The following is a 57671-nucleotide window of genomic DNA, read 5'->3' on the forward strand; positions in this document are numbered from 1 at the left end:
CCGCGCCGGCCGCCCCCGCGCCGGCCGCCGGCCGGGTCTCGACGTGCTCCACTGGAGGTGTGCCGACCGCAGACGTGCCGAGTGACCGGGTGACCGACGTCCTGGTGGTGGACGGGGCGAACGTGGTCGGGTCCCGGCCCGACGGCTGGTGGCGCGACCGGCCCGGTGCGGCGGCGCGGTTGCACCGCCGGCTCGGCGCGACCGTGGGCCTGGCGGACCGCATCGTCCTGGTCCTCGAGGGTCGGGCTCGGCCCGGTGTGCCGGCGGGCCGGGGAGGGCCGGAGGACCCGAGGACCGTCGTCGAGGTCGTGCACGCCACCGGTGCGGGCGACGACCGGATCGTGGTCGAGGCGACCGCTGCGGTGGCCGACGGGGCGGCGGTGACCGTGGTGACCGCGGACCGCGACCTGGCTCGACGCGTGGTGGAGGTGGGTGCCGCGGTGCTCGGTCCGGGTCGGCTCCTGGACCGTCTCGTGAGCGACCGGGACGCAGCGCGCGATCGGCTAGACTAGGCCGGCAGCCCTGCCACAGGGCTGACTTCGCATGTCCACAGCCCGATCCCCGGATCGGGACCTCGCCGCACGGTCTCGCTCCGTCGAGTCGCGACGAGGTGTGGTCATCAGGCGGTCCCGAACCGTTCGGGACCGACGAACCGTCACGCCGGCACCAACGCCGGTAAGGAAAGGAATGCGGCCATGGCCGTCGTCACCACCCGCCAGCTGCTCGAGAGCGGCGTCCACTTCGGGCACCAGACCCGTCGCTGGAACCCGAAGATGAAGAGATTCATCTTCACCGAGCGCAACGGCATCTACATCATCGACCTGCAGCAGTCGTTGACGTACATCGACCGCGCTTACGCGTTCGTCAAGGAGACCGTCTCCCGTGGCGGCCAGGTGCTGTTCATCGGCACCAAGAAGCAGGCCCAGGAGACCATCGCCGAGCAGGCCACCCGCGTCGGCATGCCCTTCGTGAACCAGCGCTGGCTGGGCGGCATGCTGACCAACTTCGGCACCATCTCCAAGCGGATCCAGCGGCTCAAGGAGCTGGAGGGCATGGACTTCGACGACGTCGCGGCTTCCGGCCTGACCAAGAAGGAGCTCCTCGGTCTCCGCCGCGAGAAGGAGAAGCTGGAGAAGACCCTCGGCGGCATCCGGGACATGCCCCGCACCCCGCAGGCCGTGTGGATCGTGGACACCAAGAAGGAGCACCTGGCCGTCGACGAGGCCCGCAAGCTGCGGATCCCCGTGATCGGCATCCTGGACACCAACTGCGATCCTGACGAGGTCGACTTCGCGGTGCCGGGCAACGACGACGCGATCCGGTCGGTCTCCCTGCTGACCCGCGTGATCGCCGACGCCGTCGCCGATGGTCTGGTCTCCCGCTCCGGCGGCCAGAGCAGCGCCGAGGCCGGCACCGGCGCCGAGCCGATGCCCGACTGGGAGCGCGAGCTCCTGGGCGCCCAGGACGAGGCGGCGGCTCCGGCCGACGCCGCTCCGGCCGCTGCCGACGAGGCCCCGGCCGAGTCGACCGAGGACGAGACCCCCGCCGTGCAGACGCTCGACGAGGAGGCTGAAGCCGTGGCCGCGGCCCCCGACGCCGCTCCGGTGCCCGCCGACGAGATCCCGGCCGTGGTCGCGGCCGAGGCCGACGCCGACGCGCAGCCGACCGAGCAGGGCGAGCACCGCACCGAGGCCTGAGCCTCGCCGGAGCACCAGCCGACCGGTGCGCGCCGCGAGGCGGCGCGCACCGGTCACCACCCACCCACTCACCGGGCGCGAACCCCGCGCCCGGGTGAGAGCACCGACAAGCTGATGAGGAACGAACTGATGGCGGGATTCTCCGCGCAGGATGTCAAGAAGCTCCGGGACGCCACCGGCGCCGGGATGATGGACGCCAAGAAGGCCCTGACCGAGGCCGACGGCGACTTCGAGAAGGCCACCGAGCTGCTCCGGATCTCCGGGCAGGCCAAGGCCGCCAAGCGGGGCGCCGAGCGCTCCGCCAGCAACGGCCTGGTCGTGTTCGCCGAGGGTGCGCTGGTCCAACTGGGCGCCGAGACCGACTTCGTGGCCAAGAACGCCGAGTTCCAGGCCCTCGCCGACGACGTGGTCAAGGCCGTCGCCGCCGCCAAGGCCGACTCGGTCGAGGCGGCCAACGCGGCCACCCTGGCCTCCGGCAAGACCGTGGCCGAGGCCGTCAGCGAGCTGTCCGCCACCATCGGCGAGAAGCTCGAGATCGCCAACGCCGCCTACTTCGACGGGCAGACCGCGGTCTACCTGCACAAGCGCGCGTCCGACCTGCCGCCGCAGGTCGGCGTGGTGGTGCAGTACGAGGGTGACGACGCCTCCGCGGCCCGCACCGCCGCCATGCAGGTCGCGGCCATGAAGCCGCAGTACCTGACGCCGGACGAGGTCCCCGCCGACCTGCTCGAGAACGAGCGCCGGATCGCCGAGGCCACGGCCAAGGAGGAGGGCAAGCCCGAGCGGGCGGTCCCGATGATCGTCGAGGGTCGCGTGAACGCCTTCCTCAAGGACGTCTGCCTGCTGAAGCAGCCGTCGGTGACCGACAACAAGACGCCGGTCGCTACCCTCCTGGACAGCGCCGGTGTGAAGGTCACCCGGTTCGTCCGCTTCGAAGCCGCTGCCTGAGTGATCTCGAGGCCGGACCCCGCCACACGTCTCCAGGAGAGCTCATGACCAGTCCGTACAAGCGCGTCCTGCTCAAGCTCTCCGGAGAGGTGTTCGGCGGCGGCCGCGTCGGGGTCGACCCCGACGTGGTCGGTGGGCTGGCCCAGCAGATCGCCGCTGTGGTCGCGGGGGGCACCCAGGTCGCCATCGTCGTGGGTGGCGGCAACTTCTTCCGCGGCGCCGAGCTCCAGCAGCGCGGCATGGACCGTGACCGGGCCGACTACATGGGCATGCTGGGCACGGTGATGAACTGCCTGGCCCTCCAGGACTTCCTGGAGAAGACCGGGGTGCAGACCCGGGTCCAGACCGCCATCGCCATGGGTCAGGTCGCCGAGCCCTACATCCCGCGCCGCGCCGAGCGGCACCTGGAGAAGGGCCGCGTGGTCATCTTCGGCGCCGGTTCGGGGATGCCGTACTTCTCCACCGACACCGTGGCCGCCCAGCGGGCGCTGGAGATCAGCGCCGACGTGCTGCTGATGGGCAAGCAGGGGGTCGACGGGGTCTACGACGCCGACCCGAAGACCCATCCCGAAGCGATCAAGTTCGACCACCTGAGCTACGACGAGTACCTCGCGCGGGACCTCAAGGTCGCCGACGCCACCGCCATCAGCATGGCGCGCGACTACGCCCTGCCGATGATCTTCTTCAGCCTGGACGACGACGGCTCCATCGTGGCCGTCGTCGCGGGTGAGAGGATCGGGACGACCGTCCACGCCTGACCACCGGCCCCGGGGGTGACCCCACTCGGGTCGGCCGCACTACCCTGCTAGAACCGATCCCCGCCCCAATCCCGATCCCCGTGCTGAGGAGCCGATCCCGTGATCCCCGACATCCTGACCGAGGCCGAGCTCAAGATGGACTCCGCGGTCGAGCACGCCAAGGAGGACTTCGCGGCCATCCGCACAGGTCGGGCCCACCCGGCGATGTTCGCCAAGCTGACCGCGGACTACTACGGCGCCCAGACCCCGCTCCAGCAGCTGGCCAGCTTCCAGGTGCCGGACGCCCGGATGGTCCTCATCTCCCCGTACGACAAGTCGTCGATGACCGCTATCGAGAAGTCGATCCGTGACTCCGACCTGGGCGTGAACCCGTCCAACGACGGGAACGTCATCCGCGTCTCGCTGCCGCAGCTGACCGAGGAGCGGCGCAAGGAGTACATCAAGGTCGCCCGGACCAAGGCCGAGGACGCCCGGATCTCAGTGCGCAACCACCGCCGCTGGGCCAAGGACTCCCTGGACAAGATGGTCAAGGACAAGGAGGTCGGCGAGGACGAGGTGGCCCGCGCCGAGAAGCAGCTCGACCAGGTGACCAAGACCTACGTCGACCAGATCGACGACATCCTGAAGAACAAGGAAGCCGAGCTCCTCGAGGTCTAGACCGTCAGGTCACGACCCGACGAGGCCCGAGAGCTCAGCGAGGACCCATGGCGAGCAGCGAGACCCCTGGTCCGGCCACCGGCGACGCGTCGCCGGCGGCCCCGGCGGGGCGCGACCACGGCCGGGCCGGTCGCAACCTGCCCGCGGCCATCGGTCTCGGCGTCGTGCTGGGTGCCTACGTCGTGGTCAGTCTGATCTTCTTCAAGCCGGCCTTCGTGCTGCTGGTCGCGGTGGCTCTGTGCATGGGTTCGCTGGAGCTCTACCACGCCCTGCAGCGGCACGGCATGAAGGCGGCCATCCAGCCGATCATCATCGGCACCATGGCCATCTCGATCGGCTCCTACCTGGCCGGCATCCAGCGACCGGTCGTGTTCTCCACCACCAGCGTGCTGCTGGCGGCCCTGGCCCTGACCGTCCTGGCCGCGCTGATCTGGCGGGTCCCCGGGGGGGCCAACGGCTACGTCGGCGACACGGCGGCCAGTCTGATGATCATCGGCTACGTGCCGATGCTCGGCTCCTTCGCGGCCCTGATGCTGGCGGGGGAGAACGGCGTGTCTCGGCTGGTGACGTACATGCTCGTGGTGGTGATGAGCGACACCGGCGGCTACGTCGTCGGGGTGTTGCTCGGCAAGCACCCGATGGCCCCGAGGATCAGCCCCAAAAAGTCGTGGGAGGGCTTCGCCGGCTCGATGCTCTTCGGTCTGGTGTCGGCCGTCGCGATGACCGTGCTGGCGCTGAAGCAGCCGTTCTGGGTCGGCATCATCCTGGGCGTCTGCCTGGTCGGCATCGGCGTGATGGGCGATCTGATCGAGTCGCTGATCAAGCGCGACCTGGGCATCAAGGACATGAGCTCGGTGTTGCCCGGTCACGGCGGGGTGATGGACCGGCTCGACTCGCTGCTGGTCGCGGCACCGGTAGCCTGGCTCATCATGTACCTACTGGTTCCCGGCGGATGAACGAACCGCTGCCGCTGATCCTCGAGTCGCCGCGGCGAGGTCAGCCGCCGAAGCACTGGGCCGACCTGACTCCCACGCAGCGTCGTGAGCAGGTGGAGGCGGCCGGCCATCGCGCGTTCCGGGCCCGACAGCTGTCCAGTCACTACTTCGAGGGTCTGCGCACCGACCCGAGCGAGTGGACCGATCTGCCCGAGACGGTCCGCGCCTCGCTGGCGGCCGCCTTCATGCCCGAGCTGCTGCGCGAGGTCCGGACGCAGACCGCCGACGGCGGCGACACGGTCAAGACCTTGTGGCGGCTGTTCGACAACGCCCTGGTGGAGAGCGTCTTGATGCGCTACCCCGACCGGGTGACGATGTGCGTGTCCAGCCAGGCCGGCTGCGGGATGGCCTGCCCGTTCTGCGCCACCGGTCAGGGCGGCCTGCAGCGCAACCTGAGCCAGGGCGAGATCGTCGAGCAGGTCGTGGACGGGGCCCGCCGGCTCCGTCGCGGGGACGTCGACGGCGACCGGGTCAGCAACGTCGTGTTCATGGGCATGGGTGAGCCGATGGCCAACTACAAGGCCGTCATCGGAGCCGTCCGCCAGCTCGTGGCGCCCTCCCCGGACGGACTCGGCATGAGTGCGCGCGGTATCACCGTGTCCACCGTGGGTCTGGTGCCCCGGATGCAGCAGCTGGCCACCGAGGGCATCCCGGTGACCCTGGCGCTCTCGCTGCACGCCCCCGACGACGAGCTGCGCGACGAGCTGGTGCCGATCAACACGCGGTGGAACATCGACGAGGTGGTCAACGCCGCCTGGGAGTACGCCCGGCAGACCAAGCGCCGCGTCTCCATCGAGTACATCCTGATCCGCGACGTCAACGACCAGGCGTTCCGGGCCGACCTGCTGGCCAAGGTGCTCAAGCGGCGGGGCAACTGGGGCTGGGTGCACGTGAACCTGATCCCGCTCAACCCGACCCCGGGCTCGCGCTGGACGGCTTCGCGGCGTCGCGACGAGGACGAGTTCGTCCGCCGGCTGCGCGACAAGGGGGTGCCGGTCACGGTCCGCGACACCCGCGGTCGCGAGATCGACGGCGCCTGCGGTCAGCTGGCGGCGACGGACACGGACGCGTGAGCCCCCTCGTCCCGTGAGCGACGGTCAGGGGCACTTCGCGTCCGCCCGCGACGACCTGTACGAGGTCCGCTCGCAGGCGGACGGCCCGAGCGGCGCCCTGCCGCTGACCGACGAGCTGCTGCGCCACGCCCCCAGCGGCACCGTGTTCGGGATGACCCAGAACGTCGGGATGGGGGCGGACCCCGAGCGGTCCGGAGACCCCGGGGTGCTGCTCCTGTCCACCCAGGGCGGGTTGCGACGACCGGACGGCTCACCCGCTGCGCTGGGGTACCACACGGGCCACTACGAGCTGGGCACCATCGCGGCCACCGTGGCCGAGGAGCTGACCGGGCGGGGTTTCCTGCCCTTCGCCGGTTTCGTCTCGGACCCGTGCGACGGTCGGTCGCAGGGCACCACGGCGATGTTCGACTCGTTGCCCTACCGCAACGACGCCGCCATCGTGATGCGCCGGTTGATCCGGTCGCTGCCGCACCGGGTCGGGGTGGTCGGCATCGCCACCTGCGACAAGGGGCTGCCGGCGATGATGATGGCGCTGGCCGGGGCACCCGACATCCCGTCGGTGCTGGTGCCGGGTGGGGTGACCCTGCCCCCGGCCCACGGCGAGGACGCCGGCACGATCCAGACGCTGGGTGCCCGCTACGCGCACGGACTCATCTCGCTGGAGGACGCAGCGTCGCTCGGTTGCGCCGCCTGCGCCTCCTCGGGCGGCGGCTGCCAGTTCCTCGGCACCGCGGCCACCGCCCAGGTGGTGGGCGAGGCCCTCGGCCTGGCCGTCGGGCACACCGCCCTGGCCCCGTCCGGCGAGCCGGTCTGGCTGGAGGGCGGTCTGCGGTCTGTGCGGGCGCTGGCTGCGGCGATCGAGCGTGGTCAGACCACCGCCGACGTGCTCGACGACGACGCCGTCCACAACGCGATGGTGGTGCACGCCGCCTTCGGTGGCTCCACCAACCTGCTGCTGCACGTCCCGGCGATCGCGCACGCGGCCGGACTGCGCCGGCCCACCGCCGCCGACTGGCTGGAGGTGGCCAGGTCGACCCCCCGGATCGTCTCGGTGCTGCCCAACGGCCCGGTGATGCACCCGACCGTACGGGTCTACCTGGCCGGCGGGGTGCCGGAGGTGATGCTGCACCTCCGCGACCTGGGCCTGTTGCGTACCGACGCCCGGGTGGTGGAGGGGACGACACTGGGGGAGCGCCTGGACGCGTGGCGCGACAGCGGACGGCGGACGCGGTTCCGGCAGATCCTGGCCGACCGGGGCTTCGATCCCGACGAGGTGATCTTCCCGCCCGACCGGGCCCGTGAGGTCGGGATGGCCGGCACGGTCGCCTTCCCGGTCGGGAACCTGGCGCCGGAGGGATCGGTGGTCAAGGCGACCGCGATCGACCCCCGATCCCTGGACGACGACGGCGTCTACCGCTTCACCGGCCCGGCCCGGGTCTTCACCGACGAGCACACCGCGATCGAGGCGATCAAGACCGGCGTGGTCCGGGCGGGTGAGGTGATCGCCCTGATCGGCTGCGGGCCCGCCGGCACCGGCATGGAGGAGACCTACCAGCTGACCTCGGCGCTGAAGCACGTGCCGTTCGGACGTGAGGTCGCTCTGCTCACCGATGCGCGCTTCTCGGGGGTGTCGACCGGCGCCTGCCTCGGTCACGTCGGCCCGGAGGCGCTGGCCGGGGGACCGGTGGGGCGGCTGCGCACCGGCGACATGGTCCGGATCGAGATCGACACCCGCCGCCTGACGGGCACCCTGGACTTCGTCGGTCGACCCGGCGCGGAGCTGAGCCCGGCCGAGGGCGCCATCGAGCTGGCCGTTCGGCCCCGCGCCGAGGGCCTGGCACCGCACCCCGACCTGCCCGCGGACACCCGCCTGTGGGCCGCGTTGCAGCAGGTCAGCGGCGGCACCTGGGGCGGTTGCGTGTACGACGTGGACGCCATCACCGCGCGACTGGCCGACGGCGCCTGACCCGGCCGCAAACATCGAGTCCGCGGTCGAGCAGGAGGTCGGGGCACGGTCCTGCGCCGGTCCGCGTGCCCGAACCTCCTTCTCGGGGACCGGCAGGTGGGTGGCGGTGACCGGGGTGACGACGTCCTGGAGGGTGCTCACCGGCCCAGGCCAGGCGGCTCTGGGCTCCGCGAGAACGCGCTCAGACCTTGACAGCCGACCCCTCGGCCGTTGTGCTCAGGTGTCGTCACGCGCTCTCGAAGGGACTCTCATGGCACCCACGGTGCTCCGGTCAGCCGTCCTCGTCGGACTGCTGGGTCTGCTCGTCGCCCTGCTCCCGGCTGTCGTGGTGGCCCCCGCCGCATCGCCATCAGCTCCCTCGGCGGAGGCGGCCACACCGCGACCGCGCGGGGTGGGTGGGTCGTGGCGGATGGTCTTCTGGGACGGCTTCTCGGGCTCACGGCTCAAGACCGGCAACTGGCAGCCGAACTGGCTCGGGCCATCGGACACGACAGTGACGAAGCCGATCAACACCGAGGAGCGCTCCTGCTACGACCCGCGGAACGTGCGGGTCGCCGGGGGGACCCTGCGCCTCACGGCCGAGAAGCGGAGCTGTCGGGCCAGCAACGGACGCACCTACCCGTACGCCTCCGGTCTGGTGCAGTCCAGTGACGACTTCCGGTTCTCCTACGGCTACGCCGAGGCCCGGATCTACCTACCCCCGTCCAACGGGAAGGGCGCCCCGCGCGGGTCGTGCGGCCCGAACTGGCCGGCCTTCTGGCTCAACGGCGACGACTGGCGGACCGACGGTGAGTACGACGTGATGGAGTGCCTGTCGGGCAACGACGTGGCCTGGCACGTCCACTGGGGAACGGGCACGAAGCACTCGGTGGGGGCCTACCCGAAGTCCTGGCGCGACGACATGCCGGGCTCCGGCGGCTGGCATACGTTCGGGGTCGACTGGGCACCGGGCAAGGCCACGTTCTACTACGACGGCAAGAAGGTGGGCACCCAGAGGTCAGGCGTGACCCCGAAGCCGCACTACCTGATCCTGAACCTCGGTGTCTCGGGCTCCGCGGTCACGGTGCCGCAGACGATGCAGGTCGACTACGTGCGGGTCTGGAAGCGCCGCTGACCCCTCGTTGTTGTCGCGCGGCACCGCCCGACGGCTACGGCGTGCTGGGCAGACCCGGGGTGACCGAGGCGTAGTCCCTGGTCGGCACCAGCCGGACCCGGGACACCGACGCGGCCGCCAGCAGCTTGGCCGCGGCCGCCTCGTCGGGGTCGCCGTCGGCGTACAGCAGGCTGCGCAGGGCGAACAGCAGGTTCTCCGGCGGATCCAGGTGGGTCCGGGCCGGGTTGATGAGATCCGGCCGGACGTAGAGGGCGAGCAGCAGCAGCCCGTACACCGGTTGCTGACCGGCCGACAGCGCGGGCTGGTAGTAGGGCACGTCGAGGATGAGCGCGTCGAAGCGGTCGTAGAAGCGGAGCCGGGAGAGCGGGTCGCCGTGCCGCGGATGCGCCTCGTGGTGATCGGGGTGCTGGACCTCGGCCAGCACCAGACTCGGCTGCTCGGTCTCCTCGAGGGTGGCGATGAAGCCGTGGTAGAGCTCCGTCCCCAGACCGGTGCCGCGGAGATCCTCCCGGGTCGCCATCTGCCGGAGCACGACGGCGCTGGCGGCGCGGACGTTGACGAACACCGCGGCCGCGACCACCTCTCCGGAGGCGTCGTCGACCCCGACCAGCAACGTGGTGACGCCGTCCTCGAGCTTGGTCTCGAACTCCTCGTACGGCTCGAGCTCGTCGAGCACGAAGCTCGGCGCGAGCACGGTGTCGAAGGCGGCCCGCCGGTCCTCGGGCGTGGCCACCCGCACGGTCAGGCTCATCTCGATCTCCCTGCTGCAGCGTGGATTCTGAGCCGGAGGCTACGGGATCGGAGTCTCGTTCCGGTATCGGACCGGCGGCTGGACGTCCTCGCCCGGGGTTGGCCCGGTCGGGTACGGTCCCGGGTTCCCGACCGTGACCGCGTGTCGGCCCGGACCAAGGAGTGCACCGCATGCCCAGACTGACCACGATCACCGGCGCCCTGTTGGTGCTGACCGGTGTGGTGGCCTTCATCGTCACCTCGGCCAGCAGCGTCACCGCGCTGATCCCCGCGTTCGTCGGCGGGCTGCTGCTGATCTGCGCGGCCCTGGCCGGCCGGGAGGCGCTCCGCCGGCACGCGATCCACGCCGCGCTCGTGGTGGCCCTGCTCGGCGCCCTCGGCTCGCTGATGAACGTGGCCAAGATCGGCCAGCTGTTCGCCGGCACCGCCGAGCGGCCGGCCGCCATCATCGTCAGCGTGATCCTGTTCGTGGTGTGCGTCGTCTACGTCGCGATCGGGGTCCGGTCGTTCATCGCCGCTCGCAGGACTCGCGCCGCGGCCTGACCGTCTCCAGGCTCCGTCCGTGCGGGGTGCGGCAGGATGGCGCCCGTGAGTGCACTGGATGAGTCGCTGGTCGAGCTGGCGCAGGCGTACGGGATCGCCACGGAGTACTGGGACTGGCAGGGTCACCACGTCGCCGTGGCCGCCGAGACCGTGATCGCGGTGCTGGCCGGCCTGGACGTCGACGCCTCGACCACGGAACGGGCCTGGGCGGCGCTCGCGGCCCACCACCGCGAGCCGTGGACCCGGATGCTGCCGCGCTGCGTGGCGACCCGGGAGGGCCACCCGTACGTGATCGCCGTGCACGTCACCGACGGGGACCCGGTCGACATCTGGGTCGAGCTGGAGACCGGGGCGGGGCGGGGGCTGAGCCAGCTGGAGAACTGGACCCCGGCGCGCGAGATCGACGGCCGCTGGGTCGGCGAGGCCAGCTTCGAGATCCCCGGCGACCTGCCGCTCGGCTACCACACGGTCCGGGCCCGCAGCGGCGGCCAGGAGGCGGCGATGCCGCTGATCGTCACCCCGGCGTGGGTGGGTGTCCCGGCCCGGCAGGGGGACCGGCGGGCCTGGGGCCTGGCCACCCAGCTGTACAGCGTCCGCTCCCACGACTCCTGGGGCGTGGGCGACCTCGCCGATCTCGCCGATCTGGCCGTCTGGTCCGCCGGGCGGCACGGCGCCGACTACATCCTGATCAACCCGCTGCACGCCGCCGAGCCGGTGGCGCCGCTGGAGCCGTCGCCCTACCTGCCGAGCACCCGGCGCTTCTTCAACCCGCTCTACATCCGGCCGGAGCGGATCCCCGAGGCGCTCGGCCTGGACCAGGGTCAGCGCGCCGTCGTGGCCGGTCTCAAGGCCGGTCTGGACACCACCGAAGCCTGGCAGACCATCCAGCGTGATGCGGCCTGGACCGCCAAGCGGGAGGCGCTGCGGCTCATCTACGCGGTGCCGCGATCGCCCGGTCGCCAGCTCGCGTTCTCGACCTTCCGGCGGCGGGCCGGTGAGGGGCTGGAGCGGTTCGCGCAGTGGGCGGTGCTGAGCGAGCAGCACGGACCCCACTTCACCGACTGGCCCGCCGAGCTGCAGCACCCGACGTCGGCCCGGGTCGCCGAGTTCAGTGCCCTGCACGGCGACGAGATCGACTTCGTCTGCTGGCTGCAGTGGGTGATGGACGAGCAGCTGGCCGCCACCCAGGTGGCCGGCGAGCAGGCCGGCATGGGGCTGGGCATCATGCACGACCTCGCCGTCGGGGTGCACCCGTACGGCGCCGACGCCTGGGCGTTGAAGGACACGTACGCGCAGGGGATCTCGGTGGGGGCGCCGCCGGACCCGTACAACCAGAACGGGCAGAACTGGAGCCAGCCACCGTGGCGTCCGGACCGGCTCGCCGACCAGGCGTACGCGCCGTACCGGGAGATGGTGCGCACCATCCTGCGGCACGCGGGCGGCATCCGGGTCGACCACGTGATCGGTCTGTTTCGGTTGTGGTGGATCCCGGAGGGAGCGGGCCCGACGAAGGGGACCTACGTCCGCAACGACCACGAGGCGATGGTCGGCATCCTGGCGCTGGAGGCCCACCGGGCCGGTGCCGTGGTGGTGGGGGAGGACCTGGGCACGGTCGAGCCGTGGGTGCGGGACTACCTGCGGGAGCGGGGCATCCTCGGCACCTCGATCCTGTGGTTCGAGTTCGACTTCCACGGCGACCAGTCACCGCTGGCTCCGGACAAGTGGCGGGAGTACTGCCTGGCCTCGGTGACCACCCACGACCTGCCGCCCACGGCGGGCTACCTGGCCGGCGACCACGTACGGCTGCGGGACCGGCTGGGCGTGCTCACCCGCCCACTGGCCGAGGAGCTGGCGGTCGACGAGGCCGAGCGCACCGCCTGGCTGGACAACCTGCGCAGCCGCAACGGGCTGCCCGACGGGGCGGACGAGGAGGCGACCGTTGCCGCCCTGTACCGCTATCTCACCTGGACCGAGTCGCGGCTGCTGTGCGTGGCGCTGGGAGACGCGATCGGCGACCGGCGGGTGCAGAACCAGCCCGGCACCATCGACGAGTACCCGAACTGGCGGGTGCCGCTGAGCGGGCCGGACGGCCAGCCCGTCTGGTTGGAGGACGTGCTGACCGACCGCCGCGCCCGCGACCTGCTCCGCGTCGTCGGCGGTCACTGAACCCCCGAGGGCGTCGGGGTTCGGCCGGGTCAGCGGCCGCCGATCACGCCCTTCTCGACGGCCTTGGTGACGGCGTCGGCCTCGGCCTGGGTCAACGTGCCGGCCTTGACCGCGGCGTCGAGCCGGGTCTTCAACTCGGCAGCCCGGTCGGCCTGACGGGCGACCCGGATCTCGTCGAGGGCCTTGGTCACCAACGCCCTGTCGAGGCCGAGCTTCTCGGCCAGCGCCTTCGCCAGAGCCGCGTCACGGGCTGCGGGATCGGGGCGGGTGGGCTTGGCGCTCGGGTCGGCGCTCGGCGCGGTGGACGGCTTGGCCGGGCGGTTCGCCTCGCGGATCTCCTGCAGCGCCGTGGTGACCTTGGCCTCGGTGACGCCCAGCTTCTCGGCGAGCTGCTGGGCCAGGTCACCCTCGAAGGCACCGCGGCCGGGTCCGCCACGGTGCCCCCCGGGGCCGGGGCCGCCCCGACCGGGATCGGCGGGGGCGGACGCCGAGGGGTTCGGCGAGGGCGTGGTGGTCGGGTCGGCCGAGGCGAGACCGGCGACGCCGACGCCGATGCCGAGAGCCAGTGCGCCGGCGGCGGCCGAGGCGACGACGATCGTGGTGGAACGAGGCACGCGAGAGCTCCTGTCTTCGATGATGCAGTGCAGACGAGGATCCGCAGGCCGACTGGGCCCGCCCTGGGACGCACCTGTCAGGAGACTGTCACTGGCTGTGCGGCCCGTCGACGGCCGAGGGCGCCTGCGAGGATCAGACCACAGACAGCCTGCCCGGCTGTCGGCTTCCCGAGGCGGTGGCGATGGACGACACGGACCCGCGCGCGACGACCCCGACCAGCGGGGGCGGCGGTGGGGACAGCGTGATCACCGTCATCGTCGCCTTCGTCGCCAACCTGTTGATCGCGGTGGCCAAGACGGTGGCCGCCTCCCTCACCTCGTCGGCCTCGATGCTGGCCGAGGCCGCCCACTCCTGGGCGGACACCGGCAACGAGGTGTTCCTGCTCGTCGCGGAGCGCCGCTCCGGGCGGCAGCGCGATGTGCGCCACCCGATGGGCTACGGCAAGGAGGCGTACGTCTGGTCGATGTTCGCCGCCTTCGGGCTGTTCACCGCCGGCGCTGTGGTCTCCATCAGCCACGGGGTCAGCGAGCTGCGGAACCCCGAGCCGGCTAGCGACTACCTGATCGCGTACGTGGTGCTGGCGGTCGCCTTCGTGCTGGAGGGGATCTCCTTCACCCAGGCGTTCCGGCAGACCCGCCGGAACGCGGACCGGCTGAAGCGGCGGCACCTGGCGTACGTGCTGAACACCTCCAACCCGACGCTGCGGGCGGTGTTCTTCGAGGACGCGGCCGCTCTGGTGGGGCTGCTGATCGCCTTCGGGGGCATCGCGCTGCACCAGCTGACCGGGTCACCGGTGCCGGACGCGATCGGCTCGATCCTGGTCGGTGTGCTCCTGGGGGTGATCGCGGTGGTGCTGATCAACCGCAACCGGCGGTTCCTGATCGGCGAGGCGGTGCCCACCGACTACCGCAACCGGGTGCTGACCGACCTGCTCGCCTCCGCCGAGATCGACCGTGTCACCTACCTGCACCTGGAGTTCGTCGGTCCGGAGCGGGTCTTCCTGGTCGCGGCGGTCGATCTCGCGGGCGACGAGCTCGAGCACGACGTCGCGGTGCGGCTGCGCCGGGTCGAGCGGTCGATCGAGTCCCACGACGCCGTCGAGGAGGCCGTGCTCACGCTGTCCACCGCCGACGAGGCGTCCCTCGAACCCCGCTGAGCGGGGCGCGCCCGCCCGGGGCGGACCGGGCTCAGTCCGGCTTGCGCAGGTCCTGCAGGGTGCCGGCCCGCAGCGGGACGGTGCCCCAGGTCGCGGTGAAGGTCGCGTACTCGGAGTCGCAGCGGACCGTCAACCGGTGCGGGGTCTCGAGGAACAGCACCTCGACCGCGAGCCGGCCGCCGTCCCAGCCGCCGCTGACCGCGACCGGCACCCCGTCGCGACCCTCGGCGTCGGGCCCGTCGGCGACCTGCCAGCCGTCGCCCCCCAGCACGCCGGACAACCGCCGGTCGTCCTCGACCAGGGTGATCCGCCACCCGTCGCCAGCTCGGCTCGTCTCCACAGCGGTGAGGGTGGGCTGGTGCTCGCACCGTCCGCCCCGGGGGGTGAACACGGCGTCCTCCCACCGCTCGGGGGTCTCCTCGGGGTCCGGCTTGCCGGTGGCCGCGGGCAGGGCCAGAGCGGTCATCCTCCGGGCCAGCCGCACGTCGGCGGCCGTCCGGTCCGGGCTGGAGCGGTGGTCGTCGCCCAGGGCAGGTAGCACGTGGGTCCACAGCCCGTCGAGCACCGTCTGCATGTCCAGCGAGGCGCCGGTGATGGCCACCACGGTCTGCTGCTCGGGCAGCACGATGCAGTACTGCCCGTACGCCCCGTCACCGCGATACCCGTGGCGGGCCATCCAGAACTGGAAGCCGTAGCCCTGGCTCCAGTCCGGGTTCTCCTCGAGGGGGTTCTCGACCTGCACGCTGGTCGCCTCCTCGACCCACTCCTCGGGCAGCAGCCGGCGGTCCCCCCACCACCCGCGCTGCAGGTAGAGCTGACCCAGCTTGGCGATCGCGTCGGTGGTGGCGTGCAGACCCGTGAAGCCCAGGGCGCGGCCCGGCGGCTGCTGCTGCCAGCCGACCCGCCCGATGCCCAGGGGCTCGAACAGTCGCGGGGTCAGGTAGTCGACCAGACCCTGACCCGACTCCCGCTGCACGATGGCGGCCAGCGTGTAGGTGCACGGCTGGTTGTAGGCGAACCAGGTGCCCGGCTCGTGCTCCGGCGGGATCTGCAGGAAGCCGCGGACCGGCTCGGCCGGGTCGAGCGCGATCGCCTGCTCGATGGTCTCGGCGTGGTGCCCGCTGGCCATCGCCGCCACGTGCCGGACCAGCATCGACCGGCTGCGCTCGTCGGTGACGTCGGCGTCCAGCTCGGGGAAGTAGGAGAGCACGGTGCGGTCCAGGTCCAGCAGACCCTCGGCCACGGCCAGCCCGGCGGCGGTGGAGGCGAAGCTCTTGCTCAGCGAGTAGAGCAGGTGCACCCGGTCCGGGGCGTACGGCGCCCACCAGCCCTCGGTGACCACGTGCCCGTTGCGCAGCAGCATCAGGCTGTGCAGCTCCACGTCATCGGTGACGGCCATCTGGTCCAGGAACGCCTCGACGCCGGCGGCGTCGACGCCCTGGGCGCTGGGGGTGCTGCGGGGGAACGCGGTGAACGGCATGACCCGAGCCTAGGACGTGCCTCCGACGGTGCGACGTCACGCACTCAGCCCCCGGTGCCGGGATGCTGCCAGACTGACCCGGTGCGCGACGTGGTCATCCTGGGCAGCACCGGCTCCATCGGTACGCAGGCGCTGGAGGTGATCGCTGCGGCACCGGACCGCTTCCGGGTGGTCGGGCTGGGCGCCGGCGGCGGTCAGATCGAGCTGCTGGCGCGGCAGGCCCTGGAGGCCGGGGTCGCTGTCGTCGCGGTCACCCGGTCGACGATGGTGCAGGACCTCCAGCTCGCCTTCTACGCCGAGGCCTCGCGGCGCGGCTGGGCCACCGGCGAGGCGAGGCTGCCCCGCATCATCGCCGGACCCGACGCCGCCACCGAGCTCGCGAAGGTCCCCTGCGACGTGGTGCTGAACGGCATCACCGGCTCGGCCGGGCTGCGTCCCACGTTGGCCGCCCTGGAGGCCGGCCGGATCCTGGCCCTGGCCAACAAGGAGTCGCTGGTCGTCGGCGGCGCCCTGGTCACGGGCGCCGCGCAGCCGGGTCAGATCGTCGCCGTCGACTCCGAGCACTCCGCCCTGGCCCAGGCGCTGCGCGGCGGAACCGCCGCCGAGGTCGACCGTCTGGTCCTGACCGCCAGCGGGGGTCCGTTCCGCGGGCTCACCCGGGAGCAGATGCGCGACGTCACCCCCGAGCAGGCGCTGGCGCACCCGACCTGGGCGATGGGGCGGGTGATCACGACGAACAGCGCCACGCTGATCAACAAGGGGCTGGAGCTGCTGGAGGCGCACCTGCTCTACGGGGTCGACCTGGACCGGATCGACGTGGTCGTGCACCCGCAGTCGGTGGTGCACTCGATGGTGCAGTTCGTGGACGGCTCCACGCTGGCCCAGTGCTCCCCACCGGACATGAAGCTGCCGATCGCGCTGGGTCTGGGCTGGCCCGAGCGCATCCCCGGGGCGGCTCGGTCCTGCGACTGGTCGACCGCCGCGACCTGGACGTTCGAGCCGCTGGACGACGAGGCGTTCCCGGCGGTCGAGCTGGCGCGCCGGGCCGGGCGGCTTAGCGGCACCGCTCCGGCGGTCTACAACGCCGCCAACGAGGAGGCGGTCGAGGCCTTCCACGCCGGCGACCTCGGCTTCCTCGGCATCGTCGACGTGGTGGTCGCGGTCCTCGACGAGCACGTGACGCCGAGCTCCGGTGAGCAGGTGACGGCGACCCCCGACGACGTACGCTCGGTGTGGTCGCCGGACGACGAGCTCACCCTCGAGCGCGTGCTGGCGGCCGACACCTGGGCGCGCCAGCGGGCCCGTCAGGTGGTGTCCGCCATCGCGGAGAGGGAGCACGGACGCTAGATGGACTACCTGGTCTACGGTCTCGGCGCCGTGCTGTTCTTCGTCCTGGTGATGGCCTCGATCGCCCTGCACGAGATCGGCCACCTGGTGCCCGGCAAGATCTTCGACGTCCGCACGACGCAGTACTTCGTCGGCTTCGGCCGCACCGTGTGGTCCCGGTTCCGCGGCGAGACCGAGTACGGCTTCAAGGCCGTCCCGCTGGGGGGCTACGTCCGCTTCGTCGGCATGTACCCGCCGGCCAAGGACAACCCGGGGCAGGTCCGCTCGGCCCGCACCGGCATCTTCCAGTCGCTGGCCGACAATGCCCGGGAGGCCGAGTGGGAGACCATCCGGCCCGAGGACGACGGCCGGCTGTTCTACCAGAAGAAGGTCTGGCAGAAGCTCATCATCATGGCCGGCGGCCCGATGATGAACATCCTGCTGGCCTTCGTCATCATCCTGGGCGTCACGGCGACGTACGGGGTCAACCGGACCCAGCTCACCGTGAACCGGGTCCAGGAGTGCATCGTCGCCGTGGGCGAGCCGACGGACGACTGCGCGGGCAAGCCGAAGACGCCGGCGTACGCGTCCGGGATCCAGCCCGGTGACACCGTCGTCGCGTTCAACGGCCGGCCGGTGAGCGACTGGGACGAGATGTCGTTGCTGATCCGGGCCAACCTGGACCAGCCCGCGCAGATCACCGTGCGACGCGACGGCCGCGACGTGCAGCTCACGCCGGTGACCACGGTGATCACCGGCGTGCCGGACCGCTGGGACCCGGGCAAGCGGGTCGCGGCCGGGTTCTTCGGAGTCGAGCCGGTCGTGCAGCGCGAGCGGGGCGGGCCCGTCGTGGTCCTCGGCGACATGGTCACCATGGCCGAGCAGACGGGCCACGCCCTGCTGGCCTTTCCTGCGAAGGTCTACTTCACCGCCGCGAACCTGGTGACCGGCAAGCCGCGCGACATCTACGGGCCGATGAGCATCGTGGGGGCCAGTCGCGCCGCGGGCGAGGTGGCCTCGACCGACAAGATCGGCGCGGCCGACAAGGTCGCCACCATGTTCATGCTGCTCGGCTCGGTGAACCTGTTCGTCGCCCTGTTCAACTTCATCCCGCTGCTCCCGCTGGACGGTGGCCACATCCTGGGGGCCCTCTACGAGGGTCTGAAGAAGCTGCTGGCCCGGCTCCGCGGGCGACCGGATCCCGGCTACGTCGACACGGCGCGGATGCTGCCGGTCGCGTACGCGGTCGGCGGGATCATCCTGGTCTCCGGCATCGTGTTGATCCTGGCCGACCTGATCGACCCGATCCGCCTGTTCTGAGGGCCGGGCGGTCGACGGTCACCCGTCGTCCTCGGCGAGCAGCGGTGCGATCAGCTCCAGCAGCGCCGTCTCGATCTCGGCCGGCTCCAGACCGGCGTCCCGCCGCAGGATCCGCCAGGTCGTGGCGTCGCAGAGGGCCACCAGCTGGGCCCGCCGCCGGCGGAGCAGCGAGGCGTCCGTGAGGTGCTCGAGCGCAGGCGCGAACGCCTCCTCGCACCACTGCACGTGGTACGCGCGGCCGCTCCGGGCGATCTCGCCCAGCCCCTCGACCTGGGCCGCCTCGGCGTAGACCTTGAGGATGAGGTCGCCGTACCGCTCGTAGTGGGCGACCAGGTCGGCCACCACCCGGGTGGCGGGTTCGCCGCGGTGCTGCTCCCGGGTCCCGGCGATGCGGGTGAGCTCCCGTCCGGCCATCGCGGTGACCAGACCCGCCTTGCTCCCGAACCGTCGGATCACCGTCTGCAGGCTCACCCCGGCGTCGGCCGCGACGTCCTCCAGCCGGATCCGGTCGTAGGGCAGGGCGCCGAACCGGGCGAGCAGCGCGTCGACGATCCGATCCCCGGTGTCGGTGACGGAGTCGGCGCGCCTCGACATCTGGTACCTTCTCGTATTCACGTTAGTTAGGCTAACATCAAAGTCGAGGAGCGCCGATGTCCACACCACCCGCCCGCACCCAGGAGACCCACCGGGTGCCCACCCGACTGGGGCGCCTCCACGTCCGCGTGCTCGGCACGGGCCCGGCCACGGTGCTGTGGCCGTCGATGTTCGTCGACGGCCGCACCTTCGACCCGTTGCTGCCCTTGCTGCCCGGTCGCCGCCTCGTGGTCGTCGACGGTCCCGGTCTGGGGGCCAGCGAGCCACTCGGCCGCCGGAGCACGATCGCCGAGGCCGCCGACGCCGCCCAGGACCTGCTGACCGGAGCGCACGCGGCCGACCTGGGTCTGGACGGTCCGGTGGACTGGGTGGGCAACGCGTTCGGCGGTCACGTCGGGTACGAGCTCGCCCGGCGGCCCGGGCTGCTCCGCAGCCTGGCTGCCGTCAGCGCCCCGACCGAGCCGGTCCCGCCGGCCCTGCGGCGGCAGATCCGCCTCCTCGCACCGATGCTGCGGTGGCTCGGTCCGGTCGGGCCCGTCCGCGCCGCGATCCTGACGGCCCTGCTGACCGAGGCGTCGGCCGCCGACCCGGGGATCCGTACCGCGGTCCTCGGCAGCGTGGGCACCCCCACCCGGCGCAGCCTGGCGCTGGCCCTGCGGTCCTTCATCGTCGACCGTGCCGACGTCACGTCCGGGCTGGCCGACATCGCCGTTCCCTGCCTGTACGTCGCCGGCGACGACCGGGGCGACTGGACGCCCGGGGCCGCGGCCGCTGCCGCGGCCCTGACCCCGTCCGCGACCGCGGTGACGATCCCGGGGTCGCGCACCCTGGTGCCCCTGGAGCAGCCCGCTGCCCTGGCCCGGGAGCTGCGTGCGTTCTGGTCCCGGGGGTGAGTACGGGTCGGGGGTCAGGCGCCGGCCGAGGCGGCGATCTCCTCCAGACCCGAGCGGTAGGCGGCCCACTGCCCGGCGTCCCAGCCCGGCAGGTTCGGGTCCGCGTCCGGAGCCGTGCCGAGCAGCATCTCGCGGACGATGTCGGCGTGACCGGCGTGGTGAGCGGTCTCGGCGATCATGTGCACCAGGATCCGGCCGAGGGTCACGTCGCCGTGCTCGCCCCACCAGGGCACCCGCCCCGGTGAGTCCAGGTCCAGGGCCGCGATCGTCGCGTCCGCCTCGCGCGCGGAGGCCTCGTACAGGCTGACGATCTGCTCCCGGGTCTCCCCGGCGGTCGCCCACAGGTCGTCGTTCTCCCGGGCGTCGTCGTCGAACCACGGCAGCGCCTGACCGTGGTCGCGACCGAACGTCTCGCCGAAGTAGCCGAGGCTGACGCTGGCCGTGTGCTTGACGAGACCCAGCAGGTTGGTGCCGGTGGGCGTGAACGGCCAACGGATCTGCCGCTCCTCCAGGCCGTCGAGCGTGGCCAGCAGCGCGGACCGCTCCTTGCGCAGGTAGCGCTGCAGGGTGTCCTTGAGGGTGGGGGTGATGTCGGTCACCCGGTCGACGCTAGCCCCGGCCACCGACGGCGTTGTCCTCACTCGCTGTTCGCTGCGCGCTGAGGGATCTGTCGTCCTCCCTCGCTCGCGGACGAAAGGCGTGTCCGCTCCCTCAGTCGTGCTGACAGATCCGGCGCTCCGCTCGCGATCGCTCGCGAGGAGGACCCCGGGGCTACGCTGGAGCAGACATGAGTATCGATCTCGGGCTCCCGCCCATGCCTCCGCCCGTGCTGGCCCCGCGCCGCCCGACCCGCCAGATCAAGGTCGGCAAGGTCATGGTCGGCGGTGACGCCCCGGTCAGCGTGCAGTCCATGACCACGACGTTGACCTCCGACATCAACGCCACGTTGCAGCAGATCGCCGAGCTGACCGCCACCGGCTGCGACATCGTCCGGGTGGCCGTGCCCAGCCAGGACGACGCCGACGCGCTCCCGGCCATCGCGCACAAGTCGCAGATCCCCGTGATCGCCGACATCCACTTCCAACCCAAGTACGTCTTCGCCGCCATCGAGGCGGGCTGCGCCGCGGTGCGGGTCAACCCGGGCAACATCCGCGCCTTCGACGACCAGGTCAAGGAGATCGCCGCCGCGGCGCGGGATCACGGCACGTCGATCCGGATCGGTGTCAACGCCGGCTCGCTGGACAAGCGGCTGCTGGCCAAGCACGGCAAGGCGACGCCCGAGGCCCTGGTCGAGTCGGCGCTGTGGGAGGCGAGCCTGTTCGAGGAGCACGGGTTCCGGGACTTCAAGATCAGCGTCAAGCACAACGACCCGGTGATCATGGTGCGGGCGTACGAGATGCTGAGTGAGGCCTGCGACTACCCGCTGCACCTCGGCGTCACCGAGGCCGGTCCGGCGTTCCAGGGAACGATCAAGTCGTCGGTGGCCTTCGGCTCGCTGCTCAGCCGCGGGATCGGCGACACCATCCGCGTCTCGCTGTCGGCCCCGCCGGTCGAGGAGGTCAAGGTCGGTCTGCAGATCCTGCAGTCGCTCAACCTGCGGCCCCGCAAGCTGGAGATCGTCTCCTGCCCGTCCTGCGGCCGGGCCCAGGTCGACGTCTACAAGCTGGCCGACGCCGTCACCGCGGGTCTGGAGGGCCTCGAGGTGCCGCTGCGGGTCGCCGTCATGGGGTGTGTCGTGAACGGGCCGGGGGAGGCCCGCGAGGCCGACCTGGGGGTCGCCTCCGGCAACGGCAAGGGTCAGATCTTCGTCCGCGGTGAGGTGATCAAGACGGTCAAGGAGTCCGACATCGTCGAGACCCTGATCGAGGAGGCGCTGCGGCTGGCCGAGGAGATGCCGGCCGGTGAGGGATCTCCGTCGGTCAGCGTCGGCTGACCGGCGAGCCTCCGCTCGTGACCACCGTCGGCCGGCCAACCGGTAGCGTGCTCTGACGTGACCGCCCTGCGCCCCCCGTTGTCGACCACCGGCGGTGGTGTCGGGCGGGTGCGGGTCCTGGACCGTACGGATCTGCCCGAGGTCCTGCGGCTGCTCGCCCTGCGCCCCATCGAGAACGTGTTCGTGGGCTCCCGGATCCGGGCCGCCGGGGTGGAGGCGTCGAGCCTGGGCTGCCCCGTCTGGGGGTACGAACGGGACGGCGAGCTGAGGGCCCTCTGCCACGCGGGGGCCAACCTGGTGCCGGTGAACGCCGACACGGAGGCGGTCGCCGCCTGGGCCGAGTTCGCCGGGCCCGAACGCACCTGCTTCTCGATCATCGGGCCGTCCGGTGTGGCCCTCGACCTGTGGCGGCGGCTGGCGGAGCGCTGGGGCACCCCGTGGAGCAAGGTCCGGGACGTCCGGCCCAGCCAGCCGGTGATGTCGATCTCCGGCGCCCCGCAGATCGACCCCGACCCGGGTGTCCGGCGGATGAGCCTCGAGCACTGGGACAGCTACTACGAGGCCGCCGTGAAGATGTACACCGAGGAGGTCGGCGTCTCCCCGGTCCAGGGCAACCCGGCCGGCTACCGGTTCTACGTCCGGCAGCTGATCACCACCGGCCGCGCCTTCGGGCTGATCCAGGACGGCCGGGTGGTCTTCAAGGCCGACGTCGGCTCCGTCGCCGGCGCGGTCTGCCAGGTCCAGGGGGTCTGGTTGGACCCGGCGCTGCGCGGTCGGGGGCTGGCCGCCCCGGCGATGGCCGCGGTCGTGCGGCTCGCGCAGTCGATCGCCCCGACCGTGAGTCTCTACGTCAACGACTTCAACCGGCCCGCCCGCGCGACCTACCTGCGGGTGGGGTTCGCGGAGGTCGGCGAGTTCGCCACGATCCACTACTGAACGCCGGGGCCGGGTCACTCCCGAGCGCCGCACAAGCTGCTCAGGAGAGCCGACGGCGCCGGAGCCAGCCGTCGAGGAGCCCGAGCCCGGTCGCCAGCGAGGACCGCTGTCCGGTGGGTGCGGCCCGGGGCTGCCGCCGGCGCTGCTCCCGGACAGCCGCCAGCACGGCGGACCGTTCCGCCGCCTGTCGGCTGACGTCGAGGGAGTCGAGCGGCAGGTCGTGACGATCGGGCGGGAACACGGCGACGTCCTTTCTGGTGGTGAGGCAGGTGGTGGGCTGTCCGGTGGTCCGGTGGTCCGGTCGAGGGGTGTGGAGCGGGTGAGCCGGGTCCCCACCCACGGACGGGTCCGTGGGTGGGGGCGGCAGTCGTGACGGTGACGTCAGACCCGACGCGCGGTGACCAGGAGGTACTCCCAGTCCATGACCCCGTCCTGCAGGAACCGGTCCCCCAGGTCCGCCAGATCCGCGTCCAGCGCGGCCACCCGTGCCGGGTCGTCGGCGAGGAAGCGGTAGACGGCGAGGGTCGGGCCGTAGTTCGTCTTCATGAACTCGCGGAACTCGACGCCGTCGCTGAACCTGTCGACCCGGAGGGTCTGCTGGTGCGCGACCAGGTGCGTCACCCGGTCACCGAGCAGGCTGTGCACGTGGTCGGCCCGACCCCACAGCGGCGCGGGTGAGGCACCGGGCGGGGGCGGCGGGGCGTACGGCTTCATCACGGCGAACACCTGCCCGATGAACCCTTCCGGCGTCCAGCTCAGCACGCCGATCCGCCCGCCGGGTGCGCACACCCGGACCAGCTCGTCAGCGGCCTGCTGATGGTGCGGCGCGAACATCACCCCGATGGCCGACAGGACGACGTCGAACGTCCCGTCCGCGAACGGCAGCGCCTCCGCGTCAGCGGTCTGCCAGTGGAGTTCCAGCCCCTCCGCGGCGGCGGCAGCCCGTCCCACGTCGAGGAGCTCCGGGGTGAGGTCGGTGGCCGTGACGTCGGCTCCCCGCCGGGTGGCGGGCAGGGCGGACGACCCGGTCCCGGCGGCGACGTCGAGCACGCGCTCGCCCGGGTGGATGTCGAGGGCGTCGACGAGGAGCCCGCCGAGGCCGCCGACGACGTCGTCGACGACGGTGCGGTAGCTGCCGCTCGCCCACATCGCCGCGTGCTTGGCCTTGAGGGCCCGGTCCTCGTCGGAGTCGGTGATCGAGGTGGTGGTGGTCGTGGTGGTCACGATGTCCTCCATTCGGTTGGTTGGTGCGATAACCGTAGGAAGAAGCGGCGGGGGCGGGCATCGGCGCCGACGCGCAATCCCGCCCGCCGGGGCGGACCGGTCGGTGGCGGCCGACGCGTAGTCGGGCGGAGGGTCAGGCCCGCGACAGCAGCTTGCCGACCGCCGCGGCGCGGGCGGTGCGGCCCTGCAGTCCGAGCTTGGCGTAGCTGTTCTGCAGATGGCGCTCGACGGTCCGGACCGAGAGCACGAGCTCGGCGGCGATCGCGTCGTTGTCGAGACCGCGGGCGGCCAGGGTGAGGATGTCGAGCTCCCGCGGAGAGAGGCTCGACACCGTCGAGGTGTCGGCGCTGATCCGTGGCGCCGGTTCCGGGACCCGGTCCGGGGCGAGGAAGGCGGTGATCTCACGCAGGAACACCTGCCAGGCCGGTTCGTCGGCCAGGAGGATGTGGTTGTCGCTCTCCAGGGCCACCAGCCGGGCACCGCCGATGCCGGTGGCCAGCGCCCGGCCCTCCTCGAAGCGGATCATCTGGTCGCCCCGGCTGTGCAGCACCAGGGTCGGCAGGTCGAGGTCGGCCATCCGGTCGCTGACGTCGATGAGCTGGCGCTGCCGGCGAGCCAGGACGGCCGTCTCGGCGTCGACCGACATCTTCTGCAGGTCGTCCAGCCAGCGCATCTGCTCCTCGGTCCCGCCGGGGATCATCATGCTGCTGAAGACCCGACGGAACTCCGACGTCGGCCGCGCCCACCCGACCTTGATCATGGCCTCGAAGGCCGCGTAGAGCTCCACGGCCTCGGGAGTGGTGAGGTCCTCGGCGCCCGGATAGCTGCAGTAGAAGGCGAGTCGGGTCAACCGATCGGGGTGGCGGGCGGCGTACTCGATCGCCACCGGACCGCCCTGCGCCATGGCGAGCAGGGCGAAGCGCTCGAGGCCCATGTCGTCGACGACCGCCTCCAGATCGGCGAGCCGGGCGTCCAGGCTGTGATCGGTGACACCTCGGTCCGACAGCCCGTGCCCCCGCTCGTCGTAGCGGATCACGGTGGCGACCTCGCCCAGCTCGACCAGGAAGTGCCGCCACACCGGGCTCTGCCAGTCGAACTGGAGGTGGCTCAGCCAGCAGGCGTCGACGAGCAGCGGCGGCCCGGACCCGTGGACGGCGTACGCGATCCCCACCCCGTCGAGCGACCGCGCGAAGCGGATGTCCTGCATCGCCCCCCGCCCGCCGGTCGCCACGCGACCGATGGTAGACCGCCCGGCCGCCGGCGGAACAGGGTCTTTCCGGACGTCCGCCCTGGTCCGGCTGGGTGCCGACCGCCACCGCCAGCCGGGGCGTGGGCGACCGGTTGGGTGTCGGCGCCGATCCGCTCCGGCTCGTCCGGCGGTTCGATGGTCGAGGCCGCGCAGGGGGCGCGGCCGTCGATCAGAAGGGAGACACCCGTGCACCAGCTCGCGTTGCTCGCCGGATCCGTGGCCGCCGCGATCTTCGTGGTCAGCCAGCTGCCGATGGTGATCAAGGCCTACCGCACCCGGAACCTCTCCTCGTACAGCTTCGCCAACATCGGTCTGGCCAACCTGGGCAACGGCCTCTACACCGTCTACGTCGTCCACGTGCCGATCGGTCCGGCCTGGGCCGTGCACGGCTTCAACCTGACCACCGCCGGGGTGATGCTGGTGCTGTACCTGCGGCACGGGAGTCGCTCCGGCGCGTCACCGGGGCGGCCGGGCGTCGCCGCCGCTCGAGGAAGTCGTTCGGTGCCCGGGCCGGGCCTGGATAGGGTGGGACGGCTCGCCGGGCGGACCGGTGGGAGGAAGGCAGCACAGTGATCACCCGCTTGTCGGAGCTCTTCGTCCGGACCCTGCGCGACGACCCGGCCGACGCCGAGGTGCCCAGCCACCGGTGGCTGGTGCGGGCCGGTTACATCCGCCGGGCCGCTCCGGGGATCTACAGCTGGCTGCCGCTGGGCTACAAGGTGCTGCGCAACGTGGAGCGGATCGTCCGCGAGGAGATGGACGCCATCGGCGCGCAGGAGGTCCACCTGCCGGCGCTGCTGCCCCGGGAGCCGTACGACGCCACCGGCCGCTGGACCGACTACGGGCCGAACATCTTCCGGCTCAAGGACCGCAAGGGCGGCGACTACCTGCTCGGGCCGACGCACGAGGAGATGTTCACGCTGCTGGTCAAGGACCTGTACAGCTCCTACAAGGACCTGCCGCTGTCGCTCTACCAGATCCAGACCAAGTACCGCGACGAGGCGCGGCCCCGGGCCGGGCTGCTCCGTGGCCGCGAGTTCGTGATGAAGGACTCCTACTCGTTCGACATCGACGACATCGGGCTGGAGAAGTCCTACCAGGCGCACCGCGACGCGTACGTGAAGATCTTCAACCGGCTCGGCTTCGAGTACGTCATCGTGCACGCCACCTCCGGGGCCATGGGCGGCTCGGCCAGCGAGGAGTTCCTGGCCGTGGCCGAGAACGGGGAGGACACCTTCGTCGCGTCCGCCGGTGGTTACGCGGCGAACGTGGAGGCCGTGCACGTGGCCGCGCCCGACCCGCTGCCGTACGAGGACGCACCCGCCGCCCACGTCCACGACACCCCCGACACCCCGACCATCCAGACCCTGGTCGACCATGCCAATGCGCACGTCGCCCGCGACGACCGGCCGTGGACCGCAGCGGACACGCTCAAGAACGTGCTGGTGATGGTGCGCAAGGTGGACGGCAGCCGCGAGCCGCTGGCCATCGCCGTGCCCGGTGACCGCGAGGTCGACCTCAAGCGGCTGGCCGCCCAGCTCGAGCCGGACGAGGCCGAGGCCTTCACCGAGGAGGACTTCGTCGACCACCCGAGCCTGGCCAAGGGCTACATCGGCCCCGGGGTGCTCGGCGCCGACAACGCCTCCGGCATCCGCTACCTGGCCGATCCCCGGGTGGTCACCGGCACCCGCTGGGTGACCGGCGCGGACACGCCCGGCCGGCACGTCTTCGACCTGGTCTGCGGCCGCGACTTCACCCCGGACGGGGTGCTGGACGTGGCCGAGATCAAGGAGGGCGACCCGGCCCCCGACGGTTCCGGGCCGCTGCGGCTGGCCCGGGGGATCGAGATGGGCCACATCTTCCAGCTCGGCCGCAAGTACGCCGAGGCGCTGGGCTGCAAGGTCCTCGACAGCAACGGGAAGCTGGTCACCGTCACCATGGGCTCGTACGGGGTCGGGGTCTCCCGCGCCGTCGCCGCCGTGGCCGAGGGCACCAGCGACGAGAAGGGTCTGTGCTGGCCGCGCGAGCTCGCGCCGTACGACGTGCAGATCCTGGCCACCGGGAAGGGTGAGGCGGTGCTGAACGCGGCCACCGACCTGGCCCGCGAGCTCGACGACGCCGGTGTCAGCGTGCTCCTGGACGACCGCAAGGCCAGCCCCGGGGTGAAGTTCGCCGACGCCGAGATCCTGGGCATGCCCACCTCCGTCGTGGTCGGCCGCGGTCTGGCCGACGGCGTGGTGGAGCTGCGGGACCGCGCCACGGGCGCCAGCGAGAACATCCCGCTGGAGGACGCCGTCGGGCGGATCGTCGCCGTCGTGCACGGCCGCCCCGTCCTCGACTGACCGCACCGCCAACGACCCAGCTCCCGCCGACCCCGCCGTGGACGCCCTGCAGATCAGCACCGCGACCGTCGTCATCCTCGTGGTGGTCGCCTTCGCCGCGGGCTGGGTGGACGCGGTGGTGGGTGGGGGCGGTCTGCTGCAGCTCCCCGCGCTCCTGATCGGGCTGCCCGACTCGACGCCCACCGCCTCCATCCTCGGCACCAACAAGGTGTCGTCGGTGTGGGGGACCGCGACCAGCTCGCTGCTGTACGCGATCAAGGTCCGACCCGGGTGGCGCAGCGTGCTGCCCCTGGTGGCCGGGTCCTCGATCGGTTCGGCCCTGGGCGCCCAGGTGGCCCGGTTCCTGCCCCGGGAGGTCTTCACCCCGATCGTGCTGCTGGCCCTGATCGTGGTCGGGATCTACACCTGGCGGCGGCCCGAGCTCGGTCTGGTCACCGAGCGCAAGCACGCCGGCCGGAAGCACTACCTGATCACGCTGGCGATCGGCCTGGCGGTCGGGGCGTACGACGGCATCCTCGGTCCGGGCACCGGCTCGTTCTTCGTCATCCTGCTGGTGGGCCTGCTGGGCTGGGGCTTCCTGGAGGCCAGCGCGCAGGCCAAGATCGCCAACCTCGTCACCAACCTGTCGGCCATCGCCGTCTTCGCCGCCCACGGGTCGGTGCTGTGGCAGCTGGGGTTGATGATGGGCGCAGCCAACCTGGTGGGTGGCTTCCTCGGGGCCCGGACCGCCATCAGCAAGGGCAACGGGTTCGTCCGCAAGGTCTTCCTGGTCGTCATCGCCGGCCTGGCGGTGCGGCTGGCGTACGACACCGTACGGACGCTGCTCTGACCCGGCACCTCGTGGGAGGGCCGGGCCGACCCCGGGGTGGCGCCGTCAGACGAACGGCCAGGTGGCGTGCTGGACGCCGACGACGCAGAACATGGCGCCGCCCACCACGGTGTTGACCACCGGGAACCGTCGGTAGACGGCGAACAGCTGCTCCGGTCCCTGACTTCGCAGCGACAGGGCGATCAGGACGAGGTAGGTCGCCCCGGCGACCGCCGCGAACAGCCCGACGGACGGGTAGACCAGCACGGCGGCCAGCGCGTAGGCCGCTCCGCACAGCAGCAGCGTCCGGCGCCGCCCGAACAGGGTGGCGACGGTCGGCACCCCCGCCTCCTGGTCGGCGGTGATGTCGGGCACGGCGGAGTAGGCGTGCATGGCCATGCACCACAGCAGCGCCGGCAGCAGCACCCTCCAGGGCGGTGATCCGCCGCTCAGGGTCGCGTACGCGGCGATGCCGGGGGCGACGTACAAGATGTTGAAGGCGGCGTCCAGGACCGGACGGCTCTTGGCACGCACCGGCGGCATCGAGTAGCCCACACCGGTCAGCACGAACAGCAGCAACCACGGCCAGGCGTGGGGAAGGAACGGCACGAGGGCCAGGAACGGCAGGTTCAGGGCCAGGATGGCGACGACCAGGCCGCGCCGCTGACCGGGCTGGAGCAGGTTCTCGTAGTCCTGCTTCTTGGGGTTGAGCCGGTCGGTGTCGACGTCGTACAGGTCGTTCACGCCGTAGATGAGCAGGTTCGCCGGCAGCGTCAGATACAACCCGAGCAGCCACACCTCCACCGGCGGTCGCAGCGAGGTCGCGGCCAGGGCGATCATGAACGGCCCGAGCAGGTAGATCCAGAAACGCGGTCGCGAGACCCGGATCAGGGCGCGCAGCGTCGATACTGGGCCGGTGGATGAGGCGTTGCTGCGGTACCGGTGGCCGTTGGCGGCGCTGTTGGTCATCGCCGGGTTGGGCTTGGCGAACGCCCCGCTCCGGCCGGAGGTGTGGTGGGTCTCGGCGCTGGCCATCCTGGTGTTCTCCACTCCCGTGATCGTCGGGGCCGTCCGGTGGTTGGGTCCCCGGGGTGGGATCGGCCTGCTGGTGGCACTGGGTCTCTACGCGTTGGTGGTGGAGTCGGTCGCGGTGGCCACCGGGCTACCGTACGGCCGGTTCTCCTACAGCCAGGTGCTCGGTCCGCCGTTGCTCGGGCTGGCCCCGCCGACGGTGCTGCTGGCCTGGACGCCGTTGATCCTCGGCGCGCTGGCCATGACCCGGCGGGCGTGGGTCGCGGTGGTCCTGCTGGTCGCTGTGGACCTGGTGCTGGACCCGGCGGCGGTGCTGCTGGGGTTCTGGAGCTGGGACGAGCCCGGGATCTACTACGGCGTGCCACTCATCAACTTCTTCGGATGGGTGCTCTCCGGAGGCATCGCCGTGCTGGCGCTGCGCCGGCTTCCCCGACCGGTGCCCGGCCTGTTCGCCCGGAACCTGTGGCTGGTGCTCGTGTTCTGGTCCTCGGTGAACCTGTGGAGCGGGCAGTGGCTGCCGGCCGCCGTCGGTCTGGTGATGCTGATCGTTCTGGCCCCGCGCTACCGTCGGGTCCCATGAGCGCAGCGATCGTCATCGGGGGCGGCATCGGTGGACTGGCGAGCGCTGCGCTGCTGGCCAAGCAGGGTCACGACGTCACCGTGCTGGAGAAGAACCAGCTGGTGGGCGGTCGGGCGAACTACTTCGAGGCCGACGGCTTCCGGTTCGACATGGGGCCCTCGTGGTACCTGATGCCGGACATCTTCGAGCACTTCTTCGCCCTGCTGGGCGAGCGGGTGGAGGACCACCTCGACCTGATCCGCCTGGACCCGTCCTACCGGATCACGTTCCGCGGCACCGACCAGGTCGTCGACATGACCTCCGACCTCACCCGGGACGTGCCCACCTTCGAACGGCTGGAGCCGGGCAGCGGTCAGGCTCTGCGGGACTACCTGGACCGGGCCGAGGCGCAGTACCAGGTGGCCATCGACCGGTTCATGTACCGCAACACCAACGGCCTGCTCGACTTCTTCGACGTCCAGACGGCTCGTCAGGCCCGGCAGCTGCACGTGTTCGAGAACATGCACGACTACATCAGCCGGTCCTTCACCACCGACGCCGTCCGCAAGATCCTGGAGTACCAGCTGGTCTTCCTCGGGTCGTCGCCGTTCAACACCCCCGCGCTCTACAACATCTTGAGCCACATCGACTTTAACCTGGGCGTCTTCTACCCCCGGGGCGGGATCTACTCGATCGTCCAGGCCCTGGTCCGCCTCGGGCAGCAGCACGGGGTCACGCACCGCACCGAGGCGCCGGTGGCCGAGATCCTCACCGCCGGCCGCCGGGCGACCGGTGTGCGCCTCGCCTCGGGCGAGGAGCTCCGAGCCGATCTGGTGATCTCGAACGCCGACATGCACCACACCGAGACCGAGCTGCTGCCGACGGCGGCGCGCAGCCACCCGGAGCGGTCGTGGAAGCGGAAGGTGCTGGCGCCGAGCGCCTTCATCCTCTACCTCGGCGTCCGGGGCCGGCTGCCGCAGCTGACCCACCACAACCTGGCTTTCGGGCAGGACTGGCGCGCCGCCTTCGCCGACCTCTTCGACCGGCCGGCCTGGCCCGACGACCCGTCGTACTACGTCTGCGCCCCGAGCCGCACCGATCCCACCACGGCGCCGGCGGACCGGGAGAACCTGTTCGTCCTGGTCCCGCTGGCCCCGAGCCTGTCGATGACCGACGCCGACATCGCCCGCTACCGGCAGCGCACCCTCGAGCTGGTGGCCCGGGACTTCGACGTGCCGGACCTGCAGGACCGGATCGTCTTCGAGCGCAGCTACACCTCGCGGGACTTCACCGCCGACTACCACGCGTACGGGGGATCGGCCCTCGGTCTGGCCCACACGACGAAGCAGACCATCTTCCGGCCCCGCAACGTGAGCCGGAAGCTGACGAACCTCTACTACGTGGGCGCCGGCACCAACCCCGGCATCGGCATGCCGATCTGCCTGATCTCCGCTGAGCTGGTGCTGAAGCGCATCATCGGCGACCGCAGCCCCGGGCCCCTGCCCGTCCCGGCCGCGATCGGCGACGGACTCGGCGGCTGAGACGGGCTCAGCGGCTGAGGAGCTGCCGCCCGCGGAGCAGCTGCGGGTGGCGGGTCCGAGTCGGCACGGTCCACAGGTCGTGCCCGGCCAGGCCCTCTTGGGCCAGCAGCTGGTTGGCGGCCAGGAAACCGGTGGTGGCGGCCCGCTCCATCAGGGCCACGGGGAAGTCGCAGCGGATCCCGTCGCCGGCGAGCACGAGCCGCCGGTCGGGTGTGGCCACCTCGGGACGGCGGACCCAGGGGCCCGTGCCGACCAGCGGGCAGTCGTCCTCGACCAGCCACTCCTCCTGCACCACCGCGGCCGCCGCCGTCTCGGGGTAGACGCGGGCCAGCTCGGCGCGCAACGCGTCCCGGACGGACGCCTCGTCGGCATCCCCGGGCAGGGCGTACGCGTGGACCTCGACCACCGAGCCGTCGTGCTCCTGCGACCACCGGAGGGCCCCGGCCTCGAACCGTTCGAGCACGGTGATGTTGTCCAGCGGGCCGTAGCCGCTGGTGCCCAGGAACGCCGGCCGGTCGTCGGCGACCAGCCGGTCCAGCCACAGCCGCCAGACCGCGAACCGCGGCGCGTTGACCGTCTCCGCGATCCGCGCCCGCCAGTCGGGCTCGAGGGTGGTCAGGTCGGCGACCAGCTGTCGCGTGGTGCGCAGGTCGGTGGCCAGCACCGCCCAGTCGGCGTGCACGCTGCCGGCTTCGGTCTGCACCGCGACGCCGGGACCGTCGAGGGCCAGCGCCTCGATCCGCTCGGAGGTCCGGACCTCGACGCCGAGCCGCTCCAGGTAGTCGCCCAGGGGAGCCCAGAGCACGCTGTCGTAGTCGTCGACCGGGACGTCGAAGAGCAGGCCCTCCGACGAGCCCAGGAAGTAGGTGTGGAACATGCCGACCAGCTCACCGGCGGAGAACTCCTCCGGCCGGGCGAAGAAGCTGCGGGAGAACACCTCCAGGGCCAGGTGCCGGGCCTTGTCCGGGAACTTCAACCGGTCGAGGAAGGCCGCGGCGCTCTCCCCGTCGTGGTCGGAGAACGTCCGCGGGAAGTCCACGTCGAGCAGCTCCCAGACCGACGTGGTGTCGATCTGGGCGAGGTCGGCGGCGCGGAAGCTGGGGCTCTGGGCGACGAAGGCCGCCATGTTGAGCGGCGGGGTACGAGGGATCGTGGCGAAGGAGTCGCGAAGGCCGTTCGCGGCGACCAAGGGGTAGTCCGCCACGGCCGTCAGTCCGGAGAGGGTGGGATCGACTCGGCGGAGGAGGGCGCGGAGGTTGTAGTACTGACGGAAGAACGCGTGGAATCCACGGCTCATCGTCGTGCCGTCCTCCCGCGGCCAGGCCCGCACCCGGCCCCCGAGCTGACCGTGCTGCTCGAGCAGCGTCACCCGCACGCCGCGCTCGGCCAGACCGGCGGCGGCGGCGATGCCGGCGATCCCGCCGCCGAGGACGACGGCGGTCGGCTCACGGCCGTCGGTGGGGCGCAGGGCGCCGGGGGCAGCTGGGTGGCGTTCCGCCCGGCGGTCGTGACCGGGTCGCCAGGTGGCAGCGGACGGGCGGCGGGGGCTCAGCATGAGCCAGATGCTCCTTCGGCAACGCGCCGCCGAAGGATCGGGACGCCGTTCGGTCGTGACCAGGGACGGCCATCCTAGGTCGGTGTCCGGCAGGACCGTCGCTCCGAGCGTCGCGGTCCGCCCGAGGGAGGTGGCTCCGTTGCGGGGAGGCTCAGGCCGGCTTCCAGCCGGGCCAGGCCGACACCGCGGCGCCCCAGCGTCGGGCCACCCCAGCGGTCCGGTTGAGCTGGTCCTGGGCCTCGCTCCGCTCCGCCGGGGTGGTGGCCGCCGCCAGCCACAGGCCGCCGAACGGCAGCAGCGCCGTCTCCATCTGCCGCACCAGCTTGGCCGCGGTGGCGGCGTTGCGGGGGTTGGTGGAGGGAACGTACGCCGCGTCGGCGACGGGCACGTCGGCCTTGCGGTTCAACAGCCGGGCGGTCAGTCGGTCCCGCAGGATCCGGTGCCGCCGCAGCTCCGCGGCCGCGATGTCGCGACGGGAGCCGGTGAGCCGACCGAGGGCCAGCTGGTAGCCGTAGACGATCGCGTGCAGCTGCGCGACCACCTGCTGCTCGGCCTGGACGACGGGGAGCGCGGGCATCGGAGCCCGTGGCCGGGGGGCGGCAACCGTGGCCACGGTGGGCGCCGGCGTGTCACCGCCCAGATCCGCGTCGAGCAGGACGGAGCGCAGCTGCGTGGCCGACGTGGCCAACGAGCCCCACAGCAGAGCGGTCGTGCCGCCGCCGGTCAGGGCCGCCGCGCGGTGGGCGACGGCGGCCCGGGACTCGGCGGCGACCAGCTGGTCGACCGCCTTGGCGAAGGAAGGGGCCTTGGCGCTAGGACGCGGCGTGGCCGAGGGTGCGGTCGTCGTCGCTCCGGGGCCGGCGCTGTTCGGGTCGGTCGGGTCGCTCGACCGCAGCACGGCGGCGTGCGCCAGGTGCTGGTTTCGGATCGACGTGACCAGGCGGCGTCCGCTCCGGCCGAGGTCGTCGTGGCCGACGGAGAGCAGGGTTGTCGCGTACGCGGCGAGCCGGTCCTCCAGTGCCGCTCCCGCCACCGAGCCGGGGAAGACCGAGACCGACGGCTGCCCCGGGCCGGGGGTGGCACCACCGGTGGCGGACGGTCCGGCCCCGGCCGTCGGCGAGCCGGGCGCGCCGGGTGCCGTCGGTCCGCCGGGAGCACTGCAGCCGGCGAGCCCGGCGGTGCTCAGGGTCCCGGCGACCGCGGCCGTGCCGAGCAGGAACGTGCGACGCGACCACCGGTGCTGGGCGGCCGCGGAGATCACCCGCCGAACTTACCTCCGAACCGGGACCGCCGACCTGGTCGCCACGGCGCCCGGGCCGCCGGCCGCGAAATTCACTGAACGACGCGTTAACAAACCGTTGCTAGGCTGCGTCGTCAAGATGTCTTCCCGCGCCCCCGCCGCCGTCGCTGCGGGGAGACTGCCGGACCGACTTCGTGCGCTCGCCGAAAGTTTCCTGGCCGGGCCCGACGGGTTCTACCTGGCGGCGCTGCTGGTCCCGGCGGCCCTGTTCGACCTGACCCTGAGCTGGCTGCGGGTGACGTCCCAGTACGCCGCCCCCGGCGGCCTGGCCGCGCTCGGCCAGCTGCGCTCCGACCTCCTCGCCCACCTCGGGCTGGCCCTGCTCTGGGTGGTGGCCTTCGCGCTGCTGCGCCGCGGCTGGCCCCGCGTGGCGCTGCTGGTGGTCGCTCAGCTGAGCGTCGCGGCGTACCTGCTGTTCGCTGTGGTGGCCCACAGCTACTACCGCAAGAGCGGCTCGATCCTGGATGCCGGTGGCCTGCGGATGACCTTCGTCGACCCGGAGGCCACCCGCAACATCGCCGCCAGCGAGACCTCGGCGGCCAACCTCTGGTTGTTGGTCGGGGTGGCCGCGTACGCCGTCCTGGGACCGGTCCTCGGCTACCGCTTGCGCTACCGCGGTCGGTCGTCACGTGGAGCGTGGCTGCCGGGCGTGGGTGCACGTCGGCAGACCCCGCAGATGGTGGGTGGCGCCCGACGGCGGCTCTCGTTCCTGGCGACGACCACCGGTCTGGTCCTGGTGGTGATCTCGGCGGTGCCCACCTTCACCGGCGGTGGCGCCTTCTCGCGCAACCGGGCGCTGGACATCGCCCTCGAGCTCGGCTCCGGGGTGGTCGAGTCCGAACGCGCCGCAGCCGAGCGGCCGATCCTGTCGCCGACCCAGCTGGTCCGCGCGGGCGGTGCGTCGAGCGACTCCGGTGAGCGGCCGCGCAACGTCGTGGTGATCACGATGGAGTCGCTGCGGTCCGAGGCCACCACGATCGGCAACCCTGATCGCGACACCACCCCGTTCCTGGCCGACCTGGCCGAGCGCAGTCTCGTCGCCGAGAACGCGTACACGGTGGTGCCGCACACCTCCAAGGCCCTGACCGCCTCCAGCTGCGGCTACGCGCCGCCACTGGACACCAGGCTGACCGAGTCGGAGCCGGCCGGGCTGCCGTCGACCTGCCTGCCCGGTCTGTTGCGGGACCAGGGCTACCGGACGGGCTTCTTCCAGTCGGCGGTCGGGGAGTTCGAGCGTCGGCCGGACCTGATCCGCAACCTCGGCTACGACGACTTCTTCCCGGTGGAGGCGTTTCCCACCGCCGGATTCGGCCGGGCCAACTACTTCGGCTGGGAGGACGACATCATGGTCGAACCCAGTCGGGACTGGCTGCGGCAGCGGGGCGACCAGCCCTTCCTGCTGTCGTACCTGACCGTGACCGGCCATCACGACTACCGGCTGCCCGACACCTTTCCGCTGGAGCACCTGTCCGACGACGAGGAGCTCAACAACTACCTCAACGGGGCCCGCTACGTGGACCGGTTCGTGTCCAAGGTGTTCGCGATGCTGGCCGAGGAGGGCCACGCCGACGATACGGTGGTGGTGGTGATGGCCGACCACGGCGAGGGCTTCGGTGAGCACGGTCTCCGTCAGCACGACAACACCATCTACGACGAGGGCATCAAGGTCCCGTACCTCGTCTACGACCCCAGCGACCAGCGGGGCCGCTCGGTGCAGCGGCCGGTGACCACGATGAGCGTCCCGGCCACGGTGGCCGAGGCCCTGGGCCTCCGCCTCGAGGGTGGCCTCCCCCGGGAGGAGTCGCTGTCCGCGGACGGACCGGAGGAGCCGGTCCGGGTCGCCTGCCAGTCCGACAACCGCTGTCTGGCCTCGATCGAGGGCAGCACCAAGTACGTGCACCACTTCGGCAACCGGCCCGACGAGGTGTTCGACCTGGCCGACGACCCCGAGGAGCGCGACAACCGGATCGCCCAGGTCGATCCGGAGCGGCTCAAGGCGCTGCGGGCCGACCTGCTGCACTGGCGCAGCGAGATCCGCTCGGAGTACGCCGCCCACCACTCCCGCTGACCGGGGACCTACGGTGGGCGTGGAACAATCGCCCCAACGCGTGCCGACCACTGTGTCGGTGGCACTCACAACTGCTCGACACAATCGGATCGTGGGTCACGGAGGACGTATGAAAGACAGCCAGCTGAGTTCGTTGTTGACCCCGATCCTGGCGCACTACGCACTCGAGCTCGAGGACATCGACGTGATGCCGGCGGGCAAGCGCCGGCTGCTGCGGGTGGTCGTGGACGGCGACGGACCCGAGGGACGCGGTCCGCTGCTGGACGACATCGCCGAGGCCACCAAGGCGATCTCCGCCTTCCTGGACACCTCCGACGTGGTCGGGTCGGCCGCGTACACCCTCGAGGTGTCGAGCCGCGGCATCAACCGCCCGCTGACCATGGAACGGCACTGGCGCCGGAACCGGGGTCGCCTGGTCAAGGCGGACCTGACCGACGGGTCGTCGGTGACCGGGCGGATCGGCGACGTCGACGAGGCCGGGGTCACCCTGGACGTCGAGGGCACGCCCCGCCGGCTCGGCTACGGCGACGTGGCCAAGGCGATCGTGCAGGTGGAGTTCAACCGGCCGGCTGCGGACGCACCGGACGACGACGAGGAACTCGTGGAGCAGGACGAGACGAGCGAGGAGGAGGTCTGAGATGGACATCGACATGTCGGTGCTGCGGCTGATGGAGCGGGAGAAGGACCTGCCGCTCGATCTGCTGATCCAGGCGATCGAGGAGGCGCTGATCACGGCGTACGACAAGACCGACGGCGCCGTGGCCGGGGCGAGGGTGCAGCTGGACCGCAAGTCCGGCCACGTCGCGGTGATGGTGCCCGAGACCGATGACGACGGAGCGGTGGTCGGTGAGTACGACGGCACCCCCGACGGCTTCGGCCGGGTGGCCGCCTCGACCGCCCGCCAGGTGATCTTCCAGCGGCTGCGGGACGCCGAGGACGAGCAGAAGTACGGCCACTTCGCCGGTGTGGAGGGCGACATCGTCTCCGGCGTCGTGCAGCAGGGCCGGGACACCCGCACGGTGCTCGTCGACCTCGGCAAGATCGAGGCGATCATGCCGCTGTCGGAGCAGGTGCCGGGGGAGTCGTACGCGCACGGCACCCGGCTCAAGGTCTACGTGGTGTCGGTGCGCAAGGAGCTGCGCGGACCGCAGGTCGTGGTCTCGCGGACCCACCCGGGGCTGGTCGAGCGGCTGTTCAAGCTCGAGGTCCCCGAGATCGCCGACGGCACCGTGGAGGTCAAGGCGGTGGCCCGGGAGGCCGGGCACCGCAGCAAGATCGCGGTGGTGTCGACCAAGCGCGAGGTGAGTGCCAAGGGCGCCTGCATCGGTCCGATGGGTCAGCGGGTGCGGGCGGTGATGCACGAGCTGAACGAGGAGAAGATCGACATCATCGACTGGTCCCCGGACGCGGCTCGGTTCGTCGGCCAGGCGCTGTCACCGGCCAAGGTCTCCTCGGTCACCGTGGTCGACGAGGCCGCGCGCGCGGCCCGCGTCGTGGTGCCCGACTACCAGCTGTCCCTGGCGATCGGTCGGGAGGGTCAGAACGCCCGGCTCGCGGCGCGACTGACCGGCTGGCGGATCGACATCCGCTCGGACACCGAGAAGCCCGAGGCCTGAGGAGCGCCGCGTACGCTGGTCCGCGTGTCCGCTCCACTCCGCACCTGCATCGGGTGTCGCGAGCAGGCGGCCAAGGGCGACCTGCTGCGGGTGACGTGGCGCGGCGAGCACGGACCCGCGGCTGATCCCCGGCAGATCGCCCCGGGCCGGGGTGCCTACCTGCACCGGCGGTCGGTCTGCCTGCAGCTGGCGATCAAGCGCCGCTCTGCCGGCCGGGCCCTGCGCGTGACCGGGGTGGATCCGGACGCGCTGTCGGCCACGGTGGGACCCCACCTGGACGCAGCGGACCGGTGATCGCGACGACGACTTCGCGAAAACGCGGTGAGTGGGCATAGAATCGCGGATTGGACCTGCCTCCTCCTGGGGGCGGGTGATTCGAGCAAGTGCTGGTCGCCTCGTCGACCAGCGCCGAACCAGAAGGTGGGCATCACGCTCATGACCTCTCGATGAGAACCGCTCAATGAGCATGCACAACAACTAACTGGTCCGGCGTCACGCAACGACCCGGGCCGCCATCAAGGAGAGCAGTGGCAAAGACCCGGGTCTACGAGCTCGCGAAAGAGCTCGGAGTCGAGAGCAAGACCGTCCTCAGCACGCTGAAGGACATGGGGGAGTTCGTACGATCGGCCTCCTCCACCATCGAGCCGCCCGTCGAACGGCGTCTCAAGGAGAAGTTCGGTGGCTCGGACGGTTCCTCGTCCAAGCCGGCCGCGAGATCTGCGGCCCCCAGCCGCCCCGCCCAGACCGGCGACGCCCGTCCCGGGGACACCCGTCCAGGCGCACCGCGTCCCGGCGGACCGACCCCGTCCCGGCCCGGCAGCGGACAGGCATCCGGTGCTCCGGCCACCCGCTCGAGCAGCGGATCCACCGGTGGTGCGCCGACCGGCGGTCCGGTCCGACCCGGCCCGCGTCCCGCGACCCCGGGCCCCCGTCCGGCCCAGGCCACCCCGGCGGCTCCGGCCGCCGCCACGGCCCCGGCTGAGACGGTCACCCCGGCTCCGACGCCGTCGGTCGAGACCCCCCGCAGCCCGCAGCCGACCACCGAGTCGTCCGCGCCGCAGCCCACCGCGGAGACGCCGACGGCCCCCCAGCCGTCGGGCGCGTCGTCGTCGGCGCCCCGCGCCCCCGAGAGCGGGCGTCCCGGCGCCGTGCCGCGAGCACCGGGCCAGCCCGGGCCCCGGCCTGACCAGCGTCCGGACCAGCGTCGGGGTGAGCAGGCCGCTCGCGCCGACCAGCCGCGCCGTACCGACGGTCCGGCGCGTCCGGAGCCGACCTCTCGTCCCGGTGCGCCGGGCGCACCCGGAGCGGCTCAGCCCGGTCCGCGGCCGCGTCCGGGTGGCACCGGTGGACTGCCCGGGGGCACCCCCGGTCCGCGTCGTACCGGTGGTGCGCCGCGTCCGGGCAACAACCCGTTCGCCCCCTCGCAGGGCATGGGACAGTCCCGTCCGCCGCGTCCCAGCAGCACCGACGCCGCTCGCCCGGGTGGCCCCCGGCCGCCGGCCGGTCGTGGGCCCGGAGGTCCTGGTGGCCCCGGTGGACCCGGTGGACCTCGCCCCGGTGGCGGTGGCGGCGTGTCCGGCATGCCGCGCCCCAACCCGGCGATGATGCCCAAGCAGAGCTCGGGCCAGCTCGGTTCGCCCGCCCGCGGCGGCGGTCGTCCGGGAGCCCCCGGCGGTCGTGGCCGTGGTGGTGCCCCGGGTCGTCCCGGTGGCGGTCCCGGCGGTCCTCCCGCGGGTCGCGGTGGCCGTGGTGGCCGCGGCGGCACCCAGGGTGCGTTCGGTCGCGCCGGGGGGCCGGTCCGTCGTGGTCGCAAGTCGAAGCGTCAGCGTCGTCAAGAGTTCGACCAGATGCAGGCGCCGGAGATCGGCGGCGTCCGCGTACGCCAGGGTGACGGCCAGACCGTCCGACTGGCTCGCGGTGCCTCGCTGACCGACCTGTCGGAGAAGATCAACGTCGACGTGTCGTCGCTGGTCCAGGTGCTGTTCAACCTGGGCGAGATGGTGACGGCCACCCAGACCGTGTCCGAGGACACGCTCCAGGTGCTCGCCGGCGAGCTCAACTACAAGATCGAGGTCGTCTCGCCCGAGGACGAGGACCGCGAGCTGCTGGAGAGCTTCGACATCGAGTTCGGCGAGAACGAGGGCGGCGAGGACGACCTCGAGGCTCGTCCGCCGGTCGTCACCGTCATGGGTCACGTCGACCACGGCAAGACCAAGCTGCTCGACGCGATCCGCAAGACCAACGTGGTCGCCGGTGAGGCGGGTGGCATCACCCAGGCCATCGGTGCCTACCAGGTGGCCACGGAGGTCGACGGCGACGAGCGCAAGATCACCTTCATCGACACCCCGGGCCACGAGGCGTTCACCGCCATGCGTGCCCGTGGGGCCAAGTCGACCGACATCGCCGTGCTGGTGGTGGCGGCCGATGACGGTGTGATGCCGCAGACCATCGAGGCGCTCAACCACGCCCTGGCGGCCGAGGTGCCGGTCGTGGTCGCGGTCAACAAGGTCGACCGTGAGGGTGCGGACCCGACCAAGGTTCGTGGTCAGCTCACCGAGTACGGCCTGGTGCCCGAGGAGTACGGCGGCGACACGATGTTCGTCGACGTCTCCGCGGTGACCGGACAGGGACTGGACGAGCTGCTCGAAGCGGTCATCCTGACCGCCGACGCGGCGCTGGACCTGCGCGCGAACCCCGAGATGGACGGTCAGGGTGTGGCCATCGAGGCGCACCTCGACAAGGGTCGTGGCGCGGTCGCCACCGTCCTGGTCCAGCGCGGGACGCTGCACGTCGGCGACTCGATCGTGGCCGGCACCGGCTACGGCCGGGTCCGGGCGCTGCTCGACGACCACGGCCACAACGTGACCGAGGCTCCGCCCTCGTTCCCGGTGCAGGTCCTCGGTCTGACCGCGGTCCCGGGAGCCGGCGACAGCTTCATCGTCGTCGAGGACGACCGGATGGCTCGCCAGATCGCCGAACGGCGCGGGGCCCGGCTCCGGATGGCGGCCCAGGCGGCCGGCACTCGGCGCAAGACCCTCGACCAGCTCTTCGAGCAGCTCGAGAAGGGCGAGACGCAGGAGCTGCGCCTCATCCTCAAGGGCGACGGCGCCGGTTCGGTCGAGGCCCTGGAGGACGCGCTGGCCAAGATCGACGTCGGCGACGAGGTCAGCCTGCGGGTCATCGACCGCGGTGTCGGTGCGATCACCGAGACCAACGTCAGCCTGGCGGCGGCGTCGGACGCGGTCATCGTGGGCTTCAACGTGCGCCCGCAGGGCAAGGCCACCGAGATGGCGGACCGCGAGAACGTGGACATCCGCTACTACTCGGTGATCTACTCCGCGATCGACGAGATCGAGGCGGCCCTGAAGGGCATGCTGAAGCCGATCTACGAGGAGGTCCAGCTGGGCCAGGCGGAGATCCGCGAGATCTTCCGCTCCTCGAAGGCCGGCATCATCGCGGGTTGCATGGTGACCAGCGGCATCATGCGGCGCAACGCCAAGGCGCGGCTGCTGCGGGAGGGCGTGGTCATCTCCGACACCAGCATCGCGTCGCTGCGTCGCGAGAAGGACGACGCCACCGAGGTGCGGGAGGGTTACGAGTGTGGTCTCACGCTCAACAACTACTCCGACATCCGCACCGGAGACGTGGTCGAGACCTACGAGATGCGCGAAAAAGCACGGAGCTGAGAATGGTCGTACGGGACCCCGGGCCGCTGGTCGGTCCGGGGTCCCGTACGTCTTGGCCGCGCCTGACCCCCCCTGGGTCGGGTTCCGCCCAGCATCGCGGCGCTCGCTGCCTTCGTTAGAGTCGGTGCGCTGGGGCCGCGAGGCAACGCCCGACCCACCCGAACCCGACCCAGGGCGGGTCAGCCGCTCGATCAGATGTGCCGATCAGCGGATCGGGGTCACGTACGACCTGTTGTAGAAGGAGACTGGACATGGTTTCGCCACGGGTGTTGAAGCTCGCTGAGGACATCAAGGTGATTGCCGCGGAGATGCTGAAGCGGCGGGTCAAGGACCCGCGGCTGGGGTTCGTGACGATCACCGACGTGCGGCTGACCGGCGACAGCCGGGACGCGCAGCTCTACTACACGGCGTTCGGGACGCCCGAGGAGCAGGCGAACACGGCCGCGGCGCTGCACTCGGCGACCGGGATGATCCGGTCCCAGGTCGGCAAGCAGCTGGGGTTGAAGTTCACTCCGAGTCTGGTGTTCGTGCCCGACGTCGTGCCCGAGACGGCGCGGCAGCTGGAGGACCTGCTGGCGGCGGCCAAGGACGGCGACGCGAAGGTGGCCGAGCAGGCTGCCGGTGCGGTGTACGCCGGCGATCCCGATCCGTACAAGCATCCTGACGACGACCCCGAAGACGACGCCGACTCCGACGCCGACTCCGACGCCGACGTCGACGACGAGCGCGCCTGACGTGGCCGCCGGTCGGACCGGGTCCGGTCCGCCGGCGGGGGTACTGGTCGTCGACAAGCCTGCCGGTCGGACGTCCCACCAGGTCGTCGGCTGGGCGCGGCGGGTGCTCGGCACCCGGAAGATCGGGCACGCCGGCACGCTGGACCCGATGGCCACCGGCGTGCTGGTGCTCGGCGTCGGCCGGGCCACCCGCCTCCTGGGTCAGCTGGCGTTGACCGACAAGACGTACGAGGCGACCATCAGGCTCGGACAGGCCACGGTCACCGACGACGCCGAGGGCGAGCTGACCTCGGCTCCGGGAGCCCGGGAGGTCGCCGACGGCGCCATCGAGACGGCGCTGGTCGATCTCAGGGGCACGATCGAGCAGGTGCCGTCCTCGGTGTCGGCGATCAAGGTCGGGGGTGTCCGCTCCTACGCCCGGGTGCGGTCCGGTGAGGACGTCGCCCTGGCGGCCCGGACCGTGACCGTCACCCGCTTCGAGGTGCTGACCCGCCGCGACCGGACTGCCGACGACGGCACCCCGGTGGTCGACCTGACAGTGGTGGTCGACTGCAGCTCCGGGACCTACGTCCGCGCCCTGGCCCGCGACCTCGGCTCGGCGCTCGGCACCGACGGGCACCTGACCGCCCTGCGCCGCACGCGGGTGGGGCCGTTCGTGCTGGCCGAGGCGCAGGACCTGGAGACCGACGACGTGGTGGTCACCCCGATCGCCGAGGTCGCCCGCCGGTGCTTCACCTCCCTCGACCTGACCGACGAGCAGGCGGCTGACGTCCGCTTCGGCCGACGGCTGCCCGGCACCTCGCTGCCGGGCGAGCGCACCGCGGTCTTCGCCCCGGAGGGCGAGTTCCTCGCGCTCTACCGGCCCGACGGTGACGACGCGGTGGCCGAGGCGGTCTTCGTCGGCTGAGGCCGCCCCGTCCGCGGAGCGCCCGGATCCCGGGCTGCCTCATCACTGACGCCGGAGGTGGGCCGGCGGCGCGGACGTGCGTGGTTAACTGGCGCTGTTTTCGTCCTGCCCAGGCCCGCCCCGTGCGGAAGGAGCTCGGTTGAACCCCCGATCGGTCGTCGTCATCGGCAACTTCGACGGTGTGCACCGGGGCCACGTCGGGCTGCTCCAGCTGGCCCGGAAGTCCGAACCCGAGGCTCGGCTCGTGGCCGTGACGTTCTGGCCGCACCCGATGTCGGTGGTGCGACCCGATCAGGCTCCCGATCTGCTCTGCTCCCTCGAACGGCGCCGCGAGCTGCTCCTCCGGGCCGGCGTGGACGAGGTGGTGGTGCTGGACTTCACCGCGGAGGTGGCCAGCTGGAGCCCGGAGGAGTTCGTCGACCGGGTGCTGCGACCGCTGCGGCCGGTCCGGATCGTGGTGGGGGAGAACTTCCGGTTCGGCTTCCGGGCGGCGGGAGATCCGGCCCTGCTGGCGTCTCTCGGGGCGGGGGAGTTCGTGGTGGACGCGGTGCCGCTGTTCTCCGACGGCGCCCAGCCGAGCTCGTCGACCCTGATCCGCCACGCGCTCGGTGAGGGCGACCTCGGCCGGGTCCGCGAGCTGAGCGACCAGGTCTTCCGGATGACCGGCGTGGTGGTCCAGGGCGACCAGCGCGGCCGCGAGATGGGCTTCCCGACCGCCAACATCGCCCCGGCCGACGGCCTGGCCGTGCCCGCTGACGGCGTGTACGCCGGCTGGGTCACCCGCCTCGACGACCCGGGGGCCCCGCGCTGGCCGGCGGCCATCTCGGTCGGCACCAACCCGACCTTCGACGGGGTCGAGCGCCGGGTGGAGGCGTACGTGCTGGATCGCGACGACCTCGAGCTGTACGGCGTGGAGATCGCCATCGACTTCTACGCCCGGTTGCGCGGCCAGGTGAAGTACCGCGGCATGGAGGCGTTGATCGAGCAGATGCACGCCGACGTCGAGCAGGTGCGCCACCTCCTGCACGCGGTCTAAAGGAGCCCGCTCGCGACGAGGACGTGCGTTCACCGGCTACGTCGTCGCACTTCGCGAAGGCGAAGAGCGTGCCCTCGCTCATCGCTCCTCCGCACGCCGGGCACGTCCTCTTCCCGCTCACGGGCCTGAACGGGCCCGCTCGCGAGGAGGACGTGCGTTCACCGGCTACGTCGTCGCACGTCCTCTTCCCGCTCGCGGGCCTGAGTCAGGCGACGTCGACCTCGGTCTGGCCGGCGAGCTCGGCGACCAGGTCCGTCGCGAAGCTGCCGGGACCCGGGATCTGGGCGTTCGCCACGCCGGCGGCGGTGGCCAGCCTCAGCGCCGTGCCCAGGTCGTCGCCCCGGTCGAGAGCCGTCAACAACCCGCCGAGGTAGGCGTCGCCGCTGCCGACCGAGAACCGGCCGCGCAGCTTCGGCGCGGTCATCCGGTAGGTCCGACCGTCCGGGCCCAGACCGAGCGACCCGGCAGCCCCGTCGGTCAGCACGACCGTCCCGCCGCTCTTCGCCTGGAGCCGTGCGGCCATCTGGGTCAGTGGCGTGCCGGGATCGACGCCAAGCACCGCGGCCGCCTCCGAGCGGTTGATCTTCACCAGCTCCGGGTGGCTGTGCAGCAACGGCACCAGCGAGGCGCCGTGGGTGTCGGCGGCCACCCGGCAGCCGGCGTGGTGGGCCAGCTCGGCCAGCTCGGCCAGTCCGGTCGGCGGCAGTCCCCGTGGCGGACCACCCGCGATGACCAGCCAGCCCGGCCGGTCGCTGAGCTCGGCGGTCAGCGCCTCCCGGGCCTGGGTCCAGACGTCCGCGGGGATGGGCTCGGCGTACTCGTACAGCTCGGTCAGGTCGTCGGAGTCCGCCGCGCTGATCGACACGCAGGTCCGGGTGAGCACGGGGGTGGTGACCCGGTGCACAGCGATCTCGGCTCGAGCGAGCTCGTCGGCCAGCCAGTCGCCGGTCCACCCGCCCAGCACGGCCACGATCGAGACGTCGGCCCCGAGCGCCGCGGCGGCCCGGGCCAGGTTGAGCGGCTTGCCCCCGGCCCGGCGCACCACCTCCGTCGGCCGGTGGATCCGACCGAGCTCGAGGTGGTCCACCAGGTAGGTGAGGTCGACCGAGGGCGTCAGGCCGGCGACGGTGATCATCTCGCCACCCTAGGGGCAGCCCCTCCGGCCCTGTCGTGGTCGGCCGGCCCCGCGCGTCGTGCCTTTCCGTCGCGAGTGGCCGTGTGTCGTGCCTCCACGTGCTGACGCCCCCTTTCACGCACTCGCGCCCCTCTGCGAGGGGTGCGCCGGCGGGTGAAAGGGGGCGTCAGCGATGGCCGGGCCCGGGGTCGGGGCTAGAAGCTGAACTTCTCCATGGCCAGCAGCGGCTTGATCCGGCGCTCGACGTCGCCGACGGCGAAGTAGCGGCGGACCGCGGACCGGCCGTAGACGTTGCCGATCGAGCCCATCACCATGGCCTGGTCCAGCGACAGGTAGCGCTTGGCCACCGTGCCCGACTTCACCGCGATGGCGTCGTAGAAACCGCCCTCGCCGTACGCGTCGTGCTCGCGGGTCAGCTTCACCAGGTTGTCGTACGCCTGGCGGGGCTCGTGGTGCATGGCCAGGAAGAGGGCGTGCGGGGTGACCACGCCGTCGCCGTACGTCGGCTTCGGGTTCTCACCGGGCCGGAACGACCCGAAGCCCTTGTCGAAGTTGGTCTTCTCCGCGTCGGAGAAGTAGCCGTCGGGGTTGAGGCCGATGGCGTCGACGCCGTACTCGCGGTAGCCGCCGCCCGGCTCGCTGGCGGGGGAGAAGCCCCAGAACCCGTAGCCGGCCTCCTCCAAGCCGTGCTTGCGGTGGATCGCCACGGTGTTGCGGTGGTTCGGACCCCACGAGCGGGGCGCCCAGCGCTCCTCCGGCACGAACATGTCGGGCATCAGGGACTCGAACATGGAGCCGCCCCAGCCGGGCACCGCCTTGAGGCCGAGGTGAGAGTAGACCCCCTCATGACGTCGATGCCGAGGTAGGTCCGGGTCTGGCCCGTCGGCTGCTGCTCCTGCCACTGCCAGTCCTTGCTGGCGGGGAAGGTGCGCCAGGTGCCGAAGTAGAGCTTGGCCGGGACCTGACCGCGGGCGATCGCGATGTAGGAGGCGATCCGGGTCTCCGACACCGTGGTGTCGTAGTGGAAGGCCGTGTAGCTGACGTCCGGCCCGCTGCCCAGGAAGTTCCCCACCTGGATCGCCTCGCCGGGCTTCGGCTCGCCGTCCCAGAAGCCGCCCTTCATCAACCCGGCCCCGCCGACGCCGACGGTGGGGTTGTAGTAGGCCTTGAAGTTCATCGGGCGCAGCACCTCGTGCGCCAGCCGGGCGTTCGCGGGATCGGCGTTGCCCACCACCATCAGGGCGGCCGCCAGCCAGCCGTTGTCGACGCTGGACAGGAACGGGTAGACCCGGTTGCCGTCGACCGGCCACGTGGTGAGCACCTCACCGGTGGCCTCGTCGTACCAGTTGTAGTACATGCCGCTCGGGGCGTGACGGTCGAGCCGGTCGAGCGTACGGAGCGTCTGTCGGATCCGCCGGCTGCACTCGCCCCGGGAGATGAGACCGAGATCGCGAGCGACCACGGCGCTCCACAGGTAGCCGCCGATGTTGGTGGGGGAGGTGTAGCCGCTGCGGTTCTTCTCGGCCAGCGGGCCGGCCAGGTTGTCCGCGGTGAGCCCGGTCTTCTCGTCGGTCATGGCGACCAGGCTCGCCCAGGTGTCGGCGGCCCAGCGCCGGATGCGTGCGGGGGTGGTGGGCCGGTGGCGGTCGGCTCCGGGCGAGGCGGCGGCGGTGGGGAGGGACGAACCCAGGGCGCCGGCGGCGGCCAGGGAGGCGCCTCCGAGCAGAAGACCTCGGCGGGAAACGGCGGTCATGGGCGACTCCTTCGTCGGTGCCGCGTCGGGTGCGGCAGGCTGTAAGCGCTTTCAGAACAGTCCCCACCGTACGGAAGTACGGTGGTGGGGTCAAGGGCGTCGCCCGTCGCGGGGCACGGCGACGACGGCGGGATTGGGTGTTCGTTCACGGCCGCTGGTAACCTGACAGATGCCGTTCGAACGGCCGCGGAAACCCAAGAGCTCCCACCGCACACCGTGTGCACCTCGCAAGAGGACGTCAGGGGGCGCCGCGCAACGGGAAACCGAAGGGAGAACTGAGTGTCTTTCGACGCTGCAGAGAAGAAGAAGACCATCGCCGAGTACGCGACCAGCGAAGGCGACACCGGATCCCCGGAGGTCCAGGTCGCGGTGCTCACCAAGCGGATCGCGCACCTGACCGAGCACCTCAAGGAGCACAAGCACGACCACCACAGCCGCCGCGGCCTCATGCTGCTCGTCGGCCAGCGTCGTCGCCTGCTCAACTACGTGGCCAAGACCGACATCGAGCGGTACCGGTCGCTGATCGAGCGTCTCGGCCTGCGCCGCTGACCTCGCCGGAGCGGTTCTCCGCAGTCCCGTCGCGACGCAGGAGGACCGCTTCGCTGCTTCACCCACAACTTCAGAACAACTGAACAGCCACGAACCATCGGTGATTGCATCCCACACGAGCTCACGAGCGCATGCTCGGTCTCCGGTAGTGGTCTTCGGGACCTGGCTCCTCTGGGAGCGGCCCCGCGGACCTCGATCGAAGACCGGCTCTCGCCTCGTACAGTCCTCCGTCACGACGACGGGGCAGCAGGCGATGACGCACGTCAGCCCAGGGTGTGTGGATGCAGTCCCACAACGACGCCACCAACGGCGTCAGAGTAGGAGCATCCCTGTGGAGGGACCCGACCTTCAGTTCACTGAGGCGACCATCGACAACGGAGCGCACGGCAAGCACGTCGTCCGCTTCGAGTCCGGTCTCCTCGCCCGCCAGGCCGCCGGCTCGGCGGTGGTGTACCTCGACGAGGACACCATGCTGCTCTCGGCCACGACGGCCCAGAGCAAGCCCCGCGACTCCATCGACTTCTTCCCCCTGACGGTGGACGTCGAGGAGCGGATGTACGCCGCGGGCCGCATCCCCGGCTCGTTCTTCCGCCGCGAGGGCCGCCCCAGTGAGGGCGCCATCCTCACCTGCCGGCTGATCGACCGCCCGCTGCGGCCCTGCTTCGTCAAGGGTCTGCGCAACGAGGTCCAGGTCGTCGTCACGGTGATGGCCCTGAACCCGAACAAGACCTACGACGTGGTCGCCATCAACGCGGCCTCGCTGTCCACCCAGCTCGCCGGGCTGCCGTTCACCGGCCCGATCGGCGGCGTCCGCGTCGCCCTCATCGGCGACCAGTGGGTCGGCTTCCCCGACGTCGACCAGCTGGCGAACGCCACCTTCGACATGGTGGTCGCCGGTCGCGTCCTCGAGGACGGTGACGTCGCGATCATGATGGTCGAGGCCGAGTCCACCGAGGAGACCTGGGCCCTGGTCGGCGAAGGCCGCACCGCCCCCACCGAAGAGGTCGTGGCCGCGGGCCTCGAGGCCGCCAAGCCGTTCCTCAAGGCCCTCTGCGACGCGCAGGCCGAGCTGGTCGCCAAGCTCCCGGCCAAGAAGACGGCGGAGTTCCCGATCTTCCTGGACTATTCCGACGACGTGTACGCCCGCGTGTCCGAGGTGGCCACCGGTGAGCTGTCGGAGGTCATGTCGATCGCCGACAAGCAGAACCGCGAGGAGTCGACCGAGGTCCTCAAGGACAAGATCAAGTCCCAGCTCGCGCCGGAGTTCGAGGGTCGCGAGAAGGAGATCACCGGCGCCTACCGCGCGCTGACCAAGAAGCTGGTCCGGCAGAAGATCCTCACCGACAAGGTGCGCATCGACGGTCGCGGCGTGGCCGACATCCGGACGCTGTCCGCCGAGGTCGCCGTGGTCCCGCGGGTGCACGGCTCGGCGCTGTTCCAGCGCGGCGAGACCCAGATCCTGGGCATCACCACGCTGAACATGCTCGGCCTGGAGCAGAAGCTGGACACGCTGGCGCCGGAGAAGACCAAGCGCTACATGCACAACTACAACTTCCCGCCCTACTCCACCGGTGAGACCGGTCGGGTCGGGTCGCCGAAGCGGCGCGAGATCGGTCACGGAGCGCTCGCCGAGCGCGCCCTGGTGCCGGTGCTGCCGACGCGCGAGGAGTTCCCGTACGCGATCCGTCAGGTGTCCGAGGCTCTCGGGTCCAACGGCTCCACCTCGATGGGCTCGGTCTGCGCCTCGACGCTGGCCCTGCTCAACGCCGGTGTGCCGCTGCGCGCCCCGGTCGCCGGCATCGCCATGGGGCTGGTGTCCGACACCGTCGACGGGGAGACCTCCTACGTCGCGCTGACCGACATCCTGGGAGCCGAGGACGCCTTCGGTGACATGGACTTCAAGGTCGCCGGCACCAAGGAGTTCATCACCGCCCTGCAGCTGGACACCAAGCTCGCCGGCATCCCGGCCTCGGTGCTGGCGCAGGCGCTGACCCAGGCCAAGGACGCCCGGCTCACCCTGCTCGAGGTGATGGCCGAGGCCATCGACACCCCCGACGAGATGAGCCTGTTCGCGCCGCGGATCATCACGGTGAAGATCCCGGTCGACAAGATCGGCGAGGTCATCGGCCCGAAGGGCAAGGTGATCAACCAGATCCAGGACGACACCGGTGCCGACATCAGCATCGAGGACGACGGCACCATCTACATCGGGGCCGACTCCGGCGAGAAGGCCGAGGCCGCCCGGGCCATGGTCAACGCCATCGCCAACCCGACGATGCCGGAGAAGGGCGAGCGCTACCTCGGTACGGTCGTCAAGATCACCGCGTTCGGCGCCTTCGTCTCGCTGCTGCCCGGCAAGGACGGCCTGCTGCACATCTCCAAGCTGCGTCCGCTGGCCGGCGGCGCGCGGGTGGAGAACGTGGAGGACGTGGTCAGCGTCGGTCAGAAGATCCAGGTGGAGATCAACGAGGTCGACGACCGCGGCAAGCTGTCGCTGATCCCCGTGGTCGAGGAGACCGCTGCTGTCTGAGACAGCTGAGGAGACCGGCCGCTCGTCGAGCGGCCGGTTTTCTCGTCCCACGGGCGCCGACGGCGGGCCCCGCGCCTACCGCAGCGGGGAGATCCGCCGCACCATGCTGCCCAGCGGTCTGCAGGTCGTCACCGAGGAGATGTCCAGCAGCCGTGCCTTCTGCGTCGGGTTCTTCGCCCGCGTCGGCTCCCGGCAGGAGAGCAGCCGGCTGCACGGCGCCTCGCACTTCCTCGAGCACGTCCTGTTCAAGGGGACACCGCGGCGGACCGCCGAGGAGATCTCGTACGCGGTCGAGTCGGTGGGTGGTGAGCTGAACGCCTACACCGCCAAGGAGCACACCTGCTTCCATGCGCGGGTGATGGCCGACGACGCCGAGCTGGTGGTCGACGTGCTGTCGGACATGATCACCGACTCGCTGCTGCTGGGCCGCGACATCGACGCCGAGCGGGATGTGATCATGGACGAGATCGCCATGCACCACGACGATCCCGGCGAGGTGGCCGGCGACCTGGTGACGTCGGCGATCTTCGGTGATCATGGTCTGGGACGCCCGGTGATCGGCTCGGCGCGCAGCATCACGGCCCTGCGACGCAACCAGGTCGACGCCTACTGGCGCCGCCACTACCGAGCAGGGGAGATCGTCGTCGCGGCCGCCGGTTCGGTCGACCACGACCGGCTGGTGGAGCAGCTCGGGTCCTTCGCCGCCTTCGGTGACCAGGCCCGGTCCCCGCGTCGCGTCCCCCGCCCGTCGGCCCCGACGGTCGCCCGGGGTGGTCCGCGGGTCGTCTCCGCGGTCCGCGACTCGGCGCAGGTGTCGGCGATCCTGGCGGCCGGCTGTCCCGGGATGTTCGACGACCGACGCTACGCGCTCGGACTGCTGTCCCTGGTGCTCGGTGGCGGGATGTCGTCGCGGCTGTTCCTGGAGGTCCGGGAGCGCCGTGGGCTGGCGTACTCGATCGAGGCGGGGGAGAGCGTCTACAGCGACGCCGGGCTGTTCTCGATCGACTGGCAGTGCGCCCCCGAGCGGCTGACCGAGATCCTCGGCGTCGTCCGCCGGGTGACCGGGGAGCTGGCCGAGACGGGTCTGGCCGAACGCGAGCTCGCCCAGGCCAAGACCCAGCTGCGCGGGCAGACCATCCTCGGCTACGAGGGTCCCAACTCCCGGATGAGCCGCCTCGGGGGCAGCGCGGTGAGCGGGGAGGACCGCCCGCTCGAGGAGCACCTGGCCCGCTACGACGCGGTCACCGCCGAGCAGGTGCAGGAGATGGCGCAGCAGCTCTTCGCCGCCGGCCCGGTGCTCGGTGTGGTCGGTCCCAAGGTCGCCCGCCGGCCGCTGGAGTCGATCCTCGACCGCTGGTGATCACCACGCCGGATCGGAGCCGGTGGTCGCCGGGGCGCCGGTAGGTTGGGCGAGGTCGGCGATCTGGCTTCGTCGGCGTACGACCCAGGTGAGGAGAGCAGATGGCCGCGGTGGATCGTCGCGCTCCGCTCCTGGGCTCCGCGGTGTCTCGCTCGTTCGTCGCGCTGCGGGAGGACGATGACCGTGTCGTCCCGGAGCGCTCCTGCACTCCCGAGAGGCTTTGCTGATGACCGAAACGCAGATCGCGGTGGGTGTGTTCGGGGCCGCCGGGCGGATGGGCGCCGAGGTGTGCCGGGCCGTCCAGGCGGCGCCGGACCTGGAGCTGGTGGCGCAGCTGGACGTCGGCGACGACCGCGCACCGGCCACCGCGGCGCAGGTGATGGTCGACTTCACCCACCCCGACGCCGTGCTGGACAACCTGTCCTGGTGCATCGAGAACCGGATCCACGCCGTGGTGGGCACCACCGGCTTCACCGAGGACCGGCTTGCGCAGCTGCGCTGGGCGCTGGGCTCGGCACCTGGGGTGGGGATCGTGGTGGCGGCCAACTTCTCGGTCGGTGCGGTCCTGATGATGCACTTCGCGGAGCAGGCGGCCCGGTTCTACGAGAGCGTGGAGATCATCGAGCTGCACCACCCGGACAAGGCCGACGCGCCGTCCGGCACCGCGACCACCACCGCCCGTCGGATCGCCGCAGCGCGGGACGCGGCGTCGCGACCGGCCATCCCCGACGCCACCACCCAGGAGGTCCCCGGGGCCCGCGGAGCCGACATCGAGGGCATCCGGGTGCACGGGGTCCGGCTTCGGGGACTGGTGGCCCACCAGGAGGTGCTGTTCGGTGATCCGGGCGAGACCCTCACCGTCCGCCACGACTCCTTCGACCGGGTGTCCTTCATGCCGGGCGTGCTCGCCGCCGTCCGGGCCGTGGTGGACCGCCCCGGCCTCACCATCGGCATCGACGACCTGCTGGGCATCGGCTGATGAGCGGACCGCCGGAGTCGACGCCGCCCGAACCGAGGCCCGCCGGATCGCTGCCGCCGGGCGGCAACCGGCGGCCCGACTTCGTGGCCCCGGGCTCGGCCGACGCCACCCAGGTCCAGCCGGCCGTCCGACCGACGGCGGACTCCACCCGCGTGCTGCCGCCCGTCCCCGGCACCACCGTCCAGCCCGCAGCCCCTGACGGCGCGTACGCCGACGTCGGCCACCCTCCGCGCAGCCCCCGCTCGCGCACCGTGATGATCGCGGTGATCAGCGTGCTGGCCGTGCTCGCGGTGCTGATCGCCGGTGACCGGGTGGCGAACGCCGTCGCCGAGAACACCCTGGCCACCCAGCTCCAGTCGGAGCTGAGCACACCCACCAAGCCAGAGGTGACCATCGGCGGCTTCCCGTTCGTCACCCAGGTGCTGGGCGGTTCGTTCTCCTCCGTGCGGGTGACCGCCACCGACGCGACGGTGCAGGGGGAGACGGCCGCTGTCGCGGTCAGCCACCTCGACGCCACGTTGACCGACATCACCACCGCCGACCGCTTCCAGACCATCGTGGCCGGCCGGGGCGACGCCACGGCGCTGGTCGACTGGGGCGGGGTGAGCTCGCTGGCCGGCCAGCAGGTCAGCTACGTGGCCGACGACCGGATGCGGATCGACTTCTCGGTGCCGATCGGCCGGCTGTCCATCGACGGGTTCCTCACGGGGAGGCCGCAGCTCGACGTCGACGCCCAGACGATCACGGTGGCCGACCCCCAGGTCAGCGTGGCCTCGGTCGACGTCCCCCAGGCCGTCGTCGACGCCGTCTCCCGCATCGTGCTGCGGCCCTTCCCGATCGAGAACCTCCCGTACGACATCTCCGTCACCGGCCTCACCGTGCAACCCGACGGCGTGCTGCTGTCCGGGACCGGCGAGGACATCCCCGTCCGCGGCCGCTGACCTCCGCGCCGCCCGATCTCCGGCCTGACCGCGAGGGCGCGCTCGGTGTCGGCACGCGTCGGGCGAGCTCGGTCAGCCGATGGCGGTGTGCAACCGGATCTGCTTGATCCGGACCGCATCATCGTCGGAGCCGATCTCGCGATGGGCACCGTCGGGGGCCCAGCCGGCGTCGGTCAGGAAGGCGCGGCGCAGGTCGTCGTCGGCCCGCAGCCAGTGGTGGGCGCGGACGAAGCCGTCCGCCCGGAGGGTGTCGACGCAGGCGTTCAGCAGTCGTGAGCCGTGACCTCGGCGGCGGGCGGTCGGGTCCACCACCAGCTCGTCGATGGCGCCGTCCTCACCGGGATCGGCGTCGGGGTCCTGACTCGGCAAGGTGGTGCCCAGACCGACGACCTGACCCTCGGCGACGGCCACCAGGACACGCCACCTGGCCTCGGGGGGCCGGCTGATCGCGGCGTGCCAGGTCTCGGCCATCGTCGTCAGGTCGATGCCGTCCAGCAGGGTCCGGGTCGCGACGTCCGTCATCTCACCCCAGCTGCGGCGCTGGACTGTCGCGATCCCCCAGGACTCCGCCGGGAGAGCGAGGCGGACGGAGTCCGCGTGTGGTTCGGCCGACGAGCCGGGAGGGTTGCTGGTCATGGGACCGGATCGTAGCTCCGTCCGCTGATGTGACTCACGTCACATTGGAGGGGACTAGATCCTTCGCCGGACGAACCAGCATGATGGGGGACAAGAAGTCCGTGGTTACCTGAACCCCCGAGCAGGCAACCACGGACTTCTGCACGTTCCGGCCAGCCCGACCTCCGCGACGGCGCAGTGCCGACACCCCTTGCCGTGGGGACAGGCGGTAGCCTGACCGCCGTGTCTGCCGGAAACCTACGAACCCCTCCACCTCTCGCCGGCGGAGCGCTCCGCGTCATCCCGCTTGGCGGTCTCGGCGACATCGGTCGCAACATGGCGGTGCTGGAGTACGACGGGCAGCTGCTGATCATCGACTGCGGGGTGCTGTTCCCCGAGGACAGCCACCCGGGGGTCGATCTCATCCTGCCCAGCTTCGACGTCATCGCCGACCGGATGGACGACATCCAGGCGGTGGTCCTGACCCACGGTCACGAGGACCACATCGGCGCCGTCCCGTACCTGCTGCGGCAACGCCCGGACATCCCGCTGGTCGGCTCCAAGCTCACCCTGGCGCTGCTGCAGGAGAAGATCCGCGAGCACCGGATCAGGGGCACCGTCACCCGGCGGGTCGAGGACTCCGAGCGGGTCACGTTCGGCCACTTCGACCTGGAGTTCCTGGCGGTCAACCACTCGATCCCCGACGCCTTCGCCGTGGCGGTGCGGACCAAGGCCGGCCTGGTGCTGCACACCGGCGACTTCAAGATGGACCAGCTGCCGCTGGATGGGCGGATCACCGACCTGCGCGGGTTCGCCCGCCTCGGCGAGGAAGGCGTCGACCTGTTCATGGTCGACTCCACCAACGCCGAGGTGCCGGGCTTCACCACGCCGGAGCGGGACATCACCCCTGCCCTGGACCGGGTCTTCGCCACCAGCAAGCAGCGGCTGATCGTGGCCTGCTTCGCCTCGCACGTGCACCGGGTGCAGCAGGTCCTGGACGCCGCCGTCGCCCACGGTCGCAAGGTCGTCTACGTCGGGCGCTCGATGGTGCGCAACATGGGCGTCGCCCGTGATCTCGGCTATCTGCACGTGCCCGGCGACACCTTGATCGAGCTGCGGGACATCGACAAGTACCGGCCGCACGAGGTGGCGATCATCTCGACCGGGTCGCAGGGCGAGCCGCTGTCGGCGCTCTCCCGGATGGCCAACCGCGAGCACCAGGTGATCCAGCTCGCCGCGGGCGACACCGTGGTGCTGGCGTCCTCGATGATCCCCGGCAACGAGAGCTCGATCTACCGGGTGATCAACGGGCTGACCAAGCTCGGCGCCAACGTGGTGCACAAGGGCAACGCCATGGTCCACGTGTCGGGTCACGCCAGTGCCGGCGAGCTGCTCTACGCCTACAACATCGTCAAGCCCCGCAACGTGATGCCGGTGCACGGCGAGGCTCGTCACCTGGTGGCCAACGCCGACCTGGCCGTGGCCACCGGCGTGCCGCGGAAGCGGGCGATCATCGCCGAGGACGGGACGGTCATCGACCTGCAGCAGGGCTCGGCCAAGATCGTCGGCAAGGTCGACTGCAGCTACGTGTTCGTCGATGGGGCCAGCGTCGGGGACGTGACCGAGACCCTGCTGACGGATCGCCGGATCCTCGGTGAGGAAGGCTTCATCTCCATCATCACGGTGATCAACACGCACTCCTCCAAGATCGTCAGCGGTCCCGACATCCACGCCCGCGGGTTCGGCGAGGACGACTCGGTCTTCGACGCCGTACGACCGCAGCTGATCGAGGCCTTGGAGCAGGCGATGGCCGAGGGGGTCAACGACGCCCACCGGCTTCAGCAGGTGATCCGACGCCGGATCGGTCGCTGGGTCAACGACAAGCACCGACGCCGTCCGATGATCATCCCCGTGGTGATCCAGACCTGATCACCCGATGACCTACCGCGAGGAGTTCTGGCGCAGCCTGGGCGCACCCGAGGACTTCTGGCGCGACCAGGCGGCTGCGGTGAGCTGGATCCGCAAGCCCCGGCAGATCCTGGACGCCACCGCTGAGCCGCTCGCCCGTTGGTTCCCCGACGCGACACTGAACACCTGCTACAACGCTCTCGACCGGCACGTCATCCACGGCCGGGCCGACCACCCTGCCCTGATCTTCCACTCCGCCATCACCGGCGAGCGCCGGACCTACAGCTACGCCCGGCTGCTGGACGAGGTCGCCCGGGTCGGTGGGGCGCTGCGCGAGCTGGGGGTCGCGGCGGGGGACCGGGTGGTGATCTACCTGCCGATGGTGGCCGAGGCGGCCATCGCCATGCTCGCCTGCGCCCGGATCGGGGCGGTGCACTCGGTGGTGTTCGGGGGCTTCGCCCCGGCCGAGCTGAGTGCGCGGATCGACGACGCCCGACCCAAGGTGGTCCTGTCCGCCTCGTGCGGACTCGAGGCCGACAAGGTGATCGCGTACAAGCCGATGCTCGACGCGGCCCTGGCGATGTCGGCGCACCAACCCGACTACTGCGTGATCCTGCAGCGACCACAGCTGACCGCGGAGCTGGTCGAAGGTCGTGACCTCGAATGGGCCATGATCACCAAGCCCGGGCTGTTCGAGCCCGCCTCCTGCGCCGAGCTGGCCGCGACGGATCCGCTCTACATCCTCTACACCTCCGGCACCACGGGCCGGCCCAAGGGGATCGTCCGCGACCACGGTGGGCACGCGGTGGCCCTGACCTACTCGCTGCGCACCGTCTACGGCGTCGGCTCCGACGACGTCATGTTCACCGCCAGCGACGTCGGCTGGGTGGTCGGTCACTCCTACATCGTGTACGGACCGCTGCTGGTCGGCGCGACGACGGTCGTGTACGAGGGCAAGCCGGTCGGCACCCCGGATGCGGCGGCCTGGTGGCGGGTCGTCGCCGAGCACGGGGTGACCGTGCTGTTCAGCGCGCCGACCGCCGTACGGGCGATCCGCAAGGTCGACCCGGACGGCCTGCTGCTCGCCGAGCACGATCTGTCGTCGCTCCGCACCCTCTTCCTCGCCGGGGAGCGACTGGATCCCGACACGTACGCCTGGGCGAGCGCCCGGCTCGACGTCCCCGTCATCGACCACTGGTGGCAGACCGAGACGGGCTGGCCGATCGCGGCGAACCTCCGGGGTCTGGAGCCGATGCCGGTGAAGCCCGGGTCGGCCACCGTCCCGGTGCCGGGCTTCGACGTACGGATCCTGGACAACCAGGGG

52 protein-coding genes (1 of these 52 running past the window's edge) are annotated in these 57671 nt (G+C 71.6%); 37 read left to right on the plus strand and 15 right to left on the minus strand.

The genetic code is table 11. The features are described 5' to 3' along the window. The 9 genes from ABD714_RS16830 to ABD714_RS16870 form a co-directional block, all read left to right on the plus strand. On the plus strand, positions 1-512 hold a 512-nt coding region (locus ABD714_RS16830; protein WP_344813600.1), incomplete at its 5' end, for a hypothetical protein. Positions 513-695: 183 nt separating this feature from the next. After that, positions 696-1697 carry a 30S ribosomal protein S2 gene (gene rpsB / locus ABD714_RS16835; protein WP_344813601.1) on the plus strand — a complete coding sequence of 334 codons (1002 nt, stop codon included), beginning with the start codon at positions 696-698 and terminating at the stop codon, positions 1695-1697. Positions 1698-1826: 129 nt separating this feature from the next. Next, entirely contained in the window at positions 1827-2645 is an 819-nt protein-coding gene (gene tsf, locus ABD714_RS16840) for a translation elongation factor Ts (protein ID WP_344813602.1), read from the plus strand. A gap of 44 nt (positions 2646-2689) precedes the next feature. After that, positions 2690-3403: a UMP kinase gene (pyrH, locus tag ABD714_RS16845; RefSeq protein ID WP_344813603.1), complete on the plus strand. Its 714-nt coding sequence runs from the start codon at positions 2690-2692 to the stop codon at positions 3401-3403. 135 nt (positions 3404-3538) lie between these two features. Further along, positions 3539-4060, plus strand: coding sequence for a ribosome recycling factor (gene frr, locus ABD714_RS16850; RefSeq protein WP_425562412.1), 522 nt, complete (start codon positions 3539-3541; stop codon positions 4058-4060). Positions 4061-4107: 47 nt separating this feature from the next. Beyond that, positions 4108-5016 (plus strand): phosphatidate cytidylyltransferase, encoded by a 909-nt coding sequence (locus tag ABD714_RS16855; protein WP_344813604.1) that lies wholly within the window; start codon positions 4108-4110, stop codon positions 5014-5016. Then, positions 5013-6128, plus strand: a complete 1116-nt coding sequence (gene rlmN, locus ABD714_RS16860; RefSeq protein WP_344813605.1) for a dual-specificity RNA methyltransferase RlmN — start codon at positions 5013-5015, stop codon at positions 6126-6128. The genes ABD714_RS16855 and rlmN overlap by 4 nt, the downstream gene beginning before the upstream one ends. Positions 6129-6141: 13 nt before the next feature. Next, the gene (locus tag ABD714_RS16865; protein WP_344813606.1) at positions 6142-8094 is read left to right on the plus strand and encodes a YjhG/YagF family D-xylonate dehydratase; all 1953 of its coding nucleotides are present in this window, start codon (positions 6142-6144) and stop codon (positions 8092-8094) included. Positions 8095-8344: 250 nt separating this feature from the next. Then, positions 8345-9208, plus strand: coding sequence for a glycoside hydrolase family 16 protein (locus ABD714_RS16870; RefSeq protein ID WP_344813607.1), 864 nt, complete (start codon positions 8345-8347; stop codon positions 9206-9208). 34 nt (positions 9209-9242) lie between these two features. On the opposite strand, the gene ABD714_RS16875 is transcribed toward ABD714_RS16870, so the two are convergent. Continuing rightward, positions 9243-9959, minus strand: coding sequence for a GNAT family N-acetyltransferase (locus tag ABD714_RS16875; protein WP_344813608.1), 717 nt, complete (start codon positions 9957-9959; stop codon positions 9243-9245). A gap of 170 nt (positions 9960-10129) precedes the next feature. On the opposite strand from ABD714_RS16875, the gene ABD714_RS16880 reads away from it, so the two are divergent. Together ABD714_RS16880 and malQ are read left to right on the plus strand one after the other, a co-directional pair. Beyond that, positions 10130-10501 carry a hypothetical protein gene (locus tag ABD714_RS16880; protein ID WP_344813609.1) on the plus strand — a complete coding sequence of 124 codons (372 nt, stop codon included), beginning with the start codon at positions 10130-10132 and terminating at the stop codon, positions 10499-10501. A gap of 45 nt (positions 10502-10546) precedes the next feature. Then, positions 10547-12667, plus strand: a complete 2121-nt coding sequence (malQ, locus tag ABD714_RS16885; protein ID WP_425562408.1) for a 4-alpha-glucanotransferase — start codon at positions 10547-10549, stop codon at positions 12665-12667. A 29-nt stretch (positions 12668-12696) separates the two neighbouring features. Here the strand turns inward: malQ and ABD714_RS16890 are convergent, their stop codons facing one another. Next, on the minus strand, positions 12697-13281 hold the full coding sequence (locus ABD714_RS16890) for a hypothetical protein (protein WP_344813611.1): 585 nt from the start codon (positions 13279-13281) through the stop codon (positions 12697-12699). Positions 13282-13463: 182 nt separating this feature from the next. Here ABD714_RS16890 and ABD714_RS16895 point away from each other — a divergent pair, with 182 nt between their 5' ends. After that, positions 13464-14438 (plus strand): cation diffusion facilitator family transporter, encoded by a 975-nt coding sequence (locus tag ABD714_RS16895; RefSeq protein ID WP_344813612.1) that lies wholly within the window; start codon positions 13464-13466, stop codon positions 14436-14438. A 31-nt stretch (positions 14439-14469) separates the two neighbouring features. Here ABD714_RS16895 and ABD714_RS16900 read toward each other — a convergent pair whose 3' ends face one another. Further along, positions 14470-15918, minus strand: a complete 1449-nt coding sequence (locus tag ABD714_RS16900) for a serine hydrolase domain-containing protein (protein ID WP_344813613.1) — start codon at positions 15916-15918, stop codon at positions 14470-14472. 81 nt (positions 15919-15999) lie between these two features. Between ABD714_RS16900 and dxr the strand changes: the two genes are divergently transcribed. Next, the gene (gene dxr, locus ABD714_RS16905; RefSeq protein ID WP_344813614.1) at positions 16000-17265 is read left to right on the plus strand and encodes a 1-deoxy-D-xylulose-5-phosphate reductoisomerase; all 1266 of its coding nucleotides are present in this window, start codon (positions 16000-16002) and stop codon (positions 17263-17265) included. Beyond that, a complete protein-coding gene (locus ABD714_RS16910; protein ID WP_344813615.1) occupies positions 17266-18564 on the plus strand; it encodes a M50 family metallopeptidase in 1299 nt (432 codons plus the stop codon). A gap of 18 nt (positions 18565-18582) precedes the next feature. Here ABD714_RS16910 and ABD714_RS16915 read toward each other — a convergent pair whose 3' ends face one another. Continuing rightward, positions 18583-19179: a TetR/AcrR family transcriptional regulator gene (locus ABD714_RS16915; protein WP_344813616.1), complete on the minus strand. Its 597-nt coding sequence runs from the start codon at positions 19177-19179 to the stop codon at positions 18583-18585. A 35-nt stretch (positions 19180-19214) separates the two neighbouring features. On the opposite strand from ABD714_RS16915, the gene ABD714_RS16920 reads away from it, so the two are divergent. Continuing rightward, entirely contained in the window at positions 19215-20051 is an 837-nt protein-coding gene (locus ABD714_RS16920) for an alpha/beta fold hydrolase (RefSeq protein ID WP_344813617.1), read from the plus strand. A gap of 14 nt (positions 20052-20065) precedes the next feature. Here ABD714_RS16920 and ABD714_RS16925 read toward each other — a convergent pair whose 3' ends face one another. Beyond that, complete coding sequence (locus ABD714_RS16925; protein WP_344813618.1) at positions 20066-20650, minus strand: DinB family protein; 585 nt, start codon at positions 20648-20650, stop codon at positions 20066-20068. Between the two features lie 188 nt (positions 20651-20838). On the opposite strand from ABD714_RS16925, the gene ispG reads away from it, so the two are divergent. After that, entirely contained in the window at positions 20839-21984 is a 1146-nt protein-coding gene (gene ispG, locus ABD714_RS16930; protein ID WP_344813619.1) for a flavodoxin-dependent (E)-4-hydroxy-3-methylbut-2-enyl-diphosphate synthase, read from the plus strand. 57 nt (positions 21985-22041) lie between these two features. After that, on the plus strand, positions 22042-22920 hold the full coding sequence (locus ABD714_RS16935) for a GNAT family N-acetyltransferase (protein WP_344813620.1): 879 nt from the start codon (positions 22042-22044) through the stop codon (positions 22918-22920). 40 nt (positions 22921-22960) lie between these two features. Here ABD714_RS16935 and ABD714_RS16940 read toward each other — a convergent pair whose 3' ends face one another. The 3 genes from ABD714_RS16940 to ABD714_RS16950 all read right to left on the minus strand — a co-directional run bounded on the left by ABD714_RS16940 (position 22961) and on the right by ABD714_RS16950 (position 25375). Then, a complete protein-coding gene (locus ABD714_RS16940) occupies positions 22961-23161 on the minus strand; it encodes a hypothetical protein (RefSeq protein ID WP_344813621.1) in 201 nt (66 codons plus the stop codon). A 140-nt stretch (positions 23162-23301) separates the two neighbouring features. After that, positions 23302-24144 (minus strand): class I SAM-dependent methyltransferase, encoded by an 843-nt coding sequence (locus ABD714_RS16945; protein ID WP_344813622.1) that lies wholly within the window; start codon positions 24142-24144, stop codon positions 23302-23304. Positions 24145-24277: 133 nt separating this feature from the next. Further along, a complete protein-coding gene (locus tag ABD714_RS16950) occupies positions 24278-25375 on the minus strand; it encodes an alpha/beta fold hydrolase (RefSeq protein WP_344813623.1) in 1098 nt (365 codons plus the stop codon). A gap of 204 nt (positions 25376-25579) precedes the next feature. Here ABD714_RS16950 and ABD714_RS16955 point away from each other — a divergent pair, with 204 nt between their 5' ends. From ABD714_RS16955 to ABD714_RS16965, 3 genes are read left to right on the plus strand one after another with little or no spacing between them, the layout of a single operon-like run. Continuing rightward, on the plus strand, positions 25580-25966 hold the full coding sequence (locus tag ABD714_RS16955) for a PQ-loop repeat-containing protein (RefSeq protein ID WP_344813624.1): 387 nt from the start codon (positions 25580-25582) through the stop codon (positions 25964-25966). 8 nt (positions 25967-25974) lie between these two features. After that, positions 25975-27735, plus strand: coding sequence for a proline--tRNA ligase (locus tag ABD714_RS16960; RefSeq protein WP_344813825.1), 1761 nt, complete (start codon positions 25975-25977; stop codon positions 27733-27735). Between the two features lie 37 nt (positions 27736-27772). Then, positions 27773-28564 (plus strand): sulfite exporter TauE/SafE family protein, encoded by a 792-nt coding sequence (locus ABD714_RS16965; protein ID WP_344813625.1) that lies wholly within the window; start codon positions 27773-27775, stop codon positions 28562-28564. A gap of 45 nt (positions 28565-28609) precedes the next feature. On the opposite strand, the gene ABD714_RS16970 is transcribed toward ABD714_RS16965, so the two are convergent. Continuing rightward, positions 28610-29578, minus strand: a complete 969-nt coding sequence (locus ABD714_RS16970; RefSeq protein WP_344813626.1) for a prenyltransferase — start codon at positions 29576-29578, stop codon at positions 28610-28612. On the opposite strand from ABD714_RS16970, the gene ABD714_RS16975 reads away from it, so the two are divergent. Beyond that, the gene (locus tag ABD714_RS16975) at positions 29553-30155 is read left to right on the plus strand and encodes a carotenoid biosynthesis protein (RefSeq protein WP_344813627.1); all 603 of its coding nucleotides are present in this window, start codon (positions 29553-29555) and stop codon (positions 30153-30155) included. The genes ABD714_RS16970 and ABD714_RS16975 overlap by 26 nt on opposite strands. Next, a complete protein-coding gene (locus ABD714_RS16980) occupies positions 30152-31675 on the plus strand; it encodes a phytoene desaturase family protein (protein ID WP_344813628.1) in 1524 nt (507 codons plus the stop codon). The genes ABD714_RS16975 and ABD714_RS16980 overlap by 4 nt, the downstream gene beginning before the upstream one ends. A gap of 7 nt (positions 31676-31682) precedes the next feature. Here the strand turns inward: ABD714_RS16980 and ABD714_RS16985 are convergent, their stop codons facing one another. Then, complete coding sequence (locus tag ABD714_RS16985) at positions 31683-33230, minus strand: FAD-dependent oxidoreductase (protein ID WP_344813629.1); 1548 nt, start codon at positions 33228-33230, stop codon at positions 31683-31685. Positions 33231-33381: 151 nt separating this feature from the next. Continuing rightward, entirely contained in the window at positions 33382-34491 is a 1110-nt protein-coding gene (locus ABD714_RS16990; protein WP_344813630.1) for a DUF4439 domain-containing protein, read from the minus strand. A 118-nt stretch (positions 34492-34609) separates the two neighbouring features. On the opposite strand from ABD714_RS16990, the gene ABD714_RS16995 reads away from it, so the two are divergent. From ABD714_RS16995 to ABD714_RS17030, 8 genes are all read left to right on the plus strand, one after another. Beyond that, positions 34610-36598, plus strand: a complete 1989-nt coding sequence (locus ABD714_RS16995) for an LTA synthase family protein (RefSeq protein ID WP_344813631.1) — start codon at positions 34610-34612, stop codon at positions 36596-36598. A 109-nt stretch (positions 36599-36707) separates the two neighbouring features. Then, positions 36708-37235 carry a ribosome maturation factor RimP gene (rimP, locus tag ABD714_RS17000; protein WP_344813632.1) on the plus strand — a complete coding sequence of 176 codons (528 nt, stop codon included), beginning with the start codon at positions 36708-36710 and terminating at the stop codon, positions 37233-37235. A gap of 1 nt (position 37236) precedes the next feature. Then, the gene (nusA, locus tag ABD714_RS17005) at positions 37237-38214 is read left to right on the plus strand and encodes a transcription termination factor NusA (protein WP_344813633.1); all 978 of its coding nucleotides are present in this window, start codon (positions 37237-37239) and stop codon (positions 38212-38214) included. Positions 38215-38238: 24 nt separating this feature from the next. Next, on the plus strand, positions 38239-38508 hold the full coding sequence (locus ABD714_RS17010) for a YlxR family protein (RefSeq protein WP_344813634.1): 270 nt from the start codon (positions 38239-38241) through the stop codon (positions 38506-38508). A gap of 233 nt (positions 38509-38741) precedes the next feature. Continuing rightward, positions 38742-41900 (plus strand): translation initiation factor IF-2, encoded by a 3159-nt coding sequence (gene infB / locus ABD714_RS17015; RefSeq protein WP_344813635.1) that lies wholly within the window; start codon positions 38742-38744, stop codon positions 41898-41900. Between the two features lie 245 nt (positions 41901-42145). Further along, positions 42146-42634 carry a 30S ribosome-binding factor RbfA gene (gene rbfA, locus ABD714_RS17020; protein ID WP_344813826.1) on the plus strand — a complete coding sequence of 163 codons (489 nt, stop codon included), beginning with the start codon at positions 42146-42148 and terminating at the stop codon, positions 42632-42634. A 1-nt stretch (position 42635) separates the two neighbouring features. Next, a complete protein-coding gene (truB, locus tag ABD714_RS17025; protein ID WP_344813636.1) occupies positions 42636-43541 on the plus strand; it encodes a tRNA pseudouridine(55) synthase TruB in 906 nt (301 codons plus the stop codon). A gap of 139 nt (positions 43542-43680) precedes the next feature. Further along, positions 43681-44577, plus strand: coding sequence for a bifunctional riboflavin kinase/FAD synthetase (locus ABD714_RS17030; RefSeq protein WP_344813637.1), 897 nt, complete (start codon positions 43681-43683; stop codon positions 44575-44577). A 205-nt stretch (positions 44578-44782) separates the two neighbouring features. Here the strand turns inward: ABD714_RS17030 and ABD714_RS17035 are convergent, their stop codons facing one another. The 3 genes from ABD714_RS17035 to ABD714_RS17045 form a co-directional block, all read right to left on the minus strand. Further along, the gene (locus tag ABD714_RS17035) at positions 44783-45712 is read right to left on the minus strand and encodes a 1-phosphofructokinase family hexose kinase (protein WP_344813638.1); all 930 of its coding nucleotides are present in this window, start codon (positions 45710-45712) and stop codon (positions 44783-44785) included. A gap of 194 nt (positions 45713-45906) precedes the next feature. Then, a complete protein-coding gene (locus ABD714_RS17040; protein ID WP_344813639.1) occupies positions 45907-46503 on the minus strand; it encodes a glucoamylase family protein in 597 nt (198 codons plus the stop codon). Further along, positions 46488-47465 (minus strand): DUF3131 domain-containing protein, encoded by a 978-nt coding sequence (locus tag ABD714_RS17045; RefSeq protein ID WP_344813640.1) that lies wholly within the window; start codon positions 47463-47465, stop codon positions 46488-46490. The genes ABD714_RS17040 and ABD714_RS17045 overlap by 16 nt, the downstream gene beginning before the upstream one ends. Before the next feature lie 279 nt (positions 47466-47744). Here ABD714_RS17045 and rpsO point away from each other — a divergent pair, with 279 nt between their 5' ends. The 5 genes from rpsO to ABD714_RS17070 all read left to right on the plus strand — a co-directional run bounded on the left by rpsO (position 47745) and on the right by ABD714_RS17070 (position 53824). Then, on the plus strand, positions 47745-48014 hold the full coding sequence (gene rpsO, locus ABD714_RS17050) for a 30S ribosomal protein S15 (RefSeq protein WP_344813641.1): 270 nt from the start codon (positions 47745-47747) through the stop codon (positions 48012-48014). A 331-nt stretch (positions 48015-48345) separates the two neighbouring features. Beyond that, positions 48346-50544: a polyribonucleotide nucleotidyltransferase gene (locus ABD714_RS17055; RefSeq protein WP_344813642.1), complete on the plus strand. Its 2199-nt coding sequence runs from the start codon at positions 48346-48348 to the stop codon at positions 50542-50544. 103 nt (positions 50545-50647) lie between these two features. Continuing rightward, positions 50648-51904, plus strand: a complete 1257-nt coding sequence (locus tag ABD714_RS17060; protein ID WP_344813643.1) for a M16 family metallopeptidase — start codon at positions 50648-50650, stop codon at positions 51902-51904. 226 nt (positions 51905-52130) lie between these two features. Further along, the gene (gene dapB / locus ABD714_RS17065; RefSeq protein ID WP_344813644.1) at positions 52131-52883 is read left to right on the plus strand and encodes a 4-hydroxy-tetrahydrodipicolinate reductase; all 753 of its coding nucleotides are present in this window, start codon (positions 52131-52133) and stop codon (positions 52881-52883) included. Further along, positions 52883-53824, plus strand: a complete 942-nt coding sequence (locus ABD714_RS17070; RefSeq protein WP_344813645.1) for an LmeA family phospholipid-binding protein — start codon at positions 52883-52885, stop codon at positions 53822-53824. The genes dapB and ABD714_RS17070 overlap by 1 nt, the downstream gene beginning before the upstream one ends. Before the next feature lie 72 nt (positions 53825-53896). Here the strand turns inward: ABD714_RS17070 and ABD714_RS17075 are convergent, their stop codons facing one another. Next, the gene (locus ABD714_RS17075; RefSeq protein ID WP_344813646.1) at positions 53897-54460 is read right to left on the minus strand and encodes a GNAT family N-acetyltransferase; all 564 of its coding nucleotides are present in this window, start codon (positions 54458-54460) and stop codon (positions 53897-53899) included. Between the two features lie 222 nt (positions 54461-54682). On the opposite strand from ABD714_RS17075, the gene ABD714_RS17080 reads away from it, so the two are divergent. Further along, complete coding sequence (locus ABD714_RS17080) at positions 54683-56368, plus strand: ribonuclease J (RefSeq protein WP_344813647.1); 1686 nt, start codon at positions 54683-54685, stop codon at positions 56366-56368. 7 nt (positions 56369-56375) lie between these two features. Continuing rightward, positions 56376-57671 carry the 5' portion of an AMP-binding protein gene (locus ABD714_RS17085; protein WP_344813648.1) on the plus strand. It continues 591 nt past the right edge of the window, so only the first 1296 of its 1887 coding nucleotides appear in the window; the start codon lies at positions 56376-56378; its stop codon lies off the right edge, out of view.

Origin of the sequence: Microlunatus aurantiacus (genome assembly GCF_039536605.1) — a bacterium.
GTDB classification, from domain to species: Bacteria; Actinomycetota; Actinomycetes; order Propionibacteriales; family Propionibacteriaceae; genus Microlunatus; species Microlunatus aurantiacus.

What these genes read in the sequence shown, in the direction of transcription:
- rpsB (WP_344813601.1), top strand. Translation starts at nt 696, where the DNA reads ATGGCCGTCGTCACCACCCGCCAGCTGCTCGAGAGCGGCGTCCACTTC.
- tsf (WP_344813602.1), top strand. Translation starts at nt 1,827, where the DNA reads ATGGCGGGATTCTCCGCGCAGGATGTCAAGAAGCTCCGGGACGCCACC.
- pyrH (WP_344813603.1), top strand. Translation starts at nt 2,690, where the DNA reads ATGACCAGTCCGTACAAGCGCGTCCTGCTCAAGCTCTCCGGAGAGGTG.
- frr (WP_425562412.1), top strand. Translation starts at nt 3,539, where the DNA reads ATGGACTCCGCGGTCGAGCACGCCAAGGAGGACTTCGCGGCCATCCGC.
- ABD714_RS16855 (WP_344813604.1), top strand. Translation starts at nt 4,108, where the DNA reads ATGGCGAGCAGCGAGACCCCTGGTCCGGCCACCGGCGACGCGTCGCCG.
- rlmN (WP_344813605.1), top strand. Translation starts at nt 5,013, where the DNA reads ATGAACGAACCGCTGCCGCTGATCCTCGAGTCGCCGCGGCGAGGTCAG.
- ABD714_RS16870 (WP_344813607.1), top strand. Translation starts at nt 8,345, where the DNA reads ATGGCACCCACGGTGCTCCGGTCAGCCGTCCTCGTCGGACTGCTGGGT.
- ABD714_RS16875 (WP_344813608.1), bottom strand. Translation starts at nt 9,959, where the DNA reads ATGAGCCTGACCGTGCGGGTGGCCACGCCCGAGGACCGGCGGGCCGCC.
- ABD714_RS16880 (WP_344813609.1), top strand. Translation starts at nt 10,130, where the DNA reads ATGCCCAGACTGACCACGATCACCGGCGCCCTGTTGGTGCTGACCGGT.
- ABD714_RS16895 (WP_344813612.1), top strand. Translation starts at nt 13,464, where the DNA reads ATGGACGACACGGACCCGCGCGCGACGACCCCGACCAGCGGGGGCGGC.
- ABD714_RS16900 (WP_344813613.1), bottom strand. Translation starts at nt 15,918, where the DNA reads ATGCCGTTCACCGCGTTCCCCCGCAGCACCCCCAGCGCCCAGGGCGTC.
- ABD714_RS16910 (WP_344813615.1), top strand. Translation starts at nt 17,266, where the DNA reads ATGGACTACCTGGTCTACGGTCTCGGCGCCGTGCTGTTCTTCGTCCTG.
- ABD714_RS16920 (WP_344813617.1), top strand. Translation starts at nt 19,215, where the DNA reads ATGTCCACACCACCCGCCCGCACCCAGGAGACCCACCGGGTGCCCACC.
- ispG (WP_344813619.1), top strand. Translation starts at nt 20,839, where the DNA reads ATGAGTATCGATCTCGGGCTCCCGCCCATGCCTCCGCCCGTGCTGGCC.
- ABD714_RS16970 (WP_344813626.1), bottom strand. Translation starts at nt 29,578, where the DNA reads ATGGCCAGCGCCGAGACCCACCACACCTCCGGCCGGAGCGGGGCGTTC.
- ABD714_RS16980 (WP_344813628.1), top strand. Translation starts at nt 30,152, where the DNA reads ATGAGCGCAGCGATCGTCATCGGGGGCGGCATCGGTGGACTGGCGAGC.
- ABD714_RS16985 (WP_344813629.1), bottom strand. Translation starts at nt 33,230, where the DNA reads ATGCTGAGCCCCCGCCGCCCGTCCGCTGCCACCTGGCGACCCGGTCAC.
- ABD714_RS16995 (WP_344813631.1), top strand. Translation starts at nt 34,610, where the DNA reads ATGTCTTCCCGCGCCCCCGCCGCCGTCGCTGCGGGGAGACTGCCGGAC.
- rimP (WP_344813632.1), top strand. Translation starts at nt 36,708, where the DNA reads ATGAAAGACAGCCAGCTGAGTTCGTTGTTGACCCCGATCCTGGCGCAC.
- nusA (WP_344813633.1), top strand. Translation starts at nt 37,237, where the DNA reads ATGGACATCGACATGTCGGTGCTGCGGCTGATGGAGCGGGAGAAGGAC.
- ABD714_RS17035 (WP_344813638.1), bottom strand. Translation starts at nt 45,712, where the DNA reads ATGATCACCGTCGCCGGCCTGACGCCCTCGGTCGACCTCACCTACCTG.
- ABD714_RS17040 (WP_344813639.1), bottom strand. Translation starts at nt 46,503, where the DNA reads ATGTTCGAGTCCCTGATGCCCGACATGTTCGTGCCGGAGGAGCGCTGG.
- ABD714_RS17045 (WP_344813640.1), bottom strand. Translation starts at nt 47,465, where the DNA reads ATGACCGCCGTTTCCCGCCGAGGTCTTCTGCTCGGAGGCGCCTCCCTG.
- ABD714_RS17060 (WP_344813643.1), top strand. Translation starts at nt 50,648, where the DNA reads ATGCTGCCCAGCGGTCTGCAGGTCGTCACCGAGGAGATGTCCAGCAGC.
- dapB (WP_344813644.1), top strand. Translation starts at nt 52,131, where the DNA reads ATGACCGAAACGCAGATCGCGGTGGGTGTGTTCGGGGCCGCCGGGCGG.
- ABD714_RS17070 (WP_344813645.1), top strand. Translation starts at nt 52,883, where the DNA reads ATGAGCGGACCGCCGGAGTCGACGCCGCCCGAACCGAGGCCCGCCGGA.
- ABD714_RS17075 (WP_344813646.1), bottom strand. Translation starts at nt 54,460, where the DNA reads ATGACCAGCAACCCTCCCGGCTCGTCGGCCGAACCACACGCGGACTCC.